The following is a 56800-nucleotide window of genomic DNA, read 5'->3' on the forward strand; positions in this document are numbered from 1 at the left end:
GGCTCGCTTGCCGGACGGGGTTGGTGCGGGGCGCCGGACGTACGCGACGCGGATTTCTTTGCCGCGGACGAAGCCGAAGCCGGCCTGGCCGCCGAGGCCGCGCGCGCCGCGCTGGCCGAAGCCGCTGCCGGCGCGCTGGCCGGCACCGTTGCCGCCGCGCCAGCCGACGCCGCCACCGGCGCAGACGCGCCATTCGCGCCCGAAGCCGCAACGGCCGCCGACGCACCGGAGGCCACAGCGGCAGCCGCCGCCCCTGGCATCGGCAGTGCCGTAAAGCCCGCCGCAATCTTGAGCGAGTGAGCGGCCTCATGCGAGGCCGGCGTATCGCCGACCTGCGGCGCGGATGCTTCGAGCGTGGTCGATGCCGCTACCGCGACGGCCGCTTCTTCCGCGCCGGGCTTGGTCTTGCCGACCAGGTAATAGTCGAGCACCCTGCGCGCGATCGGACCGGCCGCCTCCGCGCCCCAGCCGCCGTTTTCGACGACCAGCGCGAGTGCGATCTTCGGTTGATCGGCCGGCGCGAAGGCGATGAACAGCGCGTGATCGCGCAAATTCTCCGCAACCGCGTGACCTTTGTAGTTCGCGCCTTGCAGCGAGTACACCTGCGCGGTACCGGTCTTGCCGGCCGCCTGATATGGCGCGCCCGCGAACACTTTGGCCGCCGTGCCGTTCGTGACCACGCCTTCCATCGCGCGCTTGATGAAGTCGATGTCCTGCTGCTTGACCGCGATCTTGTCGCTCGGATCGCGCACCACCGGCCGCGTGTCCTTCGTGATCGGATTCTCGATGTCGCGCACGAGGTGCGGCTTCATCACGACGCCGTTGTTCGCGAGCGTTGCGGTGGCATGGGCCAGCTGCAGGATCGTGAACGAGTTGTAGCCCTGGCCGATGCCGAGGCTGACCGTTTCGCCTTCGTACCACTTCTGCTGCTCGGGGCGGCGGTATGCGTGGCGCTTCCAGTCGGTCGACGGCAGGATGCCCTTCGCTTCGCCGGCGATGTCGATGCCGGTGATCTGCCCGAAGCCCCACGGCTTCATGAAGTTCGCGATGTTGTTGACGCCGAGATCGTGCGCGAGCATGTAGAAGTACGTGTCGTTCGACACGACGATCGCGCGGTTCATGTCGATCCAGCCTTGGCCCGAGCGCACGTCGTTGCGGAACGTGTGGCCGCCGAACGTGTAGTAACCGGGGTCCTGGAAGCCCCAGCTCGGCGTGCGCTTGTGCAGCGTCAGCGCGGCGAGCGCCATGAACGGCTTGTAGGTCGAGCCCGGCGGATAGGTGCCGTGCAGCGGCCGGTTCAGGAGCGGATGGTCGGGCGAGTTGTTCAGCTCGTCCCAGGTCTGCTGGTCGATGCCGTCGACGAAGGAATTCGGATCGAAGCTCGGCGCCGACACGAACGCGAGCACGTCGCCGGTGGACGGCTCGATCGCGACGAGCGCGCCGCGGTGTCCGGCGAACGCCTGCTCGGCGACCTGCTGAAGGCCGATGTCGAGCGACAGCACGAGGTTGTTGCCCGGCGTCGCCTGGGTGCGCGACAGCGTACGCACCGGGCGGCCGCCCGCCGTCACCTCGACTTCCTCGAAACCGGTCTGGCCGTGCAGCTCGGTCTCGTAGCTCTGCTCGACGCCGATCTTGCCGATGTAATCGGTGCCCTTGTAGTTGTTCGCGTCAAGACGCGGATCGTAGTGATCCGGATCGCTGTCGTTCTGATCGCTGGCGTCGTCGATGCGGTCCTGGTCGCGTTGCGAAATCCGTCCAATGTAGCCGATCACGTGCGCGGCGGTCGGCCCGAGCGGGTACTGGCGGAACAGCCGCGCGCGCACTTCGACGCCAGGGAAGCGGAAGCGCTGCGCGGTGAAGCGCGCGACTTCGTCGTCGGTCAGGCGCGTGCGGATCGGCAGACTTTCGAAGTTCTTCGAGTCTTCCTGCAGCTTCTTGAAGCGGCGACGGTCGCGCGCATCGATCGACACGACGGTGGCGAGGTTGTCGACCACGTTATCGAGCGTGTCGTTCAGCTTCGACGGGGTGATTTCGAGCGTATAGGCCGAGTAGTTCTTCGCGAGCACGACGCCGTTCCGGTCGGTGATGATGCCGCGGTTCGGCACGATCGGCGCGACGGAGATGCGGTTTTCATCGGCTTGCAGCGAGTACTTGCTGTAGTGCCAGACCTGCAGGAACAGGAAGCGGAAGCCGATCAGCCCGAAGCAGACAAACACGAACAGGCCAGCCGCCGCGACGCGCAGGCGGAATTTCGTGAGCTGCTGTTGAGTGTCCTTGAATTCGGTCATGCGATTCTGCAAAAGGCCGGCATGCGGCCATCAAGAGTGTGCGCCCAAACTGGCCGCGGCCGGTGGGCCCGATGCGGGATCAAATGGGGCGCGTATCGTCCGGGTCGGCGGGGCGGCGCTGCGGCATCAGCAGCAAGATGCTGGCGACCGGCCACAGCGCAGCTTCGACGAAACCGTCGATCAGATAACTCCAGCCCGGAAACGCCGCGCCGGTCAACAACCGGATCACGAACGGCACCAGTTGCGCGACGACGAGCAGCGGCATCACCGCGAACGTCTGCACGCCGAGCGACATCCACAACACGCGGCGGTGAATCGTGATCGCGCCGTACGAGAGCAGCGTGTAGGCGAGCGCGTGCTCGCCGAGCAGGCTCGCGTTGTGCACGTCCATCAGCAGACCGAGCAGAAACGCGATGCCCATGCCCACCTTGCGCGGCTGATGGACATTCCAGAACAGCAGCACGAGTGCGACGAAATCGGGCACGCCGGCGAGACGCCCCCACGGCATCAGGTTCAGCAGGAACGCGGAAGCGAGGCTGAACGCGATGAAGTACGGGTTGACGGGCTGCAGGATGTATTGCGGGCGATTCATGGCTGAGCCCCCGGCTCGGCTTGCGGCTTCACGTTCTTCGCGGCGGCCGGCTTTTCGGCTTTCCTGTCGGCTGCGGGCTTGTCGGACTTCTTGTCGGCCGCAGCTTTGCCCGGCGCCTTTTCCACAGATTTGGCTGCGGGCTTTTCGGTCGCCGCTTTGTCGGCGGCGTTCCTGTCGGCTGGCCTGGCGGCGGATTTGTCCGCCGCGCCCTTGCCGTCCGCTGCTTTGGCGCCCTTCTTCGCTTTCGCTTCCTTCGCGACGGTTGCCGCGTCGGGTTCGTCCGCCGGGCGCGGCGGCGCGTTGTTCTGGACGTGCAGCACGAGCACCTGACGCGCACCGCGCACTGCGGCGACCGGCAGACTGACTACGTGCGCAAACGCGGTGTCGGCCTGCTTGTCGACGCGCACGACCTTCGCGACCGGCAGCCCCGGCGGATACACGCCGTCGAGGCCGCTCGTGACGAGCTCGTCGCCGGTCTGGACGTCGGCGCTGATCGGCACGAAGCGCAGATCGAGCGTGTCGCCCTTCGGCGTACCGTAGATCACGCTGCGTAAGCCGGTGCGCAGAATTTCGACCGGCACCGCCTGGTCCTTGTCCGTCAGCAGCGTGACTTCGGCCTGCAGCGGGAACACCCGTGTGACCTGGCCGATCACGCCATCTTCGTCGACGACCGGCGAGCCGTTCTGGATGCCTTGCTGCGCGCCGCGTCCGATCACGACCTTCTGCGTGAACGGATCGCGCGTGTCGTACTGGATTTCGGCGGGCAGCGATTGCGTGGTGAGGCTCTGCGACAGTTGCATCAGCGCGCGCAGATGGCCATTTTCGGCGGCGAGCGACGCGGCCAGATTGGCCTGCTGCGACAGCCGCAGATCCTTCGCGCGCAGCTTCGCGTTCTCGTCGCGCAGCGTGGCGCTCGTCACGGCGAGGTCGGCGGCGCCCATGAAGATGTCGCGCGGCACGAGCGCTGCACGCTGCAAAGGATAAAGACCCGCGCCGAGCACGCCGCGGACGATTTCGAGCGTCTGGAAGCGAGCATCGGAGATCAGCAGGGCGAGCGCCAGCACGACGAAGAACACCAGTCGGGCCAGAGCGGAGGGGCCTTGCTTGAACAGGGGCGGCGGACTGTATTCCATGGTCGGCGCCGGGGGCGTGAGCGGTTGGGTGAGACGGCGACGCGCAAGGCGCGCGCGGTCAGCGAGCGGAGGCTGGTCGGCCCAGCCAACGACAAAGCGGCCCGCAAGGGGCCGTGTGCCAGATCCGCGCTACTGACATGGGAGGAAGGCTCGCTTACTCGTACGAGAAGATGCTGCCGAGCTTGTCCATGCGTTCGAGCGCCATGCCCGAGCCGCGCACGACGCAGGTCAGCGGGTCTTCGGCGACGAGCACCGGCAGGCCGGTTTCTTCGGCGAGCAGGCGATCGAGGTCGCGCAGCAGCGCGCCACCGCCGGTCAGCATCATGCCGCGCTCGGCGATGTCCGCGCCGAGTTCCGGCGGCGTCTGTTCCAGTGCGATCTTCACCGACGACACGATCTGGTTCAGCGGATCGGTCAGCGCTTCGAGGATTTCGTTGCTGGAGATCGTGAAGCTGCGCGGAATGCCTTCCGACAGATTGCGGCCCTTCACTTCCATTTCCTTGACTTCGGAGCCCGGGAACGCGGAGCCGATTTCCTTCTTGATGGCTTCGGCGGTCTGTTCGCCGATCAGCATGCCGTAGTTGCGGCGGATGTAGTTGACGATCGCTTCGTCGAACTTGTCGCCGCCAACGCGCACCGAGCCCTTGTACACGATGCCGCCGAGCGAGATCACGCCGACTTCCGTCGTGCCGCCGCCGATGTCGACGACCATCGAACCCGTTGCTTCCGACACCGGCAGGCCCGCGCCGATCGCGGCAGCCATCGGCTCTTCGATCAGATACACCTGCGAGGCGCCCGCGCCGTGCGCGGCTTCCTTGATCGCGCGACGCTCGACCTGGGTCGAACCGCACGGCACGCAGATGATGATGCGAGGCGACGGCGAGAACATGCGCGATTCGTGAGCAGTCTTGATGAACTGCTTGATCATCTGCTCGGTGACGGTGAAGTCGGCGATCACGCCGTCTTTCATCGGGCGGATCGCCTCGATGTTGCCCGGTACCTTGCCGAGCATCTGCTTGGCTTCCTTGCCGACTGCCTGAATGGTCTTCTTGCCGTTGGGGCCGCCTTCCTGGCGGATCGACACGACCGACGGTTCGTCGAGAACGATGCCCTTGCCGCGCATGTAGATAAGGGTGTTGGCGGTGCCGAGGTCAATCGCCAGATCGTTGGAGAAGTAGCTGCGCAAAAAACCGAACATTCAAAATCCTGTCTCGCTGGGGGCCGGGCCTCGCACCGTATGCGTAGGGCGGCAGCGGAAAAATAACAGCTTCAACCGGGCGGTAGCGACGCCACATGAACTTGAAGCCGCGGGGGAGTCTACCGGAGGCCGTTGCAAAGCCAGGGCGGAAAGCGCCGGACGTTCTTGGAATTGTCCGTAAGGCCTTGGTAAGTCGGTCCGGGTTTGGGTCGAACGCGTAATGATACCTTATAATTTTGGATGTTTTGAAGGAAACGGAGCGCACATTTTGTCATTGCGGCTCCTTTTTCCGGATTGTCCTATCTTGTCGTAACCCGCTGTTACAACGCGACTTTTTTAACCGTTGTGACATTCCACCCTTTCCGGTGACTGCATGGCTCTGACCCTGACCGATGTAAAACGCATCGCGCATCTCGCGCGACTCGAACTGGCCGATGCCGACGCCGAGCACACGCGTGCCCAGCTCAATGATTTTTTCGGCCTCGTCGAGCAGATGCAGGCGGTCGATACCACCGGCATCGCGCCGCTTGCCCACCCGATCGAGCAGATCGAAGACGTCGCGCTGCGTCTGCGTGACGACGCCGTCACGGAGACGGTCGAGCGCGAGGCTTTCCAGCGCCCCGCGCCGGCCGTTCAGGACGGCCTGTACCTCGTGCCGAAGGTGATCGAATAAGACCCGCCGGGCAGACCCCGGGTCTGGCGTCGGCGCGAGCCTCCGTGGTCCAGACGCGCGTCCTCGCCGCGAAGCTTGCCGGACCGGTCTGCCGACGGGCAACCGAAGGCCTCCACGGCGGCGTGACCACGCTGCCGCGCTTTCCAGGATAAAACGCAATGCATGAAAAAAGTTTGAGCGAACTGCGCGCTGCGCTCGCGGCCAAGGAATGCTCCGCAGTCGAACTGGCGCAGCTGTACCTGAAGCGGATCGACGCGGCCAATAGCCTGAACGCGTTCATTCAGGTCGATCCGGAACTGACGCTCGCGCAGGCGAAAGCCGCCGACGCGCTGCTGCACACCGGCCATGCGGGCCCGCTGGTCGGCCTGCCGATCGCGCACAAGGATGTGTTCGTCACGAAGGGCTGGCGCTCCACGGCCGGCTCGAAGATGCTCGCGAACTACGAAAGCCCGTTCGACGCGACCGTGGTCGCGCGTCTGCAGAACGCCGGCATGGTGTGCGTAGGCAAGACCAACATGGACGAGTTTGCGATGGGTTCGTCCAACGAGAATTCGTATTTCGGCGCCGTGCAGAATCCGTGGGACCGCAAGGCCGTGCCGGGCGGTTCGTCGGGCGGCTCGGCTGCCGCCGTGGCCGCGCGTCTCGCGCCCGCCGCGACCGGCACCGACACCGGCGGCTCGATCCGCCAGCCGGCGTCGTTCTCGGGCATCACCGGCATCAAGCCGACGTACGGCCGGGTGTCGCGCTACGGCATGATCGCGTTCGCGTCGTCGCTCGACCAGGGCGGCCCGATGGCGCAAAGCGCCGCGGACTGCGCGACGCTGCTCAACGCGATGGCCGGCTTCGACGAGCGCGACTCGACGAGCCTCTCGCACGAGCGCGAGGACTACACGCGCTATCTCGGCAAATCGTGGCGTGACGACGGCACGGACAAGCCGCTCGCCGGTCTGCGCATCGGCCTGCCGAAGGAGTATTTCGGCCCCGGTCTCGCCGACGACGTGCGCGCGTCGATCGACACCGCCTTGAAGCAGTACGAAGCGCTCGGCGCGACGCTCGTCGAGGTGTCGCTGCCGAAGACCGAACTGTCGATCCCGGTCTACTACGTGATCGCGCCGGCCGAAGCATCGTCGAACCTGTCGCGTTTCGATGGCGTGCGCTTTGGCCATCGCGCGGCCGAGTACCGCGATCTGCTCGACATGTACAAGAAGTCGCGTGCCGAAGGCTTCGGCCCGGAAGTGAAGCGCCGCATTCTGGTCGGCACCTACGTGCTGTCGCACGGCTACTACGACGCGTACTACCTGCAGGCGCAGAAGATCCGCCGCATCATCGCGCAGGACTTCCAGCAAGCGTTCAAGCAGTGCGACGTGATCATGGGACCGGTCGCGCCGTCGGTGGCGTGGGACATCGGCGCGAAGGGCGACGATCCGGTGCAGATGTATCTGGCCGACATCTACACGCTGTCGGTGAGCCTCGCCGGCCTGCCGGGCATGAGCGTGCCGTGCGGCTTCGGCGCGGGCGCGAACGCGCAGCGTCCGGTCGGTCTGCAGATCATCGGCAACTATTTCAACGAAGCCCGGATGCTGCAGGTGGCCGACGCGTTCCAGCGCGCGACCGACTGGCACCGTCAGGCACCGGCAGGAGTGTGAGCACCATGACCAAACAATGGGAAGTCGTGATCGGTCTGGAGACCCACACGCAGTTGTCGACGCATTCGAAAATCTTCTCGGGCACCGCGACCCAATTCGGCGCCGCGCCGAACACGCAGGCCAACCCCGTCGATCTGGCCCTGCCGGGCACGCTGCCGGTGATGAACCGCGGCGCGGTCGAACGCGCCATTCAGTTCGGCCTCGCGATCGGCGCAACGGTGGCGCCGCGCAGCATCTTCGCGCGCAAGAATTATTTCTACCCCGACCTGCCGAAGGGCTACCAGATCAGCCAGTACGAAATTCCCGTCGTGCAGGGCGGTCAGGTGACGATCCAGGTGCCGGCCAATGAAAAGGCGGGCAAGGAAGCGTACGAGAAAACCGTCAACCTGACGCGCGCCCACCTCGAGGAAGACGCGGGCAAATCGCTGCACGAAGACTTCGCGGGCATGACCGGCATCGACCTGAATCGCGCCGGCACGCCGCTGCTCGAAATCGTCACCGAGCCGGAAATGCGCAGCGCGGCCGAGGCCGTTGCCTACGCGAAGTCGCTGCACACGCTCGTCGTGTGGCTCGGCATCTGCGACGGCAACATGCAGGAAGGCTCGTTCCGCTGCGACGCGAACGTGTCGGTGCGTCCGGTCGGCCAGAAGGAATTCGGCACGCGCACCGAGACCAAGAACCTGAACTCGTTCCGCTTCCTCGAAGAAGCGATCCAGTACGAAGTGCGTCGCCAGATCGAACTGATCGAAGACGGCGGCACGGTGGTGCAGGAAACGCGTCTGTACGATCCGGACAAGCGCGAGACGCGTTCGATGCGCAGCAAGGAAGACGCGCATGACTATCGCTATTTCCCCGACCCCGACCTGATGCCGCTCATGATCGACGCCGCGTGGGTCGAGCGCGTGAAGAGCGAGATGCCGGAACTGCCGGAAGCGATCCAGCGGCGCTTCGTGTCGCAGTACGGACTCACGCCGTACGACGCGAACGTGCTGACCTCGAGCAAGGCGACGGCCGCTTACTACGAAGCGGTGGTCGCCAAGTTCGGTGCGGCCAACGCGAAGGTCGCGGCGAACTGGGTGATGGGTGAAGTGTCGTCGCAGCTCAATCGCGAAGGCCTCGACATTGCCGCGTGCCCGGTCTCGGCCGCGCAGCTGGCGCTGGTTCTGCAACGTATTGCCGACGGTACGATCTCGAACAAGATCGCGAAGGAAATCTTCCTCGCGATCTGGGAAGAGAAGGCCACCGACGAAGCCGCCGCCGATCGCATCATCGAGGCGAAAGGCCTGAAGCAGATTTCGGACACCGGCGCGCTCGAAGCGATCATCGACGAAGTGCTCGCCGCGAACCAGAAGTCGGTCGACGAATATCGCGCCGGCAAGGAAAAGGCGTTCAACGCGCTGATCGGCCAGGCGATGAAAGCAACCAAGGGTAAGGCCAACCCTGCTCAGGTCAATGAATTGCTCAAGAAGAAGTTGTCCTGAGTTGAAGTGCCGCGGGCCGGGCGTGATCGCGCCCGTGTCACCACGGGCCGTTGCCGGATCGAAGCAGGGCAACGGCCCGTTTTATTTTGCGGACCCGCTTCAGCCGGTTAAGCGTAGGTAAGCGTAGACCTTGGAGTGTATGCATGACAAAGCAACCCGATCTCGACAATTTCCGCGTGCCGTATTTCGACGACGGCAAGAAAAAAAACCACTTCTCGCTCGACCATTTCGATCCGAAGGCGAAGCCGTTTTCGAGCGGCTCGAAAGACGCGGACCGCGCGCGTCTGTCGGAAGTAGGCCTGCTGCTCGACAACCTGCAGGAGCGGCTGCACGCGCAGCGCAAGCGCCGCGTTCTGCTAGTGCTGCAAGGTATGGACACGAGCGGCAAGGACGGCACGATCCGCGCGGTATTTCACGAAGTCGACCCGCTCGGCTTGCGCATCGTGCCGTTCAAGGCGCCGACGCCTGTCGAACTCGCGCACGACTTCCTGTGGCGCGTGCATTCGCAGGCACCCGCGGCCGGCGAGCTGACGATCTTCAACCGCAGTCACTACGAAGACCTGCTCGTGCCGACCGTGCTGGGCGCGCTCGACGCCGCGGCGTTCCAGCAGCGGTGCCGCCACATCCGTCAGTTCGAGGAGATGCTCGCCGACAGCGGCGCGACGATTCTCAAGTGCATGCTGCACATTTCAAGGGACGAGCAGCGTGTGCGTTTGCAGGAGCGCATCGACGATCCGCTGAAGCACTGGAAATTCGACGTGTCGGATCTCGAAGCGCGCAAGCAGTGGGACGCGTATCAGTCCGCGTATCGCGACACACTGGCCGCGACGTCGACGGAATACGCGCCGTGGTACGTGATTCCGGCCGAGTCGAAGACGCATCGCAACGTGATGGTCGCCGAACTGCTGCTGCGCACGCTCGACGCGCTGAAGCTCGAATATCCGCCGGCCAAGGAATCGCTGAAGGGCGTCAAGGTCGAGTGAACGCGGCCTTGCCCCTTGGCTTCAGAAACGAATCGAACAAAAGAGGAAAGACATGTTGCGTGTGATTACCGCCAACCTCAACGGCATCCGCTCGGCGGCGAAGAAGGGCTTTTTCGACTGGTTCGGCGAACAGGGCGCCGACGTGCTTTGCGTGCAGGAAATCAAATGCTCGCAAGACGACATGACGCCGGAGTTCATGGCGCCGCACGATTTCACCGGCTATTTCCAGCATGCGGTAAAAAAGGGTTATAGCGGCGCGGGCGTCTATACGCGTCATGAGCCGGACGAAGTGGTCATCGGCTTCGGCAGCGAGGAGTTCGACCCGGAAGGGCGCTATGTCGAGCTGCGTTTCGGCAAGCTGTCGGTGGTCTCGGTGTATGTGCCGTCGGGGTCGAGCGGTGACGAGCGCCAGCAGGCCAAGTTCCGTTTCATGGACGAGTTCATGCCGCATCTCGCCGAACTGGCGAAGGAGCGCGAGGTGATCGTGTGCGGCGACGTGAACATCGTGCACAAGGAAATCGACATCAAGAACTGGAAGAGTAACCAGAAGAATTCGGGCTGCCTGCCCGAAGAGCGCGCATGGCTCGACAAACTGTTCGACGAAGTCGGTTATGTGGACGTGTTCCGCACGCTCGACCAGCGGCCCGAGCAGTACACGTGGTGGAGCAATCGCGGTCAGGCGTATGCGAAGAACGTCGGGTGGCGGATCGATTACCAGATCGCGACGCCGGGCGTCGCAAGCAAGGCGAAGCGCACCGACGTGTTCCGCGACATCAAGTTCAGCGACCATGCGCCGCTGACCGTCGACTACGACCATAAGGTCAAAAAGTAAGCCCACCGGCCGCGACGCGTGCAGCGCCGTGGCCCGCCGGCAGTCGTAGAACCGGGGTATCAGTCGCGCGCAGGCTTGCGGGTCGGCCGACCGATGCCTGCATAATCGGGCAACTCGTCGACGCTCTTGCCGATTGCCTTCGCGTACAGCGGCAGCATGTCCGGCAGCCGCTTGATGATGTCGTCGCGGCGCGCCGGCGTGTACGGGTGCACGTAGATGAAGCCCTGGCCGCGACTGCCGCGCGTCGCCTGCGCGAGCTTATCCCACAGCGTGACCGCCGCGCGCGGATCGAAGCCGGCGCGCGACGCGATATCGCTGCCAATCACGTCGGCTTCGGTTTCGTCGGTGCTCTCGTACTTCATTTCCAGCAGACGCGAACCGATGCCGAGCGGCGCCATGCCCAGATCGGCGAGGCCGAACAGTTGCGGAATCGTGCCGGACGAATCGAGCTGGCTCGCCTGCAACTGACCGAGCCGCATGCGCGCGTGCTCGCGCAACGCATGCGCTATCTCATGGCCGATCAGCATGCCGACCTCGTTGTCGTTCAGGCGGACGCGATCGAGAATCCCGCTATAGACGACGATCTTGCCGCCCGGCAGGCAGTACATGCGGATGTCGTTCGAGCGCACCACCGCGACTTCCCACTTCCAGAGCTTGGCTCGCTCGTTCCATTTCAACGAGTACGGAATCATCCGGTCGATGATCGAGCGCACGCGCGTCACGCGCGCGTCCGTCTCGCCGTACAGGCGGTTCGCGTGGCTGGCGCCGTAGACGATCTGGTTGAACTCCTCGGCGGCCTGCGCCTCGAGCATCGACGACGGGATCAGGTTGCGGAACACCATGTAGCCGCCGTAGCGCAGTTGCGGGCTCACGTAGTAGGGCGGCGGGACGGCCGCGGGGGCCGATGCCGCGGCGGGCGCTTTGGCGGTGGCGGGGGCGTGCGCGGGCTGCGGCGCGGAGCCGGAAGTAGCGGCGCCCGGAGCGCTACCGCTAGCGCTGGGCGTGCCCGGGGCACCGGCGTTGGCACCGGTGCTGTTATCCGCGCCAGGTTTGGCACCGCCGGCGCTGTTGTTGCCGCTGTTGCCGCTGTTGCCGCCTGCAGCCGAAGTCGTGTTGTCCGCGGCGCTGGCGCCGCTGGTCGCGGACCTGGCCGCAGGCATCGGGGCCGGGTTGGGCGTCGCACCGCTGGTGGTCGCGGCGGCGGCTGCCGGCGCGGGCGCTTGCGCGCCGCTCACCGGGCTGGCGCCAATCGCCGGCGTGCCGGCCGCATAGGCGCCCGCCGGCATCGCCAGCGCGACGCTCGCGCAACCGAGGACGCTTACGGCGCTGAGTGCGGTGCGGCGCGCGCGGGTCGGAATCGGTACCTTCACGACCGGTCCCTCCACGGCGCGATGCGCACCAGCAGCAGCATGCCGGGCACCGCGAGCGCGGTGCAGAGGATGAAGTAGTCGAACCAGCCCATCCGCGCGACCACATAGCCGCTCGCCGCCGACGCGAGCGTGCGCGGCACCGACGCGAGGCTCGTGAACAGCGCGAACTGCGTCGCGGTGTAGCGCGGATCGGTGGTGCTCGCGATATACGCGGTGAACGCGGCCATCGTGAGACCGGTGGCGAAGGTCTCGAAGCCGTACACGAGCGCGAGCGCGACCGAGCGTGGATCGAGCTGCACGCTCCAGTCGATGCCGACGAACGACAGCAGCTTCGTCGTCCCCTGGCTCAGTGCGACGGCAATGTTGTAAATCGCGGCAAGTCCGGGCGAGTCCGGGCCGAGATGCGCGAGCCACGCGAAGCCGAGCGTCGACACCATCTGCAGCAAACCGAAGATCCACAAGCCGCGGCCGATGCCGATCTTCATCAGCCAGATCCCGCCGACGATGCCGCCCGCGAGACTCGCGCCGAACGCCGTGGTCTTGGCGATCACGCCGATCTGCGTGCGCGAAAAGCCGATGTCGAGGAAGAACGACGTGGACAGCGTGGTCGCCATCGTATCGCCGAGCTTGTACAGGAAGATGAAGCCGAGCACGAAAAGGGCAGTGCGCCAGCCGTCGCGCTGAATGAATTCCCTGAACGGCTCGACGATCGCCTCGCGCAGATTCTTCGGCGGCTCGCCGTGCACCTCGGGCTCGCGCACGACCAGCGTCATCAGAACGCCCGGCAGCATGAACGCGGCCGTCACGATGAAGACGGTGCTCCACGGCAGATGATCGGACAAAATCAGCGCGAGCGAACCTGGCACGAGCGCCGCGATCTTGTACGCGTTCACGTGCACCGCGTTGCCGAGGCCCTGCTGCGTGTCGCTGAGCAATTCACGCCGGTACGCGTCGATCACGATGTCGGAGCTCGCGCCGAAGAACGCGACCAGAGCGGTCAGCGCGGCGACGGTCCAGATCGATTCGCGTGGCGACACGAAACCGAGCGTCGCCATCGCGCCGGCCACGAGCAATTGCGTGACGAGCATCCAGCCGCGCCGTCTGCCGGGCCGCCAGGCGGGCACGCGCGGTACGTAGCGGTCCATCAGCGGTGCCCAGACGAATTTCCAGGTGTACGGAAACTGGATCAGCGCGAAGAGGCCGATTTCCTTCAGATTGACGCCTTCCGAGCGCAGCCACGCCTGCACGAGGTAGACGAGCGTAAACAGCGGCAATCCCGACGTGAAGCCGAGAAAGACGCAAATCAGCATGCGCGTATTCAAAAACGCGCGCCAGCCGGGATGTTCTTCGTGAGCGGTAAGTGCGGGCGCCTCGTGCGGCGGGTTCGACATGTGGATAAGTGACGTTAGCTTTTCTTGACGCGATAGACCGCAAGACTACCACGCCAGTTCACGCCCCAACGCACCACCTGTCCGTCATGCAGCACGACGCGATCGAGAATCTCGATGCCGACTTCGGGCGCGAGGGCTTCGAAGTCCTTGATCGTCAGCACACGCACGTTCGGCGTGTTGTGCCATTGATAAGGCAGCGACTTCGACACCGGCATACGCCCCTGCAACACCGACAGCCGATGCGCCCAATAGCCGAAATTCGGAAACGACACGATGCATTGCTTGCCGACGCGCACCGTCTCGCGCAGGATCGCCGCGGTCTGATGAATCGTCTGCAGCGTCTGCGACAGCACCGCGAAATCGAAGCTGCCGTCTTCGAACAGGCGCAGGCCGTCTTCGAGATTCTGCTGGATCACGTTGACGCCCTTCTGCGTCGCGGCGAGCACGCCGGCGTCGTTGATCTCGATGCCGTAGCCCTGCACGTCCAGTTCTTCGTTCAGCAGCGACAGCAACGAGCCGTCCGCGCAGCCGAGATCGAGCACGGTCGCGCGCGGTTCGACCCAGCGGGCGATCGCGCGGAAGTCCGGGCGCAATGCCAGGTAATCAAGTGCTCGCTGGTTCATGCGTTGACCTCGTTTGCAATGCGTTCGTAGTAGGCGCGCAGCAGGTTGTGATAGCGCGCATCGTCGAGCAGGAAGGCATCGTGGCCGTGCGGCGCGTCGATCTCCGCATAGGTGACCGTGCGCTTGTGGTCGAGCAGCGCCTTCACCAGTTCGCGCGAGCGTGCCGGCGCGAAACGCCAGTCGGTCGAGAAGCTCGCGATCAGATACTTCGCGGTGGTGTGCGCTAGCGCGGCGGTCAGATCGCCGTCGAAGGCCTTGGCCGGATCGAAGTAGTCGAGCGCGCGCGTGATCAGCAGGTAGGTGTTCGCGTCGAAGTAGTCGGCGAACTTGTCGCCCTGATAGCGCAGATACGATTCCACTTCGAATTCGACGTCGAAGCTGAAGTTGTAGTCATCGAGCGCGCCTTCCGCGCGACGCAGCGAGCGGCCGAATTTTTCGGCCATGTCGTCGTCCGACAGATACGTGATGTGGCCGATCATTCGCGCGACGCGCAGGCCGCGCTTCGGTTTCACGCCGTGCGCGTAGTAGTTGCCGCCGTGGAAGTCGGGGTCTGACAGGATCGCCGAGCGTGCGACCTCGTTGAACGCGATGTTCTGCGCGGACAGTTTCGGCGTCGATGCGACCACGATGCAATGCGCGACCCGCTCCGGATACATCATGCTCCACGCGAGCGCCTGCATGCCGCCGAGACTGCCGCCCATCACGGCGGCGAAGCGCGTGATGGCCAAGGCGTCGGCGACGCGCGCCTGAGCGTTGACCCAGTCTTCGACGGTGACGACCGGAAAGGTCGCGCCATACGGCTTGCCGGTCGCGGGGTCGATGCTCATCGGCCCGGTCGAGCCGAAGCACGAGCCGAGGTTGTTCACGCCGATCACGAAAAACCTGTCGGTATCGAGCGGCTTGCCCGGGCCGACCATGTTGTCCCACCAGCCGATGTCTTTCGGATCGTCGGCGTACACGCCCGCCACGTGATGCGATGCGTTCAGCGCGTGGCACACGAGCACCGCATTGCTGCGCGCGGCATTGAGCGTGCCGTAGGTCTCGACCATCAGGTCGTAGCCTGCGAGCGAGCTGCCGTTGCGCAATGGCAGCGGCTCGGTGAAATGCATTTTTTGGGGAGCGACGATGCCGATGGATTCCATTCATTCCGCCATTGAGTCAACAGGGCGGCTAAACGGCGTCGGCGAAGCACGAAGAGAAGGACGGTGTGCGCAGCTGACGACCTCTTTAGCCGCATTTATAGTGAACCGCGGGCCTGGGGCCAAGGGTTCGCGCGCCCGCAATCGAGTCAGCAAATCGGCGCGTGAAAGGGTGTGAAACCGGGTGCAACGTGTATCGGGATGCCTTGGCGCGGTCCGTTATGCATCGGAAGGCCGCGGCAACATCAGGCGCAAAGTATAGCGGAAAATTCCGCGCGGCAGCGGCACGGGCGATGCCGCGCGAAGGGGGCGAGTCCTCGCGGACTACTGAAGAATCAGCAGCAGTTGCTCGTCCGCGTGTTCGGCGGGCGGCCGCGCGAAACCGCTGCGCACATAGCGATGCCAGCGGCCGATCACGTAGCTCACCACCAGGCTCGCGCGAATGGCGGGATCGTAGCCGGCAGGCAACGCAGTGGATTGCGGTGCGGTCTGCGGGCCGGCGTTGCCTGTGACGTCGTTATCCGCACGGGCAAGCGCTTCGGACTGCGCGAGCCGCAAGCACTGCTTCAGCGATGCCTCGATCCGTTCGAGCATCCGGTTCACGCGCTCGGTGAGTCGCTCGTGCTCGCCGATCAGCGCCTCGCAGGTCAGCACGCGCGTCATGCCGGGATTTTTCGCGGGAAAGTTGAGCAGCATCAGCGCGATCGCGCGCGCCTGCAGCACGCCGTTGTTTTCGTGATTGGTGATCTGGTTGATGAGGCCGAACAGCGTCTGCTCGATGAACTCGATCAGCCCTTCGAACATCTGCGCCTTGCTGGCGAAATGGCGATACAGCGCGGCTTCCGACACACCGAGCCGGGCGGCGAGCGCGGCCGTGGTGACCTTCTCGCGCTTCGGCGCCTCGAGCATGCTGGCAAGCGTCTGCAGGATGTGCACGCGACGCTCGCCCGGCTTCGGACGCGGCGAGCGTGTGGCGGCCGGCGCCGCGGCGGGGGAGGCTGCGGCTGAGGTTTCGTCAGGCTTGTCGATCGGCTGCATGGCTGTGGTCCCCCGGCTGATATCGTTGGCGGCTTTCGTCCCTACTGTCCCGGCTTGCGTCCCTTCCATCGAACCGAGCGCGTGCCCAGTCGTAGCGATTTTAGCGAACGAATGCTGCGGTCGACATAATGCGGCCGGCCGGTGCCCGGCAGGCGCGTCGGTACACCGTCCGCGTGCGGCTTGCGCGGCAGGTGCCCGGTGATCCACACGGTGCGGATGCCGAGCCGTCGATAGTTTTTCAGGTGCGAACGCGTGTCCTCGACGAGGATCGCGTCTTTCAGCGACACGTGCGCATCGCGCATCGCGCGGCGCAGCATCGCGTGATCCGGCTTCGCGCGCCATTGGCGGCGATCGCGCATGTGCTCGATCGCGATCACGCGCTCGAATAGCCGCTCGATGCGCAACTCGGCGAGCACCGCGCGCGCGTAGGTTTCGGGCGCGTTGGTCAGCACGATCTTGCGGCCCGGCAGCGCCGCGATCAGACGCGCGACGCCGCGCTCGTGACGGATCATCGAGCAGAGGTCGGGGAACGTGTGCACGACCTTCAGGAAGTCGTGCGCGTCGAGCGGATGGTGGCGCGTGAGACCGAGCAGTGCTGCGCCGTAGCGCAGCGTGTAGCCGGTGCGCAGACGGTTGGCTTCGTCGATGTCGACTTGCAGCGCGTCGATGATGTACTGGGTCATGCCGCGATTGATCGCGGGGAAAATGGCATGTGACGCGCGGTGCAGCGTGTTGTCGAGATCGAACAGCCAGACGGGCTTGCCGCCTGCGAGGTCAGGACGGCGGCGCCGCGAAGTGTGGGTGCGCATGGTGAACTTCTTCAGCCGCTGACGGGCGTTTCATGCTGCGGATGCGCAGAGATTGCCGCATCAACGCTCGGGGGCGCGCATGGACTGCCGGCCGCGAGGTGGGGCACAGGCGTCGCGCCGCTCGGACGCAACCCCTGTGCCGGGGATGCCGCAACGATCAATGCGAGCGGATCATCGTGCCGAACGGCTGTTCGGTCAGAATTTCGAGCAGCACCGAGTGCTCGATGCGGCCGTCGATGATGTGCACCGAGCGCACGCCGCTCTTCGCCGCATCGAGCGCAGACGAGATCTTCGGCAGCATGCCGCCGGAGATCGTGCCGTCTTCGAACAGACCGTCGATTTCGCGCGCCGACAGGTCGGTCAGCAGATTGCCTTCCTTGTCCATCACGCCGGGGATGTTGGTCATCATGACGAGCTTTTCGGCGTTCAGCACGACCGCCAGCTTGCCCGCGACGAGATCCGCGTTGATGTTGTACGACAGGCCGTCTTCGCCGAAGCCGATCGGCGAGATGACCGGAATGAACGCGTCGTCCTGCAACGCCTTCACGACCGCCGGGTTGATCGACTCGACTTCGCCGACCTGGCCGATGTCGACGTACTGGCCCGGAGTTTCGCGATCCGGCATCAGCATCTTGCGCGCGTGGATCAGGCCGCCATCCTTGCCGGTCAGGCCGACCGCGTGGCCGCCGAAGTGGTTGATCAGCATCACGATGTCCTGCTGCACCTCGCCCCCGAGCACCCATTCGACGACTTCCATCGTCTCTTCGTCGGTGACGCGCATGCCCTGGATGAACGTGCCCTGTTTGCCGATTTTCTTAAGCGCCTGGTCGATTTGCGGACCGCCGCCGTGCACGATGACCGGGTTGATGCCGACCAGCTTCAGCAGAATCACGTCGCGCGCGAAGCCCTGCTTCAGACGCTCTTCGGTCATGGCGTTGCCGCCGTATTTGATGACCACGGTCTTACCGTGATACTGACGGATGTAAGGCAGCGCCTCGGCCAGAATTTCGGCTTTCAGGGTGGGCGCAATCTGCGAGAGGTCGGGAAGCTCGGACATGGCGGCAGGCTCGGGCACGGAACAGTTGAAACAGCGCGAATTGTACAGGACTGGCGCGCTGCAACAGGGTTTTCGGCCGCGGCGCGAGCGACGGGCGGTGCAGGCTTGGCGTACCGCACCATGACGCGCCGCGGGGGTGGCGAACAGCAAGCGTAACGCACTTGCGTGACGGCTGTGCATTGGCCGAACGGACGACTGCACCTGAGCGTGTCAGTCATGGCATCATGGCTTGATCAATGTCCCCGGCCCTGAGCGCCGATCTGCGATGAAATCGTCTTCCCCCCGCTCCGAACGCAGCGCACGCTGTCCGCGCTGCGGCAATGCTTTCGACTGCGGCATGCAGACTGAGCCGTCCAACTGCTGGTGCCGCGCGCTGCCGCCGCTACCGGTCGAGCGGTTAAAGCCAGGCGGCCGGTGTCTATGCCCGGAGTGTCTGGCCGCGGAGATTGCACAGGCGACACACGAGGCGAGTGAGCATGAGCGGCCGTGATGGTCGGATTTGCCCCGGGGCCGATCAGAAACCGCCGACGCGCGGCGATGCTGCGCCACCCGCGCCCGCAGATCGCGCACAATCGCTTCCAGCGCCGGCTCCCATTCGCCGAACCGCGGCTGCCGATCCGCGACGATCGCGTCGGCGTGCCGGCTGGCCATCCGCAGCGTGTAGCCGGCGCGGAATTGTGCGACGGCGTTTCCCGGGTCGAGTGGGGCAATAATGGCGGGCGTCGTCGAGCGGGTGCAGTTTGGCCGCGGCGGCGAAGCAACGGGCTTCATCTGCCGCGGCGCCACTGGCTCGGGCCGCGGCGGCGTAACGGGTAGACTAGGGTCATGCACCGTATAACCAACACCGGCCGCGTCAATCTCGGTCATCTGTTCTGGCTGCGCAGCCTCGCGATCATCGGTCAGCTGCTGACGATCGCGTTCGTGCAGATCTTCATCGGCGCCAATCTGCCGTTGCCCGCGATGCTGCTCGTGATCGGGCTCGAAGTGCTGTTCAACGCGCTCACGTGGTGGCGCGTGTCGCAGCAGCGTCCCGAGTCCAACCTCGAGCTGTTCGGGCAGATCTGGGTCGATCTCGGGGCGTTGTCGGCGCTGCTGTTCCTGTCCGGCGGCACCACCAACCCGTTCGTGTCGCTGTACCTGCCATCGCTTGCGATCGCGGCGGCCGTGCTGCCGTGGTATCTGATGGCCTGGCTCGCGGCGTTCGCGGTCGCCTGCTACGCGATGCTCAGTTTCGATTCCGTGCCGCTCAATCTCGAGAATCCCGCCAACCTGTTCGACTACTACCGCTCGGGCATGTGGGTCAACTTCATGGTCAGCGTGGGGCTGATTGCGTGGTTCGTCGCGCGCATGTCCCGAGCGCTGCGGCTACGTGACGCAGCGCTTGGAGAAGCGCAGCAGCGCTTGCTCCACGACGAACGGGCGGTCGCGCTCGGCGTGCAGGCGGCCACCGTGGCCCACGAAATCGGCACCCCTCTGTCTACAATCGCGATGTTGTCCGAAGAATTGCGCGACGCGGCGCGGACCGACGCGGGACTCGCCCCCTACCGCGCCGATCTCGAGCTGCTCGAGCAGCAGATGATGTTGTGCACGTCGGCGCTCGCGCGGTTGCGCAGCCGCGCAACGACCACGACGAACCGCCAGCCGGTCGACGAATGGCTCGAATCATTTGCCGGGCAATGGCGCCTGCGCCATCCTCACGTGAAGTTCGAGCGGCTTGGCACACCGCCCGCCGATGTCGGTCTCAACGACACGGTGGCCGTCAGCCAGATACTGACGATCCTGCTCGACAACGCCGCGCGCGCGAGCCGCGATCACGTGACGCTGTCCTGCGTGCTCGCGCCACGCGGCGACCAGATCGTGTTCGAAGTGTGCGACCGCGGTCCGGGCATTCCGGCCGCGCTGCGCGGCTCGCTCGGCGCGATGCCGGTGGAGAGCACGCAGGGCGGTCACGGCGTCGGCCTGTATCTGGCGTTTTCGGCGGCGGCGCGTCTGAAGGGATCGATCGAGCTGACCGACGCCAACGGCGGACGGCCGCGCGGCACGCGTGCGGTGCTGCGACTACCGCTCGCCGCGCGCAAGATTTCCGGAGCGAGCCCACATGGCGCCGCGCCATCCAACACGGAGAAACAGGCATGAGCGAGAAGAATTTTCTGGTGATCGACGACGACGAAGTGTTCTCCGGCATCCTCGCGCGCGGCTTGACGCGGCGCGGCTACACGGTGACCGAAGCACACAACGCGGACGAGGCGATCCGGCTCGCGAATCAGCAGAAGTTCAGCGAGATCACCGTGGACCTGCATCTCGGCAACGACTCCGGCCTGACGCTCGTCGCGCCGTTACGCGATCTGCAGCCCGATGCGCGCATGCTCGTGCTGACCGGCTACGCGAGCATCGCCACCGCGGTGCAGGCGGTCAAGGACGGCGCCGACAACTATCTCGCAAAGCCCGCCAACGTCGAGACGATCCTGTCGGCGCTGCAAAGCGAGGCGAGCGCGTTGCAGGCCGAGGAGGCGATCGAGCATCCGCAGCCGCTGTCGGTGGCGCGGCTCGAATGGGAGCATATCCAGCGTGTGCTCGCAGAACACAACGGCAATATCTCGGCGACCGCGCGCGCGTTGAACATGCATCGGCGCACGTTGCAGCGCAAGTTGGCGAAGCGGCCGGTGAAGCAGTAGGCGGCGATCTTCTGGCGCGGCGTTGGCTGTTCGAGGCCCCGCCGCGGGAAGGGCGGTACAAAACAAAACGGGCTGCCTATGCGAAGGCAGCCCGTTTTTCATGCATCAGCGCTTCGCGCTGCCACCGCGCATGTCAAAGCACGTAGCGCGACAGATCCTCGTCTTCGGCGATTTCGTTCAACGCGCTATCGACATACGCCGCGTCGATCTGCACTGCATGGCCCGAATGATTGCCGGCCGAGAACGACACTTCTTCGAGCAGTTTTTCAATCACCGTATAAAGACGCCGCGCGCCGATGTTCTCGGTCTTCTCGTTGACCGAGTACGCGATCTCGGCGAGACGGCGGATGCCGTCGTCGGCGAATTCGAGGTGCACGTCTTCGGTCGCGAGCAGGGCCTGGTATTGCTTGACGAGGCTCGCGTCCGTCGACACGAGGATCGATTCGAAGTCGTTGACCGACAGCGAATCGAGCTCGACGCGAATCGGGAAGCGTCCCTGCAGCTCGGGAATCAGATCGCTCGGCTTCGCGAGATGAAACGCGCCGCTCGCGATGAACAGGATGTGATCGGTCTTCACCATGCCGTACTTGGTGTTGATCGTCGTGCCTTCGACGAGCGGCAGCAGATCCCGCTGGACACCCTGACGGGACACTTCACCGCCGCCCGCTTCGTTGCGCGACGCGATCTTGTCGATTTCGTCGAGGAACACGATGCCGTTCTGCTCGACGTTCTGCACCGCCTTGCTCTTCACCTCTTCGTCGTTCAGCATCTTGCCGGCTTCTTCGTCGGTGAGCACCTTCAGCGCTTCCTTGACCTTCATCTTGCGGCGCATCTTCTTGCCGCCGCCGATGTTGGCGAACATCGAGCGGATCTGCTCGGTCATGTCTTCCATGCCCGGCGGCCCCATGATGTCCATGCCGACCTGCGGCTGCTCGACGTCGAGCTCGATTTCCTTGTCGTCGAGCTGGCCTTCGCGCAGGCGCTTGCGGAACGTTTGACGCGTCGTGCTGCCTTCATCGGCGGTATCGGTCGAGCTCGAGCTCGAACCGAAGCCGACCGGCCGTGCGGTTGGCAGCAGGATGTCGAGGATGCGGTCTTCGGCCAGATCGCCGGCCTTGGTCCGCACTTTGCGCATTTCGGTTTCGCGGGTCTGCTTGACCGAAATTTCGATCAGGTCGCGCACGATACTGTCGACGTCGCGGCCCACGTAGCCGACTTCGGTGAATTTGGTCGCTTCGATCTTGATGAACGGCGCGTCCGCGAGCTTCGCGAGACGCCGCGCGATTTCGGTCTTGCCGACGCCGGTCGGTCCGATCATCAGGATGTTCTTCGGCGTGATTTCCTGGCGCAGCGGTTCGTCGACCTGCTGACGGCGCCAGCGGTTGCGCAGCGCGACCGCCACGGCCTTCTTCGCGCGGCCTTGGCCGATGATGTGTTTGTCGAGTTCGGAGACGATCTCGGCGGGGGTCATGGTGCTCATCGATGGGTCCTTACTCGATCGTCTCAATGACGCGGTTATGGTTCGTGTAAATGCACATGTCGCCGGCGATTTCCAGCGACTTCTCCACGATGTCGCGCGGCGACAGCTCGGTGTTGTCGGCAAGCGCCTTCGCGGCCGCCTGCGCGTACGCACCGCCCGAGCCGATCGCACAGATGCCGCCTTCGGGATCGAGCACGTCGCCGTTGCCGGTGATGACGAGCGTGGTGGTCGCGTCCGCGGCGATCAGCATCGCCTCGAGACGACGCAGCATGCGGTCGGTGCGCCAGTCTTTCGCGAGCTCCACGGCCGCGCGCGTCAGATTGCCCTGATGTTTTTCCAGCTTCGCCTCGAAGCGGTCGAGCAGCGAGAAGGCATCCGCCGTGCCGCCGGCGAAGCCGACCAGCACCTTGCCGTTGTAGATGCGCCGGACCTTCTTCGCGCCGCCTTTCATGACGATGTTGCCGAGCGTGACCTGGCCGTCGCCGCCGAGCGCCACCTTGTTGCCGCGGCGCACGGAAACGATCGTCGTGCCGTGAAATTGCTCCATATGCGTTCCTCTTTGCAAAACGGGTAGGACGCGGCAGCGCCGTGCGCTACCGCATGAATCCAGTCAGCGGACGGCGCGCCCGCTGGCGCGCTCGTGAGCGCATGTCCGGTCTATTTTAGGGCGCGCGCGGTCATATCAAGATCCGCCGGAAGGCATAGGACGAAAAACTGAAAATCCGCTCAGGGAGCCTGAGAAACGAGGCGGGAAGGGACGGCGGGGCGGGACGGATGGCGGAGCATGCGCGGATGTCGCGCAAAAAGAAAAGGCGCACGGTTCACCGTGCGCCTCTCGACGAAGCAGCGTTTTCAGGGCGCTAAGCCGAAGCCGCGCCGCAGATAATCAGTCGCCGAACAGCTTCTGGCGCAGTTCGCGGCGCTCCTGGGCTTCGAGCGACAGCGTAGCCGTGGGCCGCGCGAGCAGACGCGGAATGCCGATCGGCTCGCCGGTTTCCTCGCACCAGCCATAGTCGCCCGCCTCGATTCGCGCGATCGATTGCTGCACCTTCTTCAGCAGCTTGCGTTCGCGGTCGCGCGTGCGCAGTTCGAGCGCATGCTCTTCCTCGATCGTGGCGCGATCGGCCGGGTCCGGCACGATGACCGTTTCGCGCAGGTTCTCGGTCGTCTGGCCGGCATTGCGGAGAATGTCCGCCTGCAACTGTTCGAGCCTGTTCTTGAAGAAGGCGAGCTGATCCGCATTCATGTAATCCTTGTCGCTCATCTTCAGGATTTCGGCTTCGGTCAAGAGTCGTTTCGTCGTCATCTGGCTTACTTCTTCAATGTGAGGCAAAACTCATAGGGCCCGCACTTTCGTATTGCCCGCAAACGCGTCGCGCGGACGCGCAGCGCAGGGTGGCCACGAACGTTGGACTGTCGTGACGCCGAAGCGCCTGGCGCCCACACACCGGGCGTTGCTAGCTACGCCGCTGCGGGGCCGAACTCCTCTGGAAACCGATTCACACATGCTCCTGAGGCATCGCTCGCCGACGAGCGCGTGCCCTTTCAGGCCATGCCCGCCGGCGTTTTCGGCGTGTCTCCGGACAAGATTTTCCGGCGCCGTTTCAGGCCCGTCGCGGGATACGCGCGACCGGGCAATTCGTTGTCATTCTCCAGTGGGCACGTATTGTAACTGAATCACAATACGGCACCGCAACTGCTGAAAGCCGGCCTGCGGCGCTGCGATATCCCGAAAATATAACGCGCAGAAAGCCAAAAAGCGATGGTCGTGCGCGCTTTAATACAGCAGGGTTTTCACGCGTTTTTCATATGGCCTGGATTCGAAAGGCCTCGGCGCCGCGGCGTCGCAGTTTCAGCAGAGGATTCACGCCCGCGCAGTCGGCGGCGGGCGTCTCACCGCACTAGAAGTAGCACGGCGCATGCCGCGCTGCGCGCGGCGTGTCGTGGGCTTGCTCCGAGGCTTGCTTGCGCGACGGCGCTGCGCCCGCTCAGGCGAGGCAGGCGTCGAGACCGTCGGTGATCAGATCGCGCGGCAGTTCGATGCCGATGAACACCATCTTGTTGGTCTTCTTCTCGGCCGGTTGCCATTTCGCGGCGAGGTCGCTGCCCATCATTTGATGCACGCCCTGGAACACGACCTTGCGATCGACGCCCTTCATGTACAGCACGCCCTTGTAGCGCAGCAGGTGCTCGCCATAGATCTGCAGGATGCCGCCGAGGAAGTCTTCGAGCTTGTTCGGATCGAACGGACGATCGCTGCGGTACACGAACGACTTGATCTTGTCGTCGTGATGCGCATGGTGGTGATGTCCGTGATCATGGCCTTCGTGATCGCAATGGCCATGGTCGTGATCGCAATTGGCGTGATCGTGGTCATGGTCGCCTTGCGTGTGGCCGTGCTCGTCGTGCGCGTGCGCGTGGCTATGCGCGTGTTCGTCTTCACTCAGGAAGTCCGGATCGATTTCGAGCTTCGAGTTCAGGTTGAAGCCGCGCAGATCGAAAATTTCCTTGATGTCCGCCTCGCCGAAATTGACGACCTTGATCGCCGCCTTCGGGTTCATGTGCAGCAGACGGTGGCGCAGATCGCCCACGTGCCGCTCGTCGACCAGATCGGCCTTCGTGATGAACAGCCGGTCCGCGAAACCGACCTGGCGCTGCACCACTTCGTGCTCGTCGAGCTGATGGTTCGCATGCTTCGCGTCGACCAGCGTGATGATCGCGTCGAGCAGGAATTCGCTCGCGATCTGGTCGTCCATGAAGAAGGTTTGCGCGACCGGGCCCGGATTCGCGAGGCCGGTGGTTTCGATCACGACGCGGTCGAAGTCCACTTCGCCCGCCTGCTTCTTCGCGGCCAGATCGTTGAGCACGCGCGACAGGTCGCCGCGAATCGTGCAGCAGATGCAGCCGTTGCTCATCTGGATGATCTGCTCGCTCGTGTCCTGCACGAGGATCTCGTTGTCGATGTTCTCTTCGCCGAACTCGTTCTCGATGACGGCGATCTTCATGCCGTGCTTTTCGTTCAGGATGCGCTTGAGCAGGGTGGTTTTGCCGCTGCCGAGAAAGCCGGTCAGGATGGTGACTGGAATCATGTGGGTCGCCTGTAAGTCGTGAAACGGTGCGTGATCGGACGCTAGCGCGCAAGGCTAGCCAGATGCGTTAGGCGGGCCGCCGCAGCCAGATGGCGCGAGCCCCGTCCAGCCGGTCATTGAAACATATTTGCCAGGCGGGCGCAGGGGCGGCCGCGCTGCGGCCGGCTGATGGCCGCCTGCGCGGAGGCGGGCCGCTGCCGCTGCTGCCGCCGCCGCGCGCAATCACCGGGAAAATAAGGGCGATCAGGCGATTTGCAACAGCAGCCCCTTCAGATACTCGCCTTCGGGGAACGCAGTGAGCAGCGGATGATCGACGCCCGCGCCAAGGCGCTTCAGGATGCGTGCGTCGACGCGTGCGTCGGCGGCCGCGCCCGACACGATCTTCTGGAACAGCTCGGGATCGATCGCGCCCGAGCACGAGTACGTGAACAGCAAACCGCCCGGGCGCAGCAGCTTCAGGCCCGTCAGATTGATGTCCTTGTACGCGCGCGAGGCGCGGTCCACGTGCTCGCGCGATGGCGCGAATTTCGGCGGATCGAGCACGATCAGGTCGAAGCGTTCGCCTTCGTCGTAGAGGCGCCGCAATGTCTTGAACGCGTCGGCGTCGAGCCAGGTCGCGCGGTCGGCGTCGAAGCCGTTGGCCGCGACGTTCTGCTGCGCGAGCGCGAGCGCTTCACCCGACGAATCGACCGACACCACGCGCTTTGCGCCACCCCTGAGCGCCGCGAGCGAAAAGCCGCCGGTGTAGCAGAAGCAGTTCAGCACGTCGCGATCTTTCGCGAACTGCTGCACGAGCAGGCGGTTATCGCGCTGGTCGACATAGAAGCCGGTCTTGTGGCCGTTGCGCACGTCGACGTGATAGCGCACGCCGTTTTCGCTCGCGATCAGCTTCTCGGAAGGCGGCTCGCCCGCGAGCACGCCGGTGATCTGCTCGAGCCCTTCCTTCTGACGGATCGACACGTCCGAGCGCTCGTAGACGTTCGGGCAGCCGGTCGCGCCGACCAGCGCCGCGACGATCGCGTCCTTCCACGCTTCGACGCCGGCCGCCATGAACTGACAGACGATCTGGCTGCGCTGATCCGCGTCCTCGGCGACGTAGTAATCGACGATCAGGCCCGGCAGACCGTCCGCCTCGCCGAAGATCAGCCGCACGGCGCCGGTGTCGCGCACCATCGCCTGACGATGCGCGAACGCGCGCTGCACGCGGCGCTTGAAGAACGCGTGATCGATCGGCTCGGCTTCGTCGAAGCTCCAGACGCGCGCGCGGATCTGCGAGTGCGGGCTGTAGGCGGCGCGGGCGAGAAAGCGGCCATCGTGCGCGCGCACGAGCACGGTCGCGCCGGGCGCGGGGCGGCCGTCGACGTGCTCGATCGCATTGGCATAAACCCACGGATGGCGGCGCAGCAGCGATTTTTCTTTCGACGGTTTGAGCGTAACGGTATTCATCAGGTGTAGGTAAAGTGCAAGCGAAGGCGGCGCGTCGTGGCGCGCGGCGTCAGTCGCGTGATCAGTTGCGTTTCTTTGCGCGAGGATGCGCGCTGTCGTAGACGTGGGCGAGGTGCTGGAAATCGAGGCCCGTATAAACCTGCGTCGCGGTGATGCTCGCGTGGCCTAGCAGCTCCTGCACGGCGCGCAGGTCGCCGCTCGACTGCAGCACGTGCGTCGCGAACGAATGGCGCAGCACGTGCGGATGCACGTTGGCCGGAATGCCGGCGGCGAGCGCCGCGCGCTTCACGCGCTCGCGCACCACGTTCGGCGACAGCCGGTTGCCGCGCGCCGACAGGAACAGCGGATGCGGATCGTGGCGGACCATCGGTTCGCGCACCGCGAGCCATGCGTTCAGCGCCGCGACCGCCTTGCTGCCCACCGGCACGACGCGACGCCGGTTGCCTTTGCCGAGCACTTCGACTTCGCCGGAATCGAGTTTCAGCCAGCCGGCCGAGCGATAGCCGTCGACGTCGGCGAAACGCACGTCGAGGCCGACCAGTTCGGCGAGGCGCAGGCCCGACGAGTAGAACAGCTCGAGCATCGCGTGATCGCGCAGGCCTTCGGGCGAGTCGGCGGGCGGGCTGTCCATCAGGCGCGCGGTGTCGTCGACGGAAAGCGCCTTCGGCAGCATTTTCGCCTGCTTCGGCGCGCGCACCGCGGCGACCGGATTGGCCGGCAACTCGACGTGGCCCGCGAGCCAGCGATAAAACGCCCGCCATGCCGACAGCCGATGGCCGATCGACCGCGCGGTGAGACCGCCCGCATGCGCGCGCGCGACGGCGCCGCGGATGTCGACGGCGGTGAGGCTTTCGAGCGCTCGGCCTTTGGCGAGCTGCTTCAGTTCCGCGAGCTCATGCGTGTAGCCGCGCAGGGTGTGCGCCGACAGCCGCCGCTCGTGCTCGAGATGCGACAGGTAGGCGGCGATCGGGTCGGCGGCGGTCACGGTACGCGGTGACGTTGCGTGGCGCGGCTCAGCGCGGCAGCAGCCGGCTCAGCGCGGCGCTCGCGAGCGCGCCGATCTGCGTGAGGAAATCGGTGGCCATGCCTTCGTGGAAGCGCCGCGGGTCGGATGAACCCATCACGAGCAGGCCGAACGTCGGCGCGTCTTCGACACCTTCGGGGTCGCGCAGCGCGAGCAGCGCGATCGATTCGGTGCTCTGCGCCGTCCCGTTCGACGCGACGCCGAGGTCGTCGGTCGCGCTTGCCGCCGGGTTGGTCGTCCCGTGGGACGCGACCGCAGCTTGCGCGAGCCATTGCGCGGCCTCGAAGCCGGTGTTTGCGCCGCAGTACGGCGTGCTCAGGCTGCCCGCGAAAATCCGCACTTCCTCGCTGACGTGGCGCGCGAAGTCCGCTTGCGCATACGGCTCGGCGACGTCCCACACGCGCAGAGCCGCTTGCGGCACGTCGAAGATGTCGCGCAGACCGCCGGCGATCGTGCGCGGCAGCGCGTAGGGATCGCGCTCGGCCATCACACGGATGGTCCAGCGGTTGAATTTCGACGCGATGCTGTCGTTCTCGTGACCGTAGCGCAGCAGTTCGGCAAGACGCCGCTCCAGATGCTTGTTCTTGTCGCGCAGCATCTCCATCTGCCGCTCCTGCAGCGACACCGCGGCTTTGCCGTGCGGGTTCGCGAGCCGGATCGTCGCGAGCGTTTCCGCGTGTTCGACGAAGAATTCGGGATTGGCGAGCAGGTATTCGGCGACTTCGCGATCGTTCATGGTTTCGGCTAGAGGACTACGGGACGGCCGCCTCACGGCGGCGCGTCGGTCAATGAGTTAGACGGAGGGCGCCATGTCGGCCGGGCTGGACGGATTGTGCGGCGTCGAGTCCGACGAGGCGCTCGACGCCTCTTCGGCCAACTCGATCTCCCCTTCGAAGACGGTGGCTGCGGGGCCGGCCATCAGCAGCGGCGCGCCTGGGTGCGCGCTGTCCCAAGTGATGGTCAGATCGCCGCCGTGCGTATGTACGAGCACCGGCGAATCCAGCAGCCCGCGCCGGATGCCGGCCGCGACCGCCGCGCACGCGCCGGTGCCGCACGCGAGCGTTTCGCCCGCGCCGCGTTCGTAGACGCGCAGCCTGATCTCGTTGCGGTTGACGATCTGCATGAAGGCCGCGTTGACCCGCTGCGGGAAGCGCGTGTGCCGCTCGATGGCCGGACCTTCGGCGAGCACCGGGAACACCTCGGCATCGTCGACGACCTGCACGGCGTGCGGATTGCCCATCGACACCACCGACATCCAGCGCGTCGTGCCGTTCACGTCGAGCGGCCAGAGCGTATCCTCGCCTTCGCGGCGGCCTTGCAGACCCTTGGTCGCGAACGGCACGAGTTCGGGATCGAACACGGGCGTGCCCATGTCGACGATCACTTCGCCGTTGTCCTGCATCGTCAGCGTGATCGTGCCTTTCTGGACCTGCACGCGCACGCTGCGTTGGTCGGTGAGACCGCGCTCGCGCACGAACTTGACGAAGCAGCGCGCGCCGTTGCCGCAGTGTTCGACCTCGCCGCCGTCGCAATTGAAGATGCGATATCTGAAATCGACGCCTTCGACGGTCGGCTTTTCGACCAGCAGCAACTGGTCGGCGCCGACGCCGAAATGGCGGTTCGCCAACGCGCGCACCTGCGCCGTGGTTAGATCAACCGGTTGGGTATAGCCGTCGAGTACGACGAAGTCGTTGCCCGCGCCGTGCATTTTGGTGAATTTGAGCTTCACGTTTTCCGTGTATCCGTTGCTGCGTAGGGCTTCGCGCGTGCGGGCGGAGCCGAAAATCCCGGCCTCACCGGTCGTTGGGCGAATCGCCCATTGGAGCCGTGCCCGGCCAATAGCAGATGATACACGTTGGCACATCGGAAACGGTACGGCTGGCAAGGAGCCCAGCCCCACCTTCAATACACCCCCGGCACCCCCGGCGGGCGTGTCTTGAACCGCTTGTGCACCCAGTAATACTGCTCGGGCATCAGCGGAATCTGCTCTTCGAGAAACTCGTTCATGCGTCGCGCATCAGCGTCATCGTCGCCGGTCGGATAGTCGTCCCAAGGTTTGAAGACCTTGAGCCGGTAGCCCTTGTAGTTCGGCAGCACCTCGCCGATGAACGGTACGACCTGCGCGTGCCCGACCTTGGCGAGACGGCCGACTGCGGTCAGCGTGCAGGTCGGGACGCCGAAGAACGGCACGAACGTCGAATTGCGCGCGCCGTAGTCCATGTCCGCGCCGAGCATCACCGGTTTGCGTTCGCGCAGCCAGCGCAGCACGACGCGCGCGCTGTCCGCGCGGCTCGCCATGTCCGCGCCGAAACGCGCGCGCGCTGCTTTCGCGACTTCCTCGAACTCCTGATTCGACATCGGCTGATAGAGCGAGCCGCACTGGCGCTTCAGCGAGTAGTTCAGAAAGATCGAACCGGCCTCGATGCCGACAAAATGAAAGCCGAGAAACAATGTGGGCGGCAGGTTCGGATCCGTCAGGTCGATCGCGCTGTCGAGCTGGATCAGCTTGTCGAGCTTCTTCGCCGGGCCGAACCACTGCACGCTGCGCTCGAGATAGCTGCGGATCGCATGACGGAAGTGCTTTTGCGCGACGTCCTCGCGGCGCTCGTCGCTCCAGTCGGGGAAGCACAGCTTCAGATTCGTATGAACGATGCGCTTGCGACGGCTCGGGATCTGGTAGAGCAGCCAGCCGAGCCCGTCACCGAGACGGGCGACCAATCCGTAAGGCAACAGCGCAAAGAGTTTGAGCAGCCCGATCGCGAGCTTCGCGCCGTAGCGGCTCAGCATGCAGCCTCCAGGCGCGCGGCGCCGCAGGGGGCGAAATTGTGGAAAGCGGAAAAATTGACGTGATACCGCACTCGTTTCGACTCTGTGACATTCAAAGGAAGTCGCTATAATAAGGGCTTCGCCGAGTTAATAGACAACTTGCGGGGCGAAGCCGGCGGGTGCGGTCCATGGGTTTTCATGGGTTATGCGTCCATCGGTCAGGTAATCCGCTAAAGCGTCGCCGCTTCAGACTCCCGAAGTCGGCTACGTGGAACGCAACCGTAACCACTAACAGGAGTCTGCAACGTGGCAAACGACTATCTCTTCACTTCCGAATCCGTTTCCGAAGGCCATCCCGACAAAGTCGCGGACCAGATCTCGGACGCGATCCTCGACGCCATCCTCGCTCAAGACAAGTACTCGCGTGTCGCGGCCGAAACGCTGTGCAACACGGGTCTCGTCGTGCTGGCCGGTGAAATCACCACCACCGCGAACGTCGACTACATCCAGATCGCGCGCAACACGATCAAGCGCATCGGCTACGACAACACCGACTACGGCATCGACTACCGCGGCTGCGCGGTGCTCGTCGCCTACGACAAGCAGTCGCCGGACATCGCCCAGGGCGTGGACCGCGCGCACGACAACAACCTCGATCAAGGCGCGGGCGACCAGGGCCTGATGTTCGGTTACGCGTGCGAGGAAACGCCGGAACTGATGCCGCTGCCGATCCACCTGTCGCACCGCCTCGTCGAGCGTCAGGCGAATCTGCGCCGCGACGGCCGTCTGCCCTGGCTGCGTCCGGATGCCAAGTCGCAGGTCACCGTGCGCTACGTCGACGGCAAGCCGCATTCGATCGACACCGTCGTACTGTCCACCCAGCATTCGCCGGACATCGCGCTCGACACGCTACGCGAAGCGGTGATCGAGGAAGTGATCAAGCCGACGCTGCCGGCCGAACTGATCAAGGGTGACATCAAGTTCCTCGTGAACCCGACCGGTCGTTTCGTGATCGGCGGTCCGCAGGGCGATTGCGGTCTGACGGGCCGCAAGATCATCGTCGATACCTACGGCGGCGCGGCGCCGCACGGCGGCGGCGCATTCTCGGGCAAGGATCCGTCGAAGGTGGACCGCTCGGCAGCGTACGCCGGCCGTTACGTCGCCAAGAACATCGTGGCCGCGGGCCTCGCATCGCGCTGCCTGATCCAGGTGTCGTACGCGATCGGCGTCGCCCAGCCGACCTCGGTGATGGTCAACACGTTCGGCAGCGGCCGCGTGTCGGATGCGACGATCACGGAACTCGTGCGTCAGCATTTCGACCTGCGTCCGAAGGGCATCATCCAGATGCTCGACCTGCTGCGCCCGGTCTACGAGAAGAGCGCGGCGTATGGTCATTTCGGCCGCGAAGAGCCGGAATTCACGTGGGAAGCCACCGACAAGGCGCTCGCACTCGCTGAAGCGGCAGGCACTGAGCCGGTCGCGGCGCTTGCCGAATAAGGTCGAGCCGATCGCCGCTTGAAAGCAAACAAACCCCGCCGGCGTGAGCCGGCGGGGTTTTTCTTTGTCCATTGATGGCGTAGCGATGCCGCCGCGCGAAGCACGTCGTCGAGGCGGCGCGCTCGAAGTCTTGCGGTGCTCGAAGTCTTGCGGTGCTCGAAGTCTTGCGGTGCTCGAAGTCTTGCGGTGCTCGAAGTCGGCCCAGCGGTGAACGGCCAGCCGGTCGGCAGATCAGCGGTCTAGCCACTCAACGCGCAACTGCAACTCCCCGGCCCAGCAATCTCACCGGCTCGCAAACGCAAACGCAAACGCAAACGCGAACCACCCGCCGCTGCTCGTCGACAGGCGACGCGGTCTGCGGCTCGCAGGCGTGCGCACCGTCGGCGCGCGTTTCGCGACCGCGAGGCGCAACGGTGTCGGTTTGCGCAGCAGCGTGCGCAGCGACAGACGGCGCATGCCGCTCTGCTGGCGTAGCGCCGAGAAGAACGTATGGAACCAGGTGCGAAAGCCGTCGACGGCCTTCGCGTCGCGCCACTGCTCGCCGAGCGCGCGGGTGCGCGCGGCATGATGGCGCAGCGCCCGCATCATATGGCGGCGCGCGGGACGCGCCGCTTTCAGCGCGGCGCGGGTAAGACGGGTGCTCAAAAGAGTATGCATGGCTTCACATTTAGGCAATGAACCGCACGTCGGTGCGTGCACCGGATGTGCACGGACAAACAGCACCATATGTGCCAATGACGGGGTTGCGATGAACGGCCTGAAAGCGGGAAATTCGTTGCGGGTCGTGGCGCGGGAGATTGCGACGCGAAACACGGCGCACAGCGCAGCGAAGGTACAACGCGGAGAAACCGACGGCACGGGCCCTGGCGGCCTGCGCACAACAGAAAACTGCGTAAGCGACGATCGACATGCGAGCAGGCTACACGGGAATCGTGACGTCAGAAAGTCGGTTAATACCCTGCGCGAACCAGATTTCTCCGCGGATCGAATCGTCGCGGATGCCAGTCTGCTGTCACCCCTTACGGGCGATTTGCGTGCGCGTTTGCCCAGCGAATGTGCGGTGCGGGCGCGCCGCTCGCCTGAAACCGGTGCATTGGCGCGCCGCGAAAAGCGAAGGCGACCAGCGCAAAAGATCAGCAGGACGCAGGAGCCTCTCGCGGTGAACCAACGCATCCCGATCGCGCCCGTTTTACAATCGAACATCAGTCAGTCGACGGTAACGGAACGCCATGTCACTCCATTCGAAGAAAGAGCAGATTCAAACGTTGCGGGAGCAGGGTTTTGTCGTCGTGCCAGGACTCGTGTCGCCCGAGCGTTGCGACGAGCTGAAGCGGATCGCGCAGCGGCAGCTGCAGGAAGCGGCGGCGCCGATCGAATTCGAAGCGGATTTGCAGTATCCGGGCGCGCCGTCATCGAAGGATGCTCCTGGCGGACATACGGTGCGGCGCCTGCTCGACGCGTACGGTCGTCACCCCGCGTTCGCGCAATGGGCGACCGCGTCCGAAATCCGTGGCTGGATGGAGCTGTATTTTGGCGAGGAGCCGCGTCTGTCGCGCGCGCATCACAACTGCATGATGACCAAGCACCCCGCATACGGCAGCCTGACCGGCTGGCATCGCGACGTGCGCTACTGGTCGTTCGAGCGAGACGATCTGGTGTCGGTGTGGCTCGCGGTCGGCCCGGAAACCGTCGATAACGGCGCGCTGTGGTTCGTGCCGCAATCGCACGGCGCCGCGTTCACATCGGACCGCTTCGACGAAGCGAAGTTTTTCCGCGCGGATCTCGCCGAGAACGAGGTCGCGATCCGCACGGCGGTGTCGCCCGAGCTGAAGACTGGCGACGTGGCGTTCTTTCACTGCAACACGCTGCACTCGGCCGGCAAGAATCTGAGCGACCAGGTGAAGTTCTCGCTGGTGTTCACCTATCACGGCGCAAGCAATGTGCCCCTGCCCGGCACGCGCTCGGCCGCGAAGCCCGAGATCGCGTTCTAGATTATTTTGGTCGCGGGCCTCGCGCCGACGCTCAGCGCTTGCGCCCCGACATCGCGATTCCCGTCAGCCCGGCGAGCGTCGCCACCACGCCCGCGACGATCAGCACGATCGCCTTGTTGCTCGGCGAGCCGGTAAAGAAGCGCGACACGTCGCTGCTCACCGAATTGAATGCCTGCCCGCCGAAATACAGCAGCACGATACCGCCGACAATCAGCGCGATCGAAATCGCTTTCGTCATCTGCACCTCCCATCAACCTGAACCGGCCAGAGTGTAGGTGAGCCGTGCGTGCTCGTCCATCCCGCATACTGGTTGCGCTGCAAGCGCCGCGTCGATTGGCTAACATAGCGGTCTGGCCGCACCGCGGCGACACCACAACAACAAATCTCCCCAGCAGCACGCCTCCCGCAACGCGCGAATCCTCACGCCCGCCATCCTCGGGCGATCTCATCGACAAGGACACTAGCAATGGCTTACGAAGCAGCTTCAGAACGCTATTCGGACATGCAATACCGCGTCTGCGGCAAGTCGGGTCTCAAACTGCCGGCGCTGTCGCTCGGCCTGTGGCACAACTTCGGCGACACCACGCCGATCTCGACGCAGCGTGACATTCTGCGCACGGCCTTCGACCTCGGCATCACGCACTTCGATCTGGCGAACAACTACGGGCCGCCGTACGGCAGCGCGGAAACCAACTTCGGCCGTCTGTTCAAGGACGATTTCAAACCGTATCGCGATGAGTTGCTGATTTCGTCGAAGGCCGGTTGGGATATGTGGCCCGGTCCGTACGGCCAGGGCGGCGGCTCGCGCAAATATGTGCTCGCGAGTCTCGATCAGAGCCTGAAGCGCATGGGCCTCGATTACGTCGACATCTTCTATTCGCATCGCTTCGACGCGCACACGCCGCTCGAGGAAACCGCGGGCGCGCTCGCGAGCGCGGTGCAGCAGGGCAAGGCGCTGTACATCGGCATCTCGTCGTACTCGTCGGCGAAGACGCGCGAAATGGCGAAGCTGCTCGCCGAATACAAGGTGCCGCTGCTGATCCATCAGCCGTCGTACAACATGCTGAACCGCTGGATCGAACACGACCTGCTCGATACGCTCGATGAAGTCGGCGCGGGCACGATCGCGTTCACGCCGCTCGCGCAGGGATTGTTGACCGGCAAGTACCTGAACGGCGTGCCGGAAGATGCGCGCGTCAACAAGCCGGGCGGCGGTTCGCTGAAAGACGAGCATCTGAGCCCGAAGAACATCGAGCACGTGCGGAAGCTCAACGACATCGCGCAGCGCCGTGGTCAGAGCCTCGCGCAGATGGCGCTCGCGTGGGCATTGCGCGATCCACGCGTGAGCTCGGTGCTGATCGGCGCGAGCCGCGCGGAGCAGGTGCGCGAGAACGTCGGCGCGCTGAAGAAGCTCGCCTTCTCGGCCGACGAACTCGCCGAAATCGATCGCTATGCGACCGAAGGCGGGATCAATCTGTGGGAAAAGCCGTCGACGGATCAGGCGATCTGATCGCGTGAGGCGCCGTCCGCGCAACAGGCGGACGGACGCAAGGGCAAAACGAAGCCGCACGCTCAGCGTGCGGCTTTTCTGCAGGTATTTTGCCGCGCCGCTACACGAGCGCCGGCAGACCCTCGACCAGCGCCACCGCGCACATCACACCGATCAGCGCGCCCAGCACACGCAGCCCGTTGTGTCGCAACTCGGTCTTGCAGGGCAGCGCGCCGACGAATAGCGCGCCCGCCAATGCCATCGGAATGACCAGGATGAAATCGCCGATCGTAAAGTAGGTCATCTTCGTCTCCTCCCATGCGGGATGGTTGGTTGCTATGTCGTTCCGGCAGAGGCCGCGGCTTCGAAATCATGCCGCGCCATTGCACGAATCGAGTATAGGAGACCGATGGAGCGGCGCGACGGCGCAAGCCGGCGCGTCGGCGCTTATTCGTAAGCTGCTGAACCCAGGCGCGGCGCGGCCCGCGGCGATTGGCGCGGCGCAACAAAACGCGGCGGAAAATATCAAACGTTCGCTTACGCAAGCCTTTCGTTTTGCCGCCGATCCATGCGGGTTGGCTGATTGCGGCCGGCTCGCGGTGCCTGCACCGCGCAACGCGACCGATACGCCGGGCTATTCGCGCCCGCGCAGGCGGCTCGCCGCGATCAAGCCGATCACGAGCAGCGCACCGACTAGCCCGACGACGCCGTTCCAGCCATGACCGGCCCACACATGGCCGCCATACGAACCGACCAGGCTCGAGCCGATGTAGTACGCGAGCAGATACAGCGCAGCGGCCTGGCCTTTCGCGTCTTTCGCCAGACGCCCGACCCAGCCGCTCGCGACCGAATGCCCGGCAAAGAACCCGAACGTCACGCAGGCGATACCGGTCGCGATCGCCGCGAGCGGATGCAGCATCGTCAGCGCGAGGCCGAACACCATCAGCAGCAGGCTCCCGATCAGCACGCGTGCACGGCCGAACGTGTCGGCCATGCGCCCGGACCATGGCGACGCGACCACGCCAACCAGATAGACGATGAAAATCGCGCCGATCTCCGTCTGATTCAACCGATACGGCGGCGCGAGCAGCCGGTAGCCGATGTAGTTGTACAGCGTGACGAAGCTGCCCATCAGCACGAAGCCGAGCAGGAACAGCAGCGGCAGACCCGGTCGCGTGAACTGGCGCAACAGCAGCGTGCGGTGATGCGCGAAGCCGAGCCCGCGGCGCGGCACGAAATGGCGCGACGGTGGCAGCAGCGCGCGGAACGCGAGCATCGACAGCAGGCCGAGCACGCCGATCGTGCCGATCGCGACGCGCCACGAAAACAGATCCGCGACCACGCCGGTGATGACCCGCCCGGCCATGCCGCCGATCGCCGTGCCGCCGACGTACAGGCCCATTGCGAGGCCGAGGCCGTCGGGATGCACTTCCTCGGCGAGATAAGCCATCGCGACGGCCGGCACGCCGCCGAGCGCGAGCCCTTCGAGCGTACGCAGCACGAGCAGCTGGTGCCAGTGCGGCGCGACCGATACGCCAATCGTCAGCACCGACGACACCGTCAGCGACAGCGTCATCAGCTTGTGCCGGCTCCAACCCTCGGAGACGAAACCGGCGACGAAGATCGCGAGCGCGAGCGCAGCAGTGGATAGTGACAACGACAGACTGCTTTGCGCCGGCGTTACGTTGAACGCTTCGGAAAACGACGGCAGCAGCGGCTGCACGCAGTAGAGCAACGAGAACGTCGCGTAGCCGGCGAACAGCAGCGCGATGCTGGCACGCCAGTACGCGCGCGAGCCGCGTTCGAGATAAGGGATGTCCGACACGGTGGTGGTGCTTGCGCAAGCAGCTGAAGCTGCGCCGCGGGAGGGAACGGCAGATGCGGTCCGCTGGGATGGCGGCGGCAGGGTCACAACAAAACTCCTTGGGTCACACGGAAACGCGCAAAAGTGTTAAGGATACGCTGAAAACGCGTTTCAAGCCGGCGTCGCGGGCAACGCGGTGTGCCCATGGTGACCCGCAGCGCTCCATCCGCAACATGTCGCGCGCCTGTCTCCCGGCGCTAGCCGTGCGCCCCGGCTTCACTGCCCGGCGCCGGCACCCGCGTCGCCCCCACAGTCGCCGTCGACGGATGCACGAGCGCGTCGTCGCCCGGCAGTCGGATGATGATCAGGGTTCAGCGTGATCAGGATGTCCGAGTCGGCACGCGAGAAACAGCGTGACGAACAGTCCCGGTCGCGCGACACGCGCTTCAAGAAATACGCGGTAGCGCTCGCGCAAACGCGAGAAACCGCGCTCGAACGCGTAGTGCATGCGCATCAACGGATTGCGCGTTTGCACCGGTGTGTGATGTAAATCCGCGGGCTTGTGCTGATAGCGCAGCAGATACTTCGCGAGCGTCGGCACGAGCGTACGCGAGAAGAAGTACGACGCGAGCATCGCGAACACCACCGCTTCGGCAAGCGGAATGAACAGATAGTGCGCGACACCGGTGAGCAGAAACATCGGCACGAACACGATACAGATCGCCAGCGTCGACACCAGCGTCGGAATCGCGATCTGATGCGCGCCGTCGAGAATCGCCTGTTCTAGCGTCTTGCCCTGTTCGAGCTGATGGCTGATGTTTTCGATCGCGACGGTCGCATCGTCGACGAGAATCCCGACCGCGAGCGCGAGGCCGCCGAGCGTCACGATGTTGATCGTCTGACCGAGCGCGGACAACGCGATGATCGACGTGATCATCGACGTGATCATCGACAACGGAATCGATACCGCGATGATCAGCGTCGCGCGCCAGTTGCCGAGGAACAGCAGAATCATCAGGCCCGTCAGGCACGCGGCGATCAGCGCTTCACGCAATACGCCCTGCACGGATGCACGCACGAACAGCGATTGGTCGGCGACGGGATCGATATTCAGCGACGGCGGCACCAGATTGCGCAGCGTCGGCATCATCGTCTTGATGCGGTCGACGATATCGAGCGTGGACATTCCGTGTGTTCGATATCGTTGACCGCCACCGACAAGCCGCGCTCGTAGTTCAGCGCGATGCGCCGCTCCATTTCGTCGGCGGGCAGGCCGTTATACGACCAGATGACCGAGAGCGCCGGAATATCGATGTTCGGAAAGATGTCGGTGGGCGTGCGCAGAATAGTCAACGGTCCCACGATCAGTAACAGCAGCACCAGCACGACGAACGTATAGGGGCGCCGTAGCGCGAGACGAACGATCCACATGACTAGCGCAGACGAATGAAATGAGCGGCGACCGCGCCGCGCGGATCCGAAACGCAGGCGCGCACCTCGGCGCGAAGGCAGGTGCGAAGCCGCGCGGCGCCCGCATCTGGCAGATCGTTCCGGCAATGCACGTTTTTGATGTCTCCCCCCGCAGGGTTTATGATGGTCTGCATTACGACGTCTGACGCCGAGATCATCGGCTGTGCGCAGCGTAATGGGAATAGGGCGAAACGACGGGTTAAAGCCTTCTATTCGCCTTCCCAAAGCCCCGCCAAGCGGGAACAATGACTCGAACCTCTTACGCGCCATGCGCGCGACAGATTAAGTGCGCACGCAACGTCAAATGCGAAGCGGCGTTTTTATCATCACCTCGACCGGCGTGAAATCATAAAGCCGGCTAAGGGAAGCGGGGAATTATCATGGAAGTCGGTTCCATTGTCCGATCGGTACATATCGCCGTGCCGCAAGGCGCGCGCGGAATCGTCATGCGCATTCTTGGCGACATGGCGATGGTGGCATGGTACGCCGGCGAGCCCGGCGCCTCGCAGCAACTCAATACCGAACCCTTTTTCCTGGAAGATCTGATCGATACCGGCGACCTGATACGTCCGGCCGGCGCGCAGACGCATTGAACGAGAGGCTTACCGGTTGCTCATTGCCGTTGTGTGACCCGCAGGTGCGGGCTGTAGTGATGCTGTAAGGTGAGCTCGGCTCGCCAGCATCGCCGTGGGCCGATGCGCGCGTCGATTCACGGCGCGTCCCAAATCAGCCCGTATTTCTAGCGATGCCACCCACGCATTGTGAGTCGTCGCCCTCGTCTTTACCCGCGGCGCGGCGCACAATGCGGGGCATGAACGACACCATTCCCGACAATTCCTATCCCGAGGCCGGCGCCGATGGCGCCGTGCCATTCGCGCGGCTCACGCCGGAAACCGTGCTCGACGCGATCGACGGCGTGCTCGCAACGACCGGCGTGCGTACCGACGGCCGTCTGCTGCCGCTCAACAGCTATGAAAATCGCGTGTATCAGGTCGGCGTCGAAGACGGTCCGCCCGTGGTCGCGAAGTTCTATCGTCCCGAGCGCTGGAGCGACGCGGGGATTCTCGAAGAGCACGCGTTCGTCGCCGAACTCGCCGCGCGCGAGATCCCAGCCGTGCCCGCGCGCGTGCTCGATGGCCGCACGCTGCACAGCTTCGACGGCTTCCGCTTCTCGGTCTTCGAGCGACGCGGCGGTCGCGCGCCGGATCTCGACCGGCGCGACACGCTGGAATGGCTGGGGCGTTTCATCGGACGCATTCATGCGATCGGGCAGACCGAGGACTACGTAGAACGTCCCACGCTAAACATCGACACGTTCGGCTACGAGCCGCGCGACTTCCTGCTCGCGCACCGTTTCGTTCCCAACGATCTGCGCACCGCGTGGGAAACCGTCGTGAATCTCGCGCTCGAAGGCGTCGCGGGTGCGTTCGAGCGGGCTGGCGAGATTCGCAGGGTGCGTCTGCACGGCGACTGTCATCCGAGCAACGTGCTGTGGACCGACGCGGGCCCGCATTTCGTCGATTTCGACGACAGCCGCATGGGGCCCGCGATTCAGGATCTGTGGCTGCTGCTGCCGGGCGAGCGTGCGGAGGCGTCGCGCGCGCTGGCCGATCTGCTCGCCGGTTACGAGGATTTCTGCGAATTCGATCCGCGTGAGCTGTATCTGATCGAAGCGCTGCGCACGTTGCGGCTGATTCACTATCAGGCATGGCTCGCGCGCCGCTGGAACGATCCGGCGTTTCCGGCCGCGTTTCCGTGGTTCAACACACAGCGCTACTGGGAAGATCGCATCCTCGAGATGCGCGAGCAGATCGGCGCGATGCAGGAAGGGCCGTTGTGGCCGGTTTGACGTGTTGACGGTCAAGGCGCCTGCGACGCCACATTCGACGATTCCACCAACGTCGATCTGACGATTACCTCCGCGCGCACGTCCCGCCCAATCGCTTCGATCGCGGGACGCATGCGCGTGAAATCGTCGGGCGTGCAGACGTCGCTGTCGAAATGGGTGGCGCCGTCGCGCGTCATCGTGACCACGTTGCTGTGCGGGTCGAACGCGTACTGCGACGTGAAATCGACGAAGCGGTCCTGCGTGCGTTGCGCCTCCGGCATGTCGAGCACGCGGAAATTGGCCGGCAGTTCGATGCGCGCGCGTTCGTGGATCGCGAGGTTGTGGCACACGAACGGCTGCGTGCGCTTGCGTTCGCCGAGCCAGTAGCGCGTGTCGGCTTCGACGCCGCCGCCGAGGCTCGTCAAGGCCGGAATCGAGGCCGTCATGCCGGTCACCACGAGACTCTCGAGCGTGCCTTTCATCGTCAGCGTGAGCGGGCCGTCGGCCGCGCTGAGGTCGCTCGTCGTCAGCGTCGCGGTGCCGCGCAGATTCGCGTTGCGTAACTCGGCCTGAATCGATTCCTCGCGTTGCGCGGGCGTTTGCGTGCGCAGCCGCGCGCGGGCCTGCTCGGCGTACGGCCCGGCATCCTGCAGCCGATACGTGAAGCTCGCCGAGCCATCCGGTTCGATCTTGATCGCGAGATCGGTGCTGCGCGACATCTGCGCGGTGGCCGGCGTTTGCGCGAGCACGCCGTCGCCGATCAGCACGGTAGGACGGTCCATGTCGGACGAAGGCAAAAAACCGAATTCGACGTTCGACGCGGTCGAATCCGCGTACATCTGCAAATCGGGCAGCCACGTGATCGCATGATTGATGACGCCATAGCCCGGGACGCTCGGCAGCGTGTAGATCGTGCCGCTGCTGATCAACGCCGGCTCGTTGCGCACGCCGACCGCGTCGAGCAGCGCGCCGTAGAGCGCGACGTGGTCCTTGCAGTCGCCATAGCGGTTCGCGAGAATCGCGCTCGCGCTGTGCGGCACGACGGCGCCACGTCCGAGGTAGATCGCGACATAGCGGATATTGCGGCGAACCCAGTCGTACAGCGTTTTGGCTTTGTCGTGTGGGGTGTGATCGTGCGCGCTCAGCTGCTGCGCGAACTGGGTGATCGCGACGTCGTGCGCGCCCGGGTCGGCCGCGGAGCTGCGATAGGAGGCGGCGAACGCGGCATAGCTCGGGAAGGTCGACACCATCAGCCGATCACCGTACGACACGTACGCGATCGAGCCGCGTTCGAGCCGGTCGAAGTGTGCCTTGTCATAGCGGAATTCGTAGCGCGTGCGGCCGTCGCGCGTGACCGGCGTCACTGCGCTGAAGCCGCGCGCGTCCGCATACAGCGGCTTGTCGGCGGGCAGATCGTAGATCAGGCGGAAGTTGCGGGTCGGCGCGAGATCGGGCGGCGTGAAGTCGCTGAATTCGCCCGGCACTATCGGCTGACGCTGCGTCTTGCGGTACGTCAGATGCACGCGCGCGCCGGGTTCGACCGCGGGGAACACGATCACCTTTTCCTGGATGTCCTGGAACATCGGCGCGTCGAACGAGCGGACTTCCTGCACGTCGCGGATCTGCTCGGGCGCAACATCGTGACGCTTGCCGTCGGCGGTGACCGTGTAGGCCTCGAGGATCTGCACGTCGGCCATGTTGCGGTTGAACCAGACGTATTGCTGAGCGACCCGCTCGACGCCGGCTTCGTTGTTCACGCGCAGCGTCATCGAATCGAGCTTCGCATACGAGCCGTCAGCGTTGACGGTGAAGGTCTGCGTCTCGCCTTCGTTGGTGTAGGGATCGTCCAGGTTGAGCGGCGCGCTCGCGCTCGCGGCGTGAACGCCGGCCAGCCAGCCGGCGGAGGCAAGGACCACGAGGCAGAGTCGCATGACGGCGGGCTACACGCTGTAAGCGGCGCCACCCGACGCCGCAATCTCCCGCGCGGCCTTCGCGCCTTCGACCTGCAATAGCGTCGGTAGCGACACGCCATTTTTCGCCGCCGTCACCTCCGCCAGAATCGACACCGCGATCTCGGGCGGCGTCCTGCTGCCGATATAAATGCCGACAGGTCCATGCAAGCGGGCCAGTTCGGCTTCGTTCAGATCGAACTCCTTCAGGCGCTCGCGTCGCGCGTGATTGTTCCTGCGCGAGCCGAGCGCGCCGACATAAAACGCCGGCGTCTTCAATGCTTCCATCAGCGCGAGATCGTCGAGCTTCGGATCGTGCGTGAGCGCGATCACTGCGCAGCGCTCGTCGAGCTTCATGTCGATCACGGTATCGTCCGGCATCGTGCGTACGATCTTCGCGCCCGGCACGTCCCATTCCTCGGTGTATTCCTCGCGCGGATCGCAGACCGTCACCTGATAATCGAGCCCCACCGCGATATGGCACAGGTAGCGAGACAACTGCCCGGCGCCGATCACTAGCATCCGGTAGCGCGGGCCGTGGATCGTCAACAGACGCTCACCGTCGAAATGCACGCCGTCGGTCGCCTGCGCGTCGTCGAGCCGCACCGCGCCCGTCGTCATGTCGAGTTCGCGCGCGACGAGCCGGCCATTTTCGACCGCGTGACACAGCTCGGCGATGCCGCTTTGCCGCGTCAACGGTTCGAGCACGAGCTGGATCGTGCCGCCGCACGGCAGGCCGAAGCGATGCGCTTCCTCGGCCGTGATGCCGTACTTCACCGCCTCCGGATGTGTCTGCTCGATGCCCCGTTGCCGCACGCGATCGATCAGATCGTCTTCGATGCAGCCGCCCGACACCGAGCCCACCACGAGGCCGTCGTCGCGCACCGCGAGCATCGCGCCCTCGGGACGCGGCGACGAGCCCCACGTCTTCACGACCGTCACGAGGAGCGCGCGATGTCCGTCCGCCAGCCAGCGGGCGCTGGATTTCAGAACTTCGAGATCCACGCTGTCCATGATTTCTTCCCTTTCTTTGCTTCGCCGCCGGACTCGCCGTCCGCGGCCTCGTTCGATTCCGTTTGCTCGGAGGCGGATGCGGCTTCGGCTTCGGTTTCGGTATGCACCGGGGCGTCGCCTTCCGCTGTTTCATCAGCGCTATTGTCTCCCGAGAGCTGGGCGCCGAGGCGCTTGAAAAACTCCCCCGCAATCTTGCGCGCCGCACCGTCGACGAGCCGCGAGCCGATCTGCGCGAGCTTGCCGCCGACCTGCGCATTGGCGGTGTAGGAGAGCTTCGTCGCGGCATCGCCGTCGGCTTCGAGCGTGACATGCGTGTTGCCCTTGGCAAAACCCGCGGCGCCGCCCTGGCCTTCGAACACAATGGTGTAGGTGTTCGGCGCGTCGATATCGGTCAGTTGCATGCGCCCCTTGAAGCGCGCCTTGACCGGGCCGACCGCCGCGCTCAGCGTGACCAGGTACGCGTTTTCGCCGTCCGGGTCGATGCTTTCGCAGCCGGGGATGCAAGCGCGCAGAATCTCGGTGTCGTTCAACGCGTCCCAGGTTTGCTGCTGCGCGACCGGCAGCGTATGAATTTCGCTCAATTCCATGACGTTGCTCCTGCGAATGTCGTCGCGGCGACGGCGTGGCGAGGCGCGCGCGTCAGTTGCGCGAGATCGTGGCCGAATGCTGCGAGACTGTCTAGATTATGAACCGGACGATGCGCGTCGACATACGGCAGGATCGCCTGCACGCCGCGCGCCTTCGGAGTAAAGCCGCTGAACCGCAGCAGCGGATTGAGCCACACGATGCGATGCGCGAAGCGTGCGAGCCGCGCCATTTCGGTATCGAGCACGTCGATCGCTTCGTGATCGAGACCGTCGGTGACGAGCAGCACCGTCGCACGACCTGTGAGCACGCGGCGCGCCCAGCGTCGGTTGAACTCGGCGAGCGCCGCGCCGATGCGCGTGCCGCCCGACCAGTCGACCACCTGATCGCTGAGCGTCGCGATCGCGACGTCCGGATCGCGTTCGCGCAATGCGCGCGTCGCATTCGTGAGCCGCGTGCCGAACAGAAACACCTGCAGACGTTCGCGCGACTGCAACAACGCGTGGCAAAAGTAGAGCACCGCGCGCGAGTAGTTGCTCATCGAGCCGGAAATGTCGAGCAGCAGCACGAGCGGCGGCCTGCGCTCGACCCTCGCGCGATACTTCCACACGGTCCAGTCGCCACCGGCGCGCACCGCATGCCGCGCGCTCGCGCGCAAGTCCGCATGCGTGCCGTGCGATGCCGCCTTCAGGCGCCGCGTCGATTCGGTTGCGAGCGGCAGCCGCTGGCCGCGAATCAGATGCCGCAGCGTGCGCCATTCGTCGGCGTTCAGCGTGTCGAAATCGCGATGACGCAGCCGCTCTTCTGCGCTGAACGTCAACTGCGCATGCAACTCGTGCTGTTCGGTTTCCTGCGGCGCATTCAGATGCGGCGACGGTGGCATGCGCACCGCGAGCGCATCGGCGAGACGGTTGTTGCGCTTCGGCGGTGGCAGCCCGTCGCGCACTTTCGGCAGCAGCAGCGCGCGCAGCTTGCCTTCCCAATCGGGGTCGCGCCAGAACAGATCGAACGCGGCATTGAAGAGTTCGCGTTCGTCGGGCGCGGTGACGAGCAGCGCGGCAAGCGCGGCGTGCACGTCGTCGCGGCGGCCGAGGTCGATCCACTGCAACGCGGCGAGTGCGTCGACTGCCTGTGCGGGCGACATCGGCAAGCCGGCGCCGCGCAGCACGCGCACGAAATGGACGACGTTGCGCGCGAGCGTGGGCGCAGTGTGCTGGTTCGTGTCGTCGAGCCTGCCCGAGCCGGTTCCGTTCGTCATGCCAATCACCCTCACCCGGACAGACACTGCGCGATCTGCGCGGCATCCACACGCGCGAGATCGTCCTGATACTTGAGCAGCACGCCGAGCGTGTTCTGCACCGATTGCGGATCGAGCTCCGTGACCGACAGCGCTTCGAGCGCGCGGCACCAGTCGATCGTCTCGGCAATGCCGGGCGCCTTGAACAGATCCATGCCGCGCAGCCGATGCACGAAGTCGACCGCGCGCCGCTGCAATTGCGCCGACGTTTGCGGCGCGCGCGCGGCGACGATCTCCAGTTCGCGATCGCGGTCCGGATAGCCGATCCATTGATACAGACAGCGGCGCTTCAACGCGTCGTGAACTTCGCGCGTGCGGTTCGACGTCATGATGACGAGCGGCGGCTGCGTCGCGCGCACGGTGCCGTATTCGGGAATCGATACCTGGAAGTCGGACAGGAGTTCGAGCAGGAATGCCTCGAACGGTTCGTCGGCGCGGTCGATTTCGTCGATCAGCAGCACGCGCCGCGCGCCGGGATGGTTTTCGTCGGGCATCAACGCCTGCAGAAGCGGACGCTTCAGCAGGAATTCGCCACGATATAGCGTGTCGTTGTCGGGGCGCTCGCCGCTCGCTTCGGCAAGCCGCAGCGCCATGATCTGGCGCGGGTAGTCCCATTCGTAAAGCGCGCTCGCGGTGTCGAGGCCTTCATAGCATTGCAGCCGCAGCAGCGTGGTGCCGAGCATGCCCGCCGCGGCTTTCGCGAGCTCGGTTTTGCCGACACCCGGCTCGCCTTCGACGAACAACGGCCGCTCCATGCGCAGCGCGAGATACAGTGCGGTCGCGAGCTCGCGGCTCGCGAAATAGCGTTGGGCGGCGAGTTGGGCGAGGGTGTCGTCGATCGAAGCCGGCTGCATGGTGATCCTGAATCTGCGCGACAGGCCATGGCAAAGCGTGGCGCGAGTGAAGAACGCAATGGCCGCGAGCCCGGCGTCGAACTGTCGCGCCGGCTCGCGAAGTGAACGAAGCCGGCTTGCGCGCACCGTGTTGAAGGCGCGGCAAGCCGGGGCGCCTGGCGAGGATCGCTAGGCATTTGCCTTCGTGACCGCGCGCGCGGCGAGCACCGGAATCAGATGCGCGCGATACGCGGCGCTCGCGTGCATGTCGTCGTTCAGCTCGTCTGGCGACACGCTCACTGCACGTGCCGCCTCGGGCGTGAAGTTCGTCGACAGCGCGCTTTCGAGCTCGGCCACGCGAAACACCGATGACGCCGCCCCCGTTACCGCGACGCGCACGCCGCTCGCGACCTTCGCGACGAACACGCCGACCAGCGCGAAGTGCGAGGCCGGATTGCGGAATTTCTCGTATGCGGCACGCTCGGGCACCGGAAACTCGACGGCGACGATCAGCTCGTCGGGCGCGAGCGCGGTCTCGTACATGCCGACGAAGAAGTCGGCCGAAGCGATGCGCCGCCGGTCCGTGACGATCGTCGCATCGAGGCCCATCGCCGCCGCCGGGTAGCACGCGGCCGGGTCGTTGTTCGCGAGCGAGCCGCCGATCGTGCCGAGCGCGCGCACCTGGCGATCGCCGATATTCGCGGCCAGCTCCGCGAGCGCGGGCAACACGCGCCGCACGTCCGCGTGTTCGGCAACGTCCGCGTGACAGACGGCTGCGCCGATCGTCACCGTGCTGGCGTCGACGGTGATCGTCCTGAGCGCGGGAATGCGCGTCACGTCGATCAGTTGCGACGGCTGCGCGAGACGCAGGCGCATCGTCGGCAGAAGGCTCTGGCCGCCGGCGAGGAACTTCGCGTCGCTGTCGGCGGTGAGGGCTGCGGCGGCCGCTTGCGGATCCGTCGCGCGTTGATACTCGAATGAATACATGTCGAATGCTCCGCTCAGGATCGTTGGGTCAGGCTTGCTTCGCCGCTTGAATCGCGGACCAGACGCGATGCGGCGTGGCCGGCATCTGCAGATTGGTCACGCCAAGCGGCGCGAGCGCGTCGATGATCGCGTTGATCACGGCCGGCGGTGAGCCGATCGCGCCCGCTTCGCCGCAGCCCTTGACGCCGAGCGGATTGTGCGTGCACGGCGTGCCCTTCGACGTTTCGACCGTGAAGTCGGGCAGGTCGGACGCATGCGGCATCGCGTAGTCCATGTAAGAGCCGGACAGCAACTGGCCGCTGTCGTTGTCGTACACGCAGCGCTCGAGCATCGCCTGGCCGATGCCTTGCCCGAGCCCGCCATGCACCTGACCTTCGACGATCATCGGATTGATCACGTTGCCAAAATCGTCGACCGCGGTGAACTGCTGGATGCGGGAGACGCCGGTGTCCGGATCGACTTCGATCTCGCAGATATACGCACCCGACGGATACGTGAAGTTGGTCGGATCGTAGAACGCGCTTTCTTCGAGCCCCGGTTCGAGCACGTCGAGCGGATAGTTGTGCGGCACGTACGCGGCGAGCGAGATCTCCGCGAACGCCTTGGTGCGGTCGGTGCCCGCGACGCGGAACACACCGTTCCTGAACTCGATGTCCTCAGCCGACGCTTCGAGCAGATGCGCGGCGATCTTCTTCGCCTTTGCTTCGATCTTGTCTAGCGCCTTCGAGATGGCCGAGCCGCCGACCGCGATCGAACGCGAACCATACGTGCCCATGCCGAACGCGATGCGGCCGGTGTCGCCGTGCACGATCTCGACGCTTTCGAGCGGAATGCCGAGGCGATCCGCGACGACTTGCGCGAAGGTCGTTTCATGCCCCTGGCCGTGACTGTGCGAGCCCGTGAACACGGTGACCGAGCCGGTCGGATGTACGCGGATCTGGCCGACTTCGAACAGGCCCGCGCGCGCGCCGAGCGCGCCCGCGATGTTCGACGGCGCGAGACCGCATGCCTCGATGTAGCACGAGTAGCCGAGGCCGCGGCGCTTGCCGTTCTTTTCGGATTCCTGCCGGCGTGCGGCGAAGCCCTCGACGTCCGCGAGCGTGAGCGCGCGCGCGAGGATCGCGTTGTAGTCGCCGGTGTCGTAGGTGAGGCCGACCGGCGTCGCGTACGGGAATTGGGTGATGAAATTGCGGCGGCGGATTTCCGCGGGGTCGAGTTTCATCTCGCGCGCAGCGGCTTCCACCAGGCGCTCGACGACGAACGTCGCTTCCGGCCGGCCCGCGCCGCGATACGCATCGACCGGAACGGTGTTGGTGAAGACGGCCTTCACTTCGGCGTAGATCGCGGGCGTCGCGTATTGCCCGGCGAGCAGCGTCGCGTACAGGATCGTCGGCACGCTCGACGCGAACGTCGACAGATACGCGCCCATGTTGGCGATCGTATGCACGCGCATGGCGAGGAACTTGCCGTTGGCGTCCAGCGCAAGCTCGGCTTTGGTCACGTGATCGCGGCCGTGCGCATCGGAAAGGAACGCCTCGGAGCGCTCGGCGGTCCATTTGACCGGCCGGCCGATCTTCTTCGACGCCCAGGTGAGCGCGACGTCTTCGGCGTACAGGAAGATCTTCGAGCCGAAGCCGCCGCCGACGTCCGGCGCGATCACCCGCAGCTTCGATTCCGGCAGCGACAGCACGAACGCGGCCATCAGCAGCCGCTCGACGTGCGGGTTCTGATTCGCGACGTACAGCGTGTAGCTCTCGTCCTGCGCCGAATAGTTCGCGTTGACCGCGCGCGGTTCGATCGCGTTCGGCACGAGGCGGTTGTTGACGATGTCGAGCGTGGTTACGTGTGCGGCTTTCGCGAACGCGGCGTCGGTCGCGGCCTTGTCGCCGTGGCCCCAGTTATAGCAGACGTTGTCGGGCACTTCGTCGTGCACGGCCGCTTGACCCGGGTCGGCCGCATGCGCGGTATCGACGACGGCCGGCAGTTCTTCGTAATCGACTTCGATCAGTTCGGCCGCATCTTTCGCCGCCTTGATCGATTCAGCGATCACGAGCGCGACCTGATCGCCCACGTGCCGTGCTTTCGTATGCGCGATCACCGGATGCGGCGGCTCGTTCATCGGCTTGCCGTCGGTGCTATGGATCAGCCAGCCGCACGGCAGTCCGCCGACGTTGTCGGCGGCGAGATCCGCGCCGGTGAAGATCGCGATCACGCCCGGCGACTGTTTGGCCGCGCTCGTGTCGATGCTTCTGATCTTCGCGTGCGCGTGCGGTGAGCGCAGGAACACCGCGTAGGTTTGCTGCGGCAGCACGATGTCGTCGGTGTACTGGCCTTTGCCGGTCAGGAAGCGATAGTCTTCCTTGCGTTCGACGGCGGCGCCAATCAGGCTCTGTGTATCGGGTGCGTTCATCGACGGCTCCTCAGGCGGCGGTGGCGCCGGCGGCATTCGCGCCGGCAGATGCGCTCGATGCGGCGGACTTCATACCCGCGGCGCCTTCGAGCACGGCCTTGACGATGTTGTGATAGCCCGTACAGCGGCACAGGTTGCCGTCGAGCTGCTCGCGCACCTCGTCGCCGGTCAGATCGGGTTGACGCTGCACCAGCGACACCGCGTTCATCACCATGCCCGGCGTGCAGAAGCCGCATTGCAGACCGTGGCAGTGTTTGAACGCGGCCTGCATCGGATGCAGCGCGCCGTTGTGCGCGAGCCCTTCGATGGTCGTGACTTCCGCGCCATCGGCTTGCACGGCGAGGATGTTGCAGGACTTGATCGCGCGGCCGTTCAGATGCACGGTGCAGGCGCCGCATTGCGCCGTATCGCAGCCGACATGGGTGCCGGTCAGACGGAGTTGATCGCGCAGGAACTGGACAAGCAGGGTGCCAGGGTCGACTGAGGCGCTCACGGGCGCGCCATTGACCGTCAGACTGATGCTGATCGCCATGAAGCTGTCTCCTATATTGATCGGAGCGAGCGCTTCGGCGTATCGATCCCTGCCTCGGCGCAGACCACGATCCCATGCAAGATAGTTGCTGTGGGTGAGACCGGACCTGTGATTGTTATTGCCCCTGCTTTGCTTCGACTGCGTGCTGACTTCGATTCGCCAAGTCCGATGAGGGTGCTACGGGTTTTACAAATCTGCCGAAAAGTAAAGCACAAATCGCGCGGGCGCGCTATGAGGGGAAGTGTGTTCGGCGCGCGCGAGCGCACGAAGAGAACACGGCGGCCACGGAATGGGACGCCGCAAAGACAAGCGCCCCGTCTGCGGAGCATGACGGGGCGCATCGATAGATCAGCGGAAAGCGAGGCCACGCTCGCGAGCATTCAGCTCATTGGCGTGGCTTCATCGGAACGGCGCTTTACTTTGCCAGTTTCGAATGACGGCGCGAGTAGCCGAAATAGATAACCATGCCGATCAGCAGCCAGATCACGAACGCGCCCCACGTGATGCCTTGCAGGTTCAGCATCAGGAACAGGCACGATACGACCGCGAGCACCGGCACGACCGGCACGCCAGGGCAACGGAACGCGCGCGGCAGCTCTGGGTGCGTCTTGCGCAGCACGAGCACCGCGATCGATACCATCGAGAACGCCGCGAGCGTGCCGATATTGATCAGCTCAGCCAACACATTGAGCGGCACCAACGCACCGACCAGGCCGAAGAAGATGCCGACGAGCCACGTCGTGAAGAACGGCGTCGCGAAACGCGGATGCACTTTCGACAGCTTCGCGGGCAGCAGGCCGTCGCGCGACATCGCGAAGATCACCCGCGTCTGACCGTAGGCCATCACGAGAATCACGGTCAGCATGCCGAGCACGGCGCCGAGGTCGATGAAGCCGGCGACCCAGTTCTGCCCCGCGAGTTGCAGCGCGTACGACACCGGGTGCGAAATGCCCATGAACTTCCCGGACGGCACGATGCCGGTGACGACCGCGGCCACGGCCACATACAGCACCGCGCACACGCCGAGCGACGCGATGATGCCGATCGGGAGGTCGCGCTTCGGATTCTTCACTTCTTCGGCCGCCGACGACACCGAGTCGAAGCCGATGAACGCGAAGAACATCACCGCGGCCGCGCCGAACACGCCGCTCCAGCCGTGAGGCATGAACGGGTGCCAGTTGGCCGGCGTGACGTGAAACACGCCGACGCCGATCACGAGCAGCACGACGACGACCTTGATCGCAACCATGATGTTGTTGATTCGCGCGGATTCGCGCACGCCGAGCGACAGCAGCGTGGTGATCGCCATCATCACGAGGAAGGCGGGCAGGTTGAACAGCGTTTCGTGTCCGGGCACGGCGCCGGGGGCTGCGCTCAGCGCCATCGGCAGCGATACGCCGAAGCCCGACAGCAACGACTGCAGATAGCCGGACCAGCCGACCGACACCGCCGAGGTCGCGAGCCCGTACTCGAGCATCAGGTCCCAGCCGATGATCCACGCGGCCAGTTCGCCGAGCGTCGCATACGAGTACGTGTAGATCGAACCGGCGACCGGAATCGTCGATGCGAATTCAGCGTAGGCGAGCGCGGCGAAGCCGCAGGCGATCGCCGCGATCAGGAACGAGATCATCAGCGCGGGACCGGCCTGTAAGGCGCCCGTGCCGGTCAGCACGAAGATGCCGGTGCCGATGATGGCGCCGACGCCGAGGAAAGTCAGGTCGAGCGCGCCCAGCGCCTTTTTCAGGCCGGCGGTCTGAGCGCTCGCCGCAAGCATGTGCTCGACGCTCTTTTTGCGAAACAGGGACATTGGCGTGGGTCTCCAGTGGTGCACGCGTGTTGCGCGCCGAATGTCGGGAAAACCCGCGATTCTAGCGGATGCGTGTCGCCGGGCTGGTTCGCGCGCGGCGCTTTCTGGGCCAAGGCGATGGGCGGAAACTCCCGCCAGGAGGTGATTTCGAGGAGGTCTTGCGGTGCCGGAAGCGGGGCGGCGGTGAAGCTATTTACTGAATAGTCAATTGATGAGGATGGAATCTCTCCGATTGCGCCGGCGCCACGATCGGACGACTGCGGCGCAACGCCGCAGGCACGGCTGGCGGCGCCTGCTGGGCTAGCCCGCCATCGCGGGATTCAGATCGACCAGGCGGTTACTCATTACATAAAAGGTCAGCTCGGCGTTGTTGCGCAGCTTCATCTTGTCGAGCAGCCGCGTGCGGTACACGCTGACGGTCTTCACCGACAGCGACAGCGCGGCCGCGATATCGGTGAGACGTTTGCCTGACGCGAGCATGCACAGCGTCTGGTACTCCCGATCGGACAGCTTTTCGTGCGGCAACTGCTCGCCGTCGAACGACACGTAGTCGGCGAGCGCCTCGGCCATCTCGGGGCTCACGTACTTGCGGCCCGCCGCGACCTGCTGGATCGCGCCGATCATCTGCGCGGCATCGACCGTCTTCGACAGATAGCCGGACGCGCCGGCTTTGAGCGCGCGCACCGCGTACTGGTCCTCGCGGTACATCGAGAACATCAGCACCGCGACGCGCGGCGCCTTGCGCTTCAGACGCTTGAGCACCTCGACGCCATTCATGTCGGGCAGCGAAATGTCGAGCAGCACGACGTCGAAGCTCTGGTGGACGACCAGGTCGAGCGCTTCGGAGCCGCTTTGCGCCTCGGCGACCTCGCGCGCGACGCCGCGATCGAGTAGCAGATGGCGAACGCCCTGGCGGACCACCGCGTGATCTTCGACGATCAGGATGCGCAGGCTCATGGTCGCGGGCTCACGATTGCAGCGCGCGCCGGGCGGCGCGCGGCGTTGGGGCGGCCGCGAGCAGCGCGTGCCACGCGAAGCGGGCCTGGATCAGGGTGCCGCGCGGGGTGATGGCGCCGTTGCTGCCAGTGCCGCTGTCCTCGCCACGACCGACGCTCGTGCGCCTCGCGCTGATTCGCAGCGTGCCGTCGAATGCGGCGCAGCGCGCCTGCATGCCGGCGAGGCCGAAATGACCGCCGGTTTTTTTCTGGCCACCGCGTTCGCGCGCGCCGCGCGGCAGGCCGATGCCATCGTCGCTGACGAGGAGCCTCAGATGACGCGCACCGGTTTCGACGCACAGGTCGGCGCAGGTCGCGCGCGCGTGCTTCGCGACGTTGTTCAGCGCTTCCTGCGCTACGCGGAACACGGCGAGCGCGGCATCGGCGGGTAGGCGCGCGAGCCGCGCGTCGCCGCTGCAGGTGAAGGTGGTGCGCAAGCCGGTGCGCATGGAGAAGTCGCGGGCCCAGCACTGCAGCGCGCCGGCGAGGCCTGTCTCGAACGACGGCGCGTGCAGTTGCGCGATGGCGTCGCGATTTGCCGCTTGCACGGCGTCGAGCGAACGATTCGCGACCGCGAGCGCGGCCGCGCATTGCGTCGGCGCGTCGGCGGGCAGCCAGGTTTCGATGCCGGCGAGCGCGAAGCGCGTCGCAGTCAGCTCGGCGCCGACGCCGTCGTGCAGCTCGCGCGCGACGTGACGGCGCACGCTTTCCTGCGCGTCGACCAATTCGGCCGACAGCTCGCGTACCCGCGCGCGCAGCCGCTCGATCTCGCGCGCGGCGAGCGATGGCATGTCGAAGCCATCACGCTGCGCGGACGAAGCCAGCGCAGCGTTGAACGGGACGGCAGTCGACGTATCCATGAATTTCCCTCTCAGGAGGCGGAGTGGACGGCGAAGCGGGCACGCGCAGACGGAATCAAAGCCCGCGAATCACGAGGTTTCGCGTCGGACGAAACACGATGGCCCAACGTAACGAAATTTACATTCAGTAACAACTCTGGTGGACGACAATCGGTGCATGAATTCGTCTGATCTCGCGGCGCGATGATATCTCAAAAAGATTAAAAAAGCAGTCCCACCAAGGCTTAGCGCAGAGTCTTCAGAGATTACATGATGTTTACCGCGGACTCGTGCTGTCAGGGGAATTCTGACAGCGAAGGTGACGCAACGCGCTCCAATTTGTAACGGAGCAACAAAAAAAGGAGCCCGGAGGCTCCTTTTTTGGAATTCGCGGCGCGCGGGCCGCGAAGAAGAATGCCGGTCGGCTTAGCCGACGAAGGCCTTTTCGACCACGTAATGGCCCGGCTCGTTGTTGCTGCCTTCCTTGAAGCCCGCGTCTTCGAGCAGCTTGCGCGTGTCGCGCAGCATGTGCGGGCTTCCGCACAGCATGACGCGGTCGTCCTCGAGCGAGAAACCCGGCACGCCGAGGTCGGCGAACAGCTTTTCGGTTTCGATCAGCTCGGTGATGCGGCCGCGGTTCTGGAACGCTTCGCGCGTGACGGTCGGGTAGTACAGCAGCTTTTCCTGTACGAACTCGCCGAGGTGTTCATGCGCCGGCAGGTGCTCGGTGATGTATTCCTTGTACGCGAGTTCGTCGACGAAACGGCAGGTATGCGTGAGGACCACGCGCTCGTAGCGGTCGTAAATGTCCGGATCCTTGATGATCGACATGAACGGCGCGAGGCCCGTGCCGGTGGACAACAGCCACAGCGTCTTGCCCGGCAGCAGGTTGTCGGCCACCAGCGTGCCGACCGGCTTCTTGCCGATCAGCACTTCGTCGCCGACCTTCAGGTGCTGCAGTCGCGATGTGAGCGGGCCGTCCTGTACCTTGATGCTGAGGAATTCGAGATGTTCTTCGTAGTTCGCACTGGCGAGGCTGTATGCGCGCAGCAGCGGCTTGCCCTCGACCTGCAGGCCCACCATCGTGAACTGGCCGTTTTCGAAACGGAACGACGGATCGCGCGTGCAGGTGAAGCTGAAAAGCGTATCGGTCCAGTGATGGACGCTCAGGACGGTTTGTGAATTCAGGTTGCTCATGGCTTCTTGGATAGTGCGAAAACAAAGGCGGCCAGTCGTCTGAGCCGGCCGGCACGGCAAGGGGCGATGCTGCGCTGACCCGTGGTCGGGACTCCCGCGCAATCCGTCATTTTACCGTGCCCGCCGGGGCGGGGCCGCGGCGCGGCGGTCGAGCGTGGTAAAGCGGGTTGCCAAACCGGGAAGCGGCGGCGCCGGCTTGCTGGCGCCGCGAAGTACGTTGGCGTGAGTGTACGTTAGTGCGGCCGTGCTTCAGCGGGGTACGGCGATTCGGCGAACGCCGCGAAGGGCGGCTGCCATTGGTTGCCCGGCAGGCGCGAAAGCGACGCGCCGCAAGGGCAACATTGTCAGGATGATACCGAAAGGCGGCGTGCGCTGCAGCATTGACCCTGCTGATAAAACTGGCAAGTGGGGAGGAACCCTGCCGGCGCCATCGAGATCGCCTCGCTTTCGACTATCGTTTGCGCGCCGCGATTTTTTGGGGAATACGCCCGACGTTGCCTCGTTTACGCAGGACGCGAGTCGCGCGAAGCCAGGCAGTGCGGTGGGTGCGCGACTCGTTTTGGCGGCTGCGGCCGCCCATGCGAGTAGGAGGTGTCAAATGGAGGCTTCTCGTGCGATATCTGCATCCGGTTCATACACTGGCTTCGACGGGTTGGTGATACGGGCACGCGCATCGCGCCGCGTGCGTCGCGCGCCCGACCCGAAACGTCCCAGCGAAATCGTCGAGTTCACCGTCGACGGACAATTCGTCGCTCAAATGTCGGTCGACCCTGCGCCGGGCTCCGCGTTCGGCCTCGCGTTCGGCCTCGCACTCGGCCTCGATAGCAAGCGCCACTTGCAGTTCACCGCGGTAGACGACGCCACGAATACGGCGACCGTCTGGACGTTGCGCACCGACAGTCAACAAGGAAACCGGGACGACGATCGGGGACGTCGTGACGCGTCGGGGACGCGTCACGGTCACACGGTTTCGCGGCGAGTCTATCGGTACACAGAGATGGGTCGGGGGCGGCGATTGTGGCGGCAAGCCTCGGCCAAGTAAGGAAATTCTGTCCGATGGAATTGATGACGCCAATTCGCAGGTGCCGCTTGCTCACACCGCCGGCACCCGCTTTGTTCCGCGCTGTTTCAACACGCGCGCCTGCAGCACGATCACGAGTAGCAGGAACACGCCGCGAATCACCGATTGCCAGTACGCGGACAGACTGATGAACCCGAGCCCGTTCTCGAAGTTCAGCAGATTGAACACGAGCCCGAGCAGCAGCACGCCGGCAATCGTCATCGCGACTGAACCCTCGCGCCCGCGGCGACGCTCAGATTCGCGGAACGGCACCAGGTTGATCTCCCGGTAGATCGTGCTGATGCCCGCTTCGCGCGCCTGCTTGGGCGTGCGGAAATCGAGCATCGTCGTGACGAGCTGCAGCTTGTCCATCTCGGCCATCGTGCTTTGCACGACCGTCTGGCCGTCGCGCATCACGGTCACGCGATCGCACAGCGCGTACAGCTCGTCGAGCCGGTGCGAGACGAAAATCACCGCGCGGCC

At 65.0% G+C, this 56800-nt stretch carries 50 protein-coding genes and 4 pseudogenes (2 of these 54 only partly in view); 15 read left to right on the forward strand and 39 right to left on the reverse strand.

The genetic code is table 11. From position 1 onward, the window contains the following. The 4 genes from mrdA to OKW26_RS34485 all read right to left on the reverse strand — a co-directional run. Positions 1-2288: the 5' portion of a penicillin-binding protein 2 gene (gene mrdA / locus OKW26_RS34470; protein WP_429356412.1), read on the reverse strand. It extends 88 nt beyond the left edge of the window; only the first 2288 of its 2376 coding nucleotides appear in the window; it begins with the start codon at positions 2286-2288; its stop codon lies beyond the left edge, outside the window. 79 nt (positions 2289-2367) lie between these two features. Then, on the reverse strand, positions 2368-2880 hold the full coding sequence (mreD, locus tag OKW26_RS34475) for a rod shape-determining protein MreD (RefSeq protein ID WP_018419085.1): 513 nt from the start codon (positions 2878-2880) through the stop codon (positions 2368-2370). After that, positions 2877-4013: a rod shape-determining protein MreC gene (mreC, locus tag OKW26_RS34480; RefSeq protein ID WP_429356413.1), complete on the reverse strand. Its 1137-nt coding sequence runs from the start codon at positions 4011-4013 to the stop codon at positions 2877-2879. Before mreC ends, mreD begins: the two co-directional genes overlap by 4 nt. A 154-nt stretch (positions 4014-4167) precedes the next feature. Further along, positions 4168-5211, reverse strand: a complete 1044-nt coding sequence (locus tag OKW26_RS34485; RefSeq protein ID WP_004189550.1) for a rod shape-determining protein — start codon at positions 5209-5211, stop codon at positions 4168-4170. Positions 5212-5584: 373 nt separating this feature from the next. On the opposite strand from OKW26_RS34485, the gene gatC reads away from it, so the two are divergent. The 5 genes from gatC to OKW26_RS34510 all read left to right on the forward strand — a co-directional run bounded on the left by gatC (position 5585) and on the right by OKW26_RS34510 (position 10826). Beyond that, entirely contained in the window at positions 5585-5884 is a 300-nt protein-coding gene (gene gatC, locus OKW26_RS34490) for an Asp-tRNA(Asn)/Glu-tRNA(Gln) amidotransferase subunit GatC (RefSeq protein WP_018419087.1), read from the forward strand. A gap of 158 nt (positions 5885-6042) precedes the next feature. Then, the gene (gene gatA, locus OKW26_RS34495) at positions 6043-7530 is read left to right on the forward strand and encodes an Asp-tRNA(Asn)/Glu-tRNA(Gln) amidotransferase subunit GatA (protein ID WP_429356414.1); all 1488 of its coding nucleotides are present in this window, start codon (positions 6043-6045) and stop codon (positions 7528-7530) included. A 5-nt stretch (positions 7531-7535) separates the two neighbouring features. Then, positions 7536-9011 (forward strand): Asp-tRNA(Asn)/Glu-tRNA(Gln) amidotransferase subunit GatB, encoded by a 1476-nt coding sequence (gene gatB / locus OKW26_RS34500; protein ID WP_429356415.1) that lies wholly within the window; start codon positions 7536-7538, stop codon positions 9009-9011. Between the two features lie 143 nt (positions 9012-9154). Then, positions 9155-9994: a PPK2 family polyphosphate kinase gene (locus OKW26_RS34505; RefSeq protein ID WP_429356416.1), complete on the forward strand. Its 840-nt coding sequence runs from the start codon at positions 9155-9157 to the stop codon at positions 9992-9994. A 52-nt stretch (positions 9995-10046) separates the two neighbouring features. Next, positions 10047-10826 (forward strand): exodeoxyribonuclease III, encoded by a 780-nt coding sequence (locus OKW26_RS34510; protein ID WP_429356417.1) that lies wholly within the window; start codon positions 10047-10049, stop codon positions 10824-10826. A gap of 59 nt (positions 10827-10885) precedes the next feature. On the opposite strand, the gene OKW26_RS34515 is transcribed toward OKW26_RS34510, so the two are convergent. The 7 genes from OKW26_RS34515 to argB all read right to left on the reverse strand — a co-directional run bounded on the left by OKW26_RS34515 (position 10886) and on the right by argB (position 18253). Next, complete coding sequence (locus tag OKW26_RS34515) at positions 10886-12196, reverse strand: M48 family metallopeptidase (protein WP_429356418.1); 1311 nt, start codon at positions 12194-12196, stop codon at positions 10886-10888. Next, positions 12193-13587, reverse strand: coding sequence for an AmpG family muropeptide MFS transporter (locus OKW26_RS34520; RefSeq protein WP_184060896.1), 1395 nt, complete (start codon positions 13585-13587; stop codon positions 12193-12195). The genes OKW26_RS34515 and OKW26_RS34520 overlap by 4 nt, the downstream gene beginning before the upstream one ends. 14 nt (positions 13588-13601) lie before the next feature. Then, on the reverse strand, positions 13602-14210 hold the full coding sequence (gene metW / locus OKW26_RS34525; protein WP_090802214.1) for a methionine biosynthesis protein MetW: 609 nt from the start codon (positions 14208-14210) through the stop codon (positions 13602-13604). Next, complete coding sequence (gene metX / locus OKW26_RS34530; RefSeq protein WP_184060895.1) at positions 14207-15352, reverse strand: homoserine O-succinyltransferase MetX; 1146 nt, start codon at positions 15350-15352, stop codon at positions 14207-14209. The genes metW and metX overlap by 4 nt, the downstream gene beginning before the upstream one ends. A gap of 321 nt (positions 15353-15673) precedes the next feature. Next, entirely contained in the window at positions 15674-16387 is a 714-nt protein-coding gene (gene slmA / locus OKW26_RS34535) for a nucleoid occlusion factor SlmA (protein ID WP_429356419.1), read from the reverse strand. Between the two features lie 41 nt (positions 16388-16428). After that, positions 16429-17196, reverse strand: a complete 768-nt coding sequence (locus OKW26_RS34540; protein WP_429356420.1) for a pyrimidine 5'-nucleotidase — start codon at positions 17194-17196, stop codon at positions 16429-16431. Positions 17197-17353: 157 nt separating this feature from the next. Further along, positions 17354-18253, reverse strand: coding sequence for an acetylglutamate kinase (gene argB, locus OKW26_RS34545; RefSeq protein ID WP_018419098.1), 900 nt, complete (start codon positions 18251-18253; stop codon positions 17354-17356). A gap of 265 nt (positions 18254-18518) precedes the next feature. Between argB and OKW26_RS34550 the strand changes: the two genes are divergently transcribed. From OKW26_RS34550 to OKW26_RS34560, 3 genes are all read left to right on the forward strand, one after another. Beyond that, the gene (locus OKW26_RS34550; RefSeq protein ID WP_090802208.1) at positions 18519-18743 is read left to right on the forward strand and encodes a cysteine-rich CWC family protein; all 225 of its coding nucleotides are present in this window, start codon (positions 18519-18521) and stop codon (positions 18741-18743) included. 335 nt (positions 18744-19078) lie between these two features. Further along, positions 19079-20389 carry an ATP-binding protein gene (locus OKW26_RS34555; RefSeq protein ID WP_429356421.1) on the forward strand — a complete coding sequence of 437 codons (1311 nt, stop codon included), beginning with the start codon at positions 19079-19081 and terminating at the stop codon, positions 20387-20389. After that, complete coding sequence (locus OKW26_RS34560; protein WP_184025882.1) at positions 20386-20928, forward strand: response regulator transcription factor; 543 nt, start codon at positions 20386-20388, stop codon at positions 20926-20928. The genes OKW26_RS34555 and OKW26_RS34560 overlap by 4 nt, the downstream gene beginning before the upstream one ends. Positions 20929-21061: 133 nt before the next feature. Here the strand turns inward: OKW26_RS34560 and hslU are convergent, their stop codons facing one another. The 9 genes from hslU to OKW26_RS34605 form a co-directional block, all read right to left on the reverse strand. Further along, the gene (hslU, locus tag OKW26_RS34565; RefSeq protein ID WP_090802203.1) at positions 21062-22408 is read right to left on the reverse strand and encodes an ATP-dependent protease ATPase subunit HslU; all 1347 of its coding nucleotides are present in this window, start codon (positions 22406-22408) and stop codon (positions 21062-21064) included. 10 nt (positions 22409-22418) lie between these two features. Then, positions 22419-22955, reverse strand: coding sequence for an ATP-dependent protease subunit HslV (gene hslV, locus OKW26_RS34570; protein ID WP_184051150.1), 537 nt, complete (start codon positions 22953-22955; stop codon positions 22419-22421). A gap of 339 nt (positions 22956-23294) precedes the next feature. Continuing rightward, positions 23295-23714: an RNA polymerase-binding protein DksA gene (dksA, locus tag OKW26_RS34575; protein ID WP_090802202.1), complete on the reverse strand. Its 420-nt coding sequence runs from the start codon at positions 23712-23714 to the stop codon at positions 23295-23297. Between the two features lie 682 nt (positions 23715-24396). Further along, positions 24397-25497 (reverse strand): CobW family GTP-binding protein, encoded by a 1101-nt coding sequence (locus tag OKW26_RS34580; RefSeq protein ID WP_184060889.1) that lies wholly within the window; start codon positions 25495-25497, stop codon positions 24397-24399. A gap of 243 nt (positions 25498-25740) precedes the next feature. Continuing rightward, positions 25741-26943 carry a class I SAM-dependent rRNA methyltransferase gene (locus OKW26_RS34585; RefSeq protein ID WP_090802199.1) on the reverse strand — a complete coding sequence of 401 codons (1203 nt, stop codon included), beginning with the start codon at positions 26941-26943 and terminating at the stop codon, positions 25741-25743. A 61-nt stretch (positions 26944-27004) separates the two neighbouring features. Then, entirely contained in the window at positions 27005-27928 is a 924-nt protein-coding gene (gene xerC, locus OKW26_RS34590) for a tyrosine recombinase XerC (RefSeq protein ID WP_187615113.1), read from the reverse strand. Positions 27929-27956: 28 nt separating this feature from the next. Next, complete coding sequence (locus tag OKW26_RS34595; protein WP_184060885.1) at positions 27957-28703, reverse strand: DUF484 family protein; 747 nt, start codon at positions 28701-28703, stop codon at positions 27957-27959. A gap of 57 nt (positions 28704-28760) precedes the next feature. Continuing rightward, the gene (dapF, locus tag OKW26_RS34600) at positions 28761-29696 is read right to left on the reverse strand and encodes a diaminopimelate epimerase (RefSeq protein WP_429356422.1); all 936 of its coding nucleotides are present in this window, start codon (positions 29694-29696) and stop codon (positions 28761-28763) included. Between the two features lie 173 nt (positions 29697-29869). Beyond that, a complete protein-coding gene (locus tag OKW26_RS34605; RefSeq protein ID WP_429356423.1) occupies positions 29870-30754 on the reverse strand; it encodes a lipid A biosynthesis lauroyl acyltransferase in 885 nt (294 codons plus the stop codon). Positions 30755-31039: 285 nt separating this feature from the next. On the opposite strand from OKW26_RS34605, the gene metK reads away from it, so the two are divergent. Then, positions 31040-32230 carry a methionine adenosyltransferase gene (metK, locus tag OKW26_RS34610; RefSeq protein ID WP_090802193.1) on the forward strand — a complete coding sequence of 397 codons (1191 nt, stop codon included), beginning with the start codon at positions 31040-31042 and terminating at the stop codon, positions 32228-32230. A 282-nt stretch (positions 32231-32512) separates the two neighbouring features. Here metK and OKW26_RS34615 read toward each other — a convergent pair whose 3' ends face one another. Further along, a complete protein-coding gene (locus OKW26_RS34615; RefSeq protein WP_429356424.1) occupies positions 32513-32887 on the reverse strand; it encodes a hypothetical protein in 375 nt (124 codons plus the stop codon). 572 nt (positions 32888-33459) lie between these two features. Between OKW26_RS34615 and OKW26_RS34620 the strand changes: the two genes are divergently transcribed. Further along, positions 33460-34221: a phytanoyl-CoA dioxygenase family protein gene (locus OKW26_RS34620; RefSeq protein WP_429356425.1), complete on the forward strand. Its 762-nt coding sequence runs from the start codon at positions 33460-33462 to the stop codon at positions 34219-34221. 31 nt (positions 34222-34252) lie between these two features. Here the strand turns inward: OKW26_RS34620 and OKW26_RS34625 are convergent, their stop codons facing one another. After that, positions 34253-34459, reverse strand: coding sequence for a DUF3185 family protein (locus OKW26_RS34625; RefSeq protein ID WP_018419114.1), 207 nt, complete (start codon positions 34457-34459; stop codon positions 34253-34255). Positions 34460-34687: 228 nt separating this feature from the next. Here OKW26_RS34625 and mgrA point away from each other — a divergent pair, with 228 nt between their 5' ends. Continuing rightward, positions 34688-35731: an L-glyceraldehyde 3-phosphate reductase gene (gene mgrA / locus OKW26_RS34630; RefSeq protein ID WP_429356426.1), complete on the forward strand. Its 1044-nt coding sequence runs from the start codon at positions 34688-34690 to the stop codon at positions 35729-35731. Positions 35732-35831: 100 nt separating this feature from the next. Here the strand turns inward: mgrA and OKW26_RS34635 are convergent, their stop codons facing one another. The 3 genes and pseudogenes from OKW26_RS34635 to OKW26_RS34645 form a co-directional block, all read right to left on the reverse strand. Beyond that, complete coding sequence (locus OKW26_RS34635; RefSeq protein WP_090805541.1) at positions 35832-36014, reverse strand: hypothetical protein; 183 nt, start codon at positions 36012-36014, stop codon at positions 35832-35834. Between the two features lie 330 nt (positions 36015-36344). Beyond that, a complete protein-coding gene (locus OKW26_RS34640; protein WP_429356427.1) occupies positions 36345-37535 on the reverse strand; it encodes an MFS transporter in 1191 nt (396 codons plus the stop codon). 376 nt (positions 37536-37911) lie between these two features. Beyond that, positions 37912-38945, reverse strand: a pseudogene (locus tag OKW26_RS34645) (efflux RND transporter permease subunit); the annotation flags it as partial. A 20-nt stretch (positions 38946-38965) separates the two neighbouring features. On the opposite strand from OKW26_RS34645, the gene OKW26_RS34650 reads away from it, so the two are divergent. The 3 genes from OKW26_RS34650 to OKW26_RS34660 all read left to right on the forward strand — a co-directional run bounded on the left by OKW26_RS34650 (position 38966) and on the right by OKW26_RS34660 (position 40833). Then, positions 38966-39130: a hypothetical protein gene (locus tag OKW26_RS34650; RefSeq protein ID WP_429356428.1), complete on the forward strand. Its 165-nt coding sequence runs from the start codon at positions 38966-38968 to the stop codon at positions 39128-39130. Between the two features lie 234 nt (positions 39131-39364). Next, positions 39365-39577 carry a hypothetical protein gene (locus OKW26_RS34655; RefSeq protein ID WP_018419122.1) on the forward strand — a complete coding sequence of 71 codons (213 nt, stop codon included), beginning with the start codon at positions 39365-39367 and terminating at the stop codon, positions 39575-39577. A gap of 209 nt (positions 39578-39786) precedes the next feature. Next, positions 39787-40833: a serine/threonine protein kinase gene (locus OKW26_RS34660; RefSeq protein WP_429356429.1), complete on the forward strand. Its 1047-nt coding sequence runs from the start codon at positions 39787-39789 to the stop codon at positions 40831-40833. 11 nt (positions 40834-40844) lie between these two features. On the opposite strand, the gene OKW26_RS34665 is transcribed toward OKW26_RS34660, so the two are convergent. The 12 genes from OKW26_RS34665 to OKW26_RS34720 all read right to left on the reverse strand — a co-directional run bounded on the left by OKW26_RS34665 (position 40845) and on the right by OKW26_RS34720 (position 55257). Then, entirely contained in the window at positions 40845-42743 is a 1899-nt protein-coding gene (locus OKW26_RS34665) for a DUF3857 domain-containing transglutaminase family protein (RefSeq protein ID WP_429356430.1), read from the reverse strand. Positions 42744-42752: 9 nt separating this feature from the next. Then, complete coding sequence (locus tag OKW26_RS34670) at positions 42753-43775, reverse strand: XdhC family protein (protein ID WP_429356431.1); 1023 nt, start codon at positions 43773-43775, stop codon at positions 42753-42755. Further along, positions 43748-44362 carry a CoxG family protein gene (locus OKW26_RS34675; RefSeq protein ID WP_429356432.1) on the reverse strand — a complete coding sequence of 205 codons (615 nt, stop codon included), beginning with the start codon at positions 44360-44362 and terminating at the stop codon, positions 43748-43750. Before OKW26_RS34675 ends, OKW26_RS34670 begins: the two co-directional genes overlap by 28 nt. Then, the gene (locus OKW26_RS34680) at positions 44353-45618 is read right to left on the reverse strand and encodes a vWA domain-containing protein (RefSeq protein ID WP_429356433.1); all 1266 of its coding nucleotides are present in this window, start codon (positions 45616-45618) and stop codon (positions 44353-44355) included. Before OKW26_RS34680 ends, OKW26_RS34675 begins: the two co-directional genes overlap by 10 nt. 11 nt (positions 45619-45629) lie before the next feature. After that, positions 45630-46511: an AAA family ATPase gene (locus tag OKW26_RS34685; RefSeq protein ID WP_090802637.1), complete on the reverse strand. Its 882-nt coding sequence runs from the start codon at positions 46509-46511 to the stop codon at positions 45630-45632. A gap of 168 nt (positions 46512-46679) precedes the next feature. Further along, positions 46680-47477 (reverse strand): FAD binding domain-containing protein, encoded by a 798-nt coding sequence (locus OKW26_RS34690; protein WP_429347269.1) that lies wholly within the window; start codon positions 47475-47477, stop codon positions 46680-46682. A gap of 28 nt (positions 47478-47505) precedes the next feature. Continuing rightward, entirely contained in the window at positions 47506-49887 is a 2382-nt protein-coding gene (locus OKW26_RS34695) for a xanthine dehydrogenase family protein molybdopterin-binding subunit (protein ID WP_429356434.1), read from the reverse strand. 10 nt (positions 49888-49897) lie between these two features. Further along, positions 49898-50419 (reverse strand): (2Fe-2S)-binding protein, encoded by a 522-nt coding sequence (locus OKW26_RS34700; protein ID WP_184025999.1) that lies wholly within the window; start codon positions 50417-50419, stop codon positions 49898-49900. A gap of 415 nt (positions 50420-50834) precedes the next feature. Further along, on the reverse strand, positions 50835-52226 hold the full coding sequence (locus OKW26_RS34705; protein WP_429356435.1) for an amino acid permease: 1392 nt from the start codon (positions 52224-52226) through the stop codon (positions 50835-50837). 300 nt (positions 52227-52526) lie between these two features. Beyond that, positions 52527-53183, reverse strand: a complete 657-nt coding sequence (rqpR, locus tag OKW26_RS34710) for a response regulator transcription factor RqpR (RefSeq protein WP_090802643.1) — start codon at positions 53181-53183, stop codon at positions 52527-52529. Positions 53184-53193: 10 nt separating this feature from the next. After that, positions 53194-54081: a sensor histidine kinase gene (locus OKW26_RS34715; protein WP_429356436.1), complete on the reverse strand. Its 888-nt coding sequence runs from the start codon at positions 54079-54081 to the stop codon at positions 53194-53196. A 405-nt stretch (positions 54082-54486) separates the two neighbouring features. Next, entirely contained in the window at positions 54487-55257 is a 771-nt protein-coding gene (locus tag OKW26_RS34720) for a ferredoxin--NADP reductase (RefSeq protein ID WP_018419136.1), read from the reverse strand. Between the two features lie 694 nt (positions 55258-55951). On the opposite strand from OKW26_RS34720, the pseudogene OKW26_RS34725 reads away from it, so the two are divergent. Then, positions 55952-56149, forward strand: a pseudogene (locus OKW26_RS34725) (hypothetical protein); the annotation flags it as partial. 201 nt (positions 56150-56350) lie between these two features. Here OKW26_RS34725 and OKW26_RS34730 read toward each other — a convergent pair. Together OKW26_RS34730 and OKW26_RS34735 are read right to left on the reverse strand one after the other, a co-directional pair. Continuing rightward, a pseudogene (locus tag OKW26_RS34730) lies at positions 56351-56560 on the reverse strand (ABC transporter permease); the annotation flags it as partial. Between the two features lie 96 nt (positions 56561-56656). Continuing rightward, a pseudogene (locus OKW26_RS34735) lies at positions 56657-56800 on the reverse strand (sugar ABC transporter ATP-binding protein); its annotated part runs 126 nt beyond the window's last position; the annotation flags it as partial.

Source organism: Paraburkholderia sp. 32 (assembly GCF_050435345.1).
Lineage (GTDB): Bacteria > Pseudomonadota > Gammaproteobacteria > Burkholderiales > Burkholderiaceae > Paraburkholderia > Paraburkholderia tuberum.

Excerpts from the sequence above, each read along its gene's own strand:
- rqpR (WP_090802643.1), bottom strand. The coding sequence starts at position 53,183 with ATGAGCCTGCGCATCCTGATCGTCGAAGATCACGCGGTGGTCCGCCAG.
- OKW26_RS34555 (WP_429356421.1), top strand. The coding sequence starts at position 19,079 with ATGCACCGTATAACCAACACCGGCCGCGTCAATCTCGGTCATCTGTTC.
- OKW26_RS34615 (WP_429356424.1), bottom strand. The coding sequence starts at position 32,887 with ATGCATACTCTTTTGAGCACCCGTCTTACCCGCGCCGCGCTGAAAGCG.
- OKW26_RS34670 (WP_429356431.1), bottom strand. The coding sequence starts at position 43,775 with ATGGACAGCGTGGATCTCGAAGTTCTGAAATCCAGCGCCCGCTGGCTG.
- OKW26_RS34685 (WP_090802637.1), bottom strand. The coding sequence starts at position 46,511 with ATGCAGCCGGCTTCGATCGACGACACCCTCGCCCAACTCGCCGCCCAA.
- metX (WP_184060895.1), bottom strand. The coding sequence starts at position 15,352 with ATGGAATCCATCGGCATCGTCGCTCCCCAAAAAATGCATTTCACCGAG.
- OKW26_RS34560 (WP_184025882.1), top strand. The coding sequence starts at position 20,386 with ATGAGCGAGAAGAATTTTCTGGTGATCGACGACGACGAAGTGTTCTCC.
- mreC (WP_429356413.1), bottom strand. The coding sequence starts at position 4,013 with ATGGAATACAGTCCGCCGCCCCTGTTCAAGCAAGGCCCCTCCGCTCTG.
- OKW26_RS34485 (WP_004189550.1), bottom strand. The coding sequence starts at position 5,211 with ATGTTCGGTTTTTTGCGCAGCTACTTCTCCAACGATCTGGCGATTGAC.
- gatB (WP_429356415.1), top strand. The coding sequence starts at position 7,536 with ATGACCAAACAATGGGAAGTCGTGATCGGTCTGGAGACCCACACGCAG.
- mgrA (WP_429356426.1), top strand. The coding sequence starts at position 34,688 with ATGGCTTACGAAGCAGCTTCAGAACGCTATTCGGACATGCAATACCGC.
- OKW26_RS34665 (WP_429356430.1), bottom strand. The coding sequence starts at position 42,743 with ATGCGACTCTGCCTCGTGGTCCTTGCCTCCGCCGGCTGGCTGGCCGGC.
- gatC (WP_018419087.1), top strand. The coding sequence starts at position 5,585 with ATGGCTCTGACCCTGACCGATGTAAAACGCATCGCGCATCTCGCGCGA.
- OKW26_RS34695 (WP_429356434.1), bottom strand. The coding sequence starts at position 49,887 with ATGAACGCACCCGATACACAGAGCCTGATTGGCGCCGCCGTCGAACGC.
- OKW26_RS34705 (WP_429356435.1), bottom strand. The coding sequence starts at position 52,226 with ATGTCCCTGTTTCGCAAAAAGAGCGTCGAGCACATGCTTGCGGCGAGC.
- hslU (WP_090802203.1), bottom strand. The coding sequence starts at position 22,408 with ATGAGCACCATGACCCCCGCCGAGATCGTCTCCGAACTCGACAAACAC.
- OKW26_RS34520 (WP_184060896.1), bottom strand. The coding sequence starts at position 13,587 with ATGTCGAACCCGCCGCACGAGGCGCCCGCACTTACCGCTCACGAAGAA.
- OKW26_RS34595 (WP_184060885.1), bottom strand. The coding sequence starts at position 28,703 with ATGAACGATCGCGAAGTCGCCGAATACCTGCTCGCCAATCCCGAATTC.
- OKW26_RS34660 (WP_429356429.1), top strand. The coding sequence starts at position 39,787 with ATGCGGGGCATGAACGACACCATTCCCGACAATTCCTATCCCGAGGCC.
- metW (WP_090802214.1), bottom strand. The coding sequence starts at position 14,210 with ATGAACCAGCGAGCACTTGATTACCTGGCATTGCGCCCGGACTTCCGC.
- OKW26_RS34715 (WP_429356436.1), bottom strand. The coding sequence starts at position 54,081 with ATGGATACGTCGACTGCCGTCCCGTTCAACGCTGCGCTGGCTTCGTCC.
- OKW26_RS34690 (WP_429347269.1), bottom strand. The coding sequence starts at position 47,477 with ATGTATTCATTCGAGTATCAACGCGCGACGGATCCGCAAGCGGCCGCC.
- OKW26_RS34580 (WP_184060889.1), bottom strand. The coding sequence starts at position 25,497 with ATGATTCCAGTCACCATCCTGACCGGCTTTCTCGGCAGCGGCAAAACC.
- OKW26_RS34720 (WP_018419136.1), bottom strand. The coding sequence starts at position 55,257 with ATGAGCAACCTGAATTCACAAACCGTCCTGAGCGTCCATCACTGGACC.
- OKW26_RS34585 (WP_090802199.1), bottom strand. The coding sequence starts at position 26,943 with ATGAATACCGTTACGCTCAAACCGTCGAAAGAAAAATCGCTGCTGCGC.
- gatA (WP_429356414.1), top strand. The coding sequence starts at position 6,043 with ATGCATGAAAAAAGTTTGAGCGAACTGCGCGCTGCGCTCGCGGCCAAG.
- OKW26_RS34650 (WP_429356428.1), top strand. The coding sequence starts at position 38,966 with ATGAGCGGCGACCGCGCCGCGCGGATCCGAAACGCAGGCGCGCACCTC.
- slmA (WP_429356419.1), bottom strand. The coding sequence starts at position 16,387 with ATGCAGCCGATCGACAAGCCTGACGAAACCTCAGCCGCAGCCTCCCCC.
- OKW26_RS34550 (WP_090802208.1), top strand. The coding sequence starts at position 18,519 with ATGAAATCGTCTTCCCCCCGCTCCGAACGCAGCGCACGCTGTCCGCGC.
- OKW26_RS34680 (WP_429356433.1), bottom strand. The coding sequence starts at position 45,618 with ATGACGAACGGAACCGGCTCGGGCAGGCTCGACGACACGAACCAGCAC.
- OKW26_RS34505 (WP_429356416.1), top strand. The coding sequence starts at position 9,155 with ATGACAAAGCAACCCGATCTCGACAATTTCCGCGTGCCGTATTTCGAC.
- OKW26_RS34540 (WP_429356420.1), bottom strand. The coding sequence starts at position 17,196 with ATGCGCACCCACACTTCGCGGCGCCGCCGTCCTGACCTCGCAGGCGGC.
- OKW26_RS34625 (WP_018419114.1), bottom strand. The coding sequence starts at position 34,459 with ATGACGAAAGCGATTTCGATCGCGCTGATTGTCGGCGGTATCGTGCTG.
- OKW26_RS34620 (WP_429356425.1), top strand. The coding sequence starts at position 33,460 with ATGTCACTCCATTCGAAGAAAGAGCAGATTCAAACGTTGCGGGAGCAG.
- OKW26_RS34605 (WP_429356423.1), bottom strand. The coding sequence starts at position 30,754 with ATGCTGAGCCGCTACGGCGCGAAGCTCGCGATCGGGCTGCTCAAACTC.
- hslV (WP_184051150.1), bottom strand. The coding sequence starts at position 22,955 with ATGGAGCAATTTCACGGCACGACGATCGTTTCCGTGCGCCGCGGCAAC.
- argB (WP_018419098.1), bottom strand. The coding sequence starts at position 18,253 with ATGTCCGAGCTTCCCGACCTCTCGCAGATTGCGCCCACCCTGAAAGCC.
- OKW26_RS34635 (WP_090805541.1), bottom strand. The coding sequence starts at position 36,014 with ATGACCTACTTTACGATCGGCGATTTCATCCTGGTCATTCCGATGGCA.
- OKW26_RS34675 (WP_429356432.1), bottom strand. The coding sequence starts at position 44,362 with ATGGAATTGAGCGAAATTCATACGCTGCCGGTCGCGCAGCAGCAAACC.
- OKW26_RS34655 (WP_018419122.1), top strand. The coding sequence starts at position 39,365 with ATGGAAGTCGGTTCCATTGTCCGATCGGTACATATCGCCGTGCCGCAA.
- mreD (WP_018419085.1), bottom strand. The coding sequence starts at position 2,880 with ATGAATCGCCCGCAATACATCCTGCAGCCCGTCAACCCGTACTTCATC.
- OKW26_RS34700 (WP_184025999.1), bottom strand. The coding sequence starts at position 50,419 with ATGGCGATCAGCATCAGTCTGACGGTCAATGGCGCGCCCGTGAGCGCC.
- dksA (WP_090802202.1), bottom strand. The coding sequence starts at position 23,714 with ATGACGACGAAACGACTCTTGACCGAAGCCGAAATCCTGAAGATGAGC.
- OKW26_RS34510 (WP_429356417.1), top strand. The coding sequence starts at position 10,047 with ATGTTGCGTGTGATTACCGCCAACCTCAACGGCATCCGCTCGGCGGCG.